This window comes from Campylobacter sp. CH186 (assembly GCF_004378925.1).
GTDB lineage: Bacteria > Campylobacterota > Campylobacteria > Campylobacterales > Campylobacteraceae > Campylobacter_D > Campylobacter_D jejuni.
Genome location: NZ_RYYB01000006.1, coordinates 1 through 57671 on the forward strand (window position 1 = coordinate 1; position 57671 = coordinate 57671).

Below are 57671 nucleotides of genomic sequence, written 5' to 3' on the forward strand. Positions count from 1 at the left end.
CAAGCCCAAAAAAGGGCTTGAATTTTAAAAATTTATGCTATGATTTTATATATTTTATCAAGGAAAATATATGAATCTATGGGATAAAAAAGCCAAAACTTACACAAGATATCAAAACACTTTAAACACCATACAAAAGCAAACTTTTGAATATTTGCAAAATTTAAAGATTTCCTTTCAAGATAAAAGCGTTATAGATATAGGATGTGGAACTGGGGTTTGGACTTTACATTTAGCCAAAGAAGCTAAAGAAATTTTAGCTCTAGATAGTGCAAATGTTATGCTTGAAATTTTACAAGAAGATGCAAAAACTCATGCTATATCAAATGTAAAAACTTTAAATTTAGATTTTGAAAACTTTTATAAAAATAATAACGCAAAATTTGACTTAGCCTTTTTGAGTATGTCTCCCGCTTTACAAAATGAAAAAGACTATAAAGCTTTTTTAAGCTTGGCTTCTAAAAAGGTGTATTTAGGCTGGGCAAGTAGGCGTAAAAGTAGCTTTTTAGATCCTATATTTGAACATTTTAACACACATTTTAAAGGTTTTTATGAAAGTGATTTGCAAAGTTTTTTAAATGCACAAAATATCCCTTATGAGTATGAAATTTTTAACGAAACTAGAGTTGTAAAAAGAGACAAACAAAGTGCGATAGAAAATGCTTTGTGGCATTTAAGTATGAATGGTATTAATATAAACAAACAAGAATTAGAAAGCTTTGTAAAAGATGAAGTAGAAGAGATTATAGAGGCTAAGATAAAACTTTTAATCATTAGCTAGTATATACTAGCTAAGATTGATTTTTGAAATTTCATCTTGTATTTTTAAAGTCTCATTTAAAGTTTGTATGATTAAGGTAAAATGATTATGATCTATGTCTTCTTCTTTGTGGCTTTTTAAGTATTTATCTAGCACAGCATAACCGCCTATTTTAAACTCATAAATTTCAAGACTTACTTTAGTAAAATACAAGCTTTCGTTTATGAAAAGTTCTTTTGTGTCTTTGTTGTATTTGATTTTTTGTATTTTTAAATTTTTATTTTTAATGTCTTTAAACAAGGCTTCACCTACATTAAAATCTAACTCATCATTTTTTAATAAATGTAAATTTACAAGTTTTAAGCCTAGTTTGCTTAAATTTTTAAAAGTATTTTTATCTTTTGTAAAAAGAATTTTTGGAAAATCAGTTTTTAAAAAATCAAGATATTTTTCTCTATAAAATTTATGAAAAAGCACAGCATAGATATAGCCTAGTATGTCTTCTGGTGAGAATTTTTCTTTGTAAAGCTCATCTATGAAAGCTCTAAAGCTTTCTTTGAAATTTTCTATTTTTGAGGTGAAATTTTCTTCATTAAAATTTGGATTTTCTTTTTTTAGGAATTTTTTACTTCTAGTTGTAGGGTAAAGATAAAGTGGATAAATATAGCTACCACTACCCACTAAATGCAAATCTATGATTTTGTTACTAATAAAAATATTATTAATATTATTTAATTTTGTTCCTCTATCGCAAATTAATCCTATATTTTCATTTTCTAAAAAATGCTCAAAAATTTCTCCTCTAGGCATACAATGAAATCCTTTTGATTTTCCTGTATAATAAGTCCAACGAACATCAAATGGACGATAGTGAATTTTCTTATAATTAAATGAATTATTTTGAGTATCTTTTAGTTCTTTTTGTGCGTATTCTATTTTCCAATCTCTAGAATCTTGTCCTAAATCAAATTCCTTTCTTGCACTTTCTATATCTAATGATAAAAATCTTTTAATTTTTGTTTTAAGCTCTTCTAAAGATTCTAAATTATCGGAATTTGACATTACAAATTTATCTCTACCACCAACAATCCCTACGCTTGATAACATAAAAATATCTTTTACGCTTATGCCTTTGTTGTATTCTTCTAACAAGTCATTATTTTGTGGTAAGAAAAGATAAAAAGGCTCGTTGTTTTTAACTAAAGTCCATTTTATAGAATTTAAGTTATTTTCATATAAAAATTCGTATTTATCTTTTCTTTTGCCGTATAAATCATGATAATAAATCTTTGTATTTTTGACTTTTGAATTTTGTTTTATAAAGATATTTATACTCACACCTTGCATGATATCAAAGACATTATCATCTTTGCTTCCATCAGGAGCTTTTTCTTTTTTTCTAGTATCGCCGTGTAAGTTAAGTATGTAGATTTTATCAAAGCTTTGCATTAGAGAATATCTCATACCTCTAAAGGTAGGATTATCTAAAAAGCCATTGTTTGAAATAAAAGCAAAAATTCCATTTTCTTGAGAGTCGATTTTACTTTGAGCAAAGCGTATGAATTTTACATAATCATCTAAAAGCCATTTTGGATTTTTTTCATTTTCTAGTTTGTGTTTTTCGTATATGGCTTTAAAAGTTTTTGTATTTTGCTTTGTTTTTTCTTGAAAATATAAATTTATATATTCTTTTTGTTCTTTGTTAAGATTTGCTTTGCTTGGTTCTAAACCATAGCTTATTTTGATCTCATCTTCGTATAAGCCTTTGTTACTACTTGCTCCACTATATGGTGGATTGCCTGTGATGATTAGAATTTGTTCTTCTTTTATTTTTTGCGCTTTTTTGAATTCTTTTGTTAGATCAATGAGAGTAAAAAGCGTGTTTTGATCATTTTGTTCTTTGGATATGCTTTTAGAATATAAAGTATTTGTTAGTGCTATTTTAAGACTTTCATTATCATTTAACGGGGAGTTAAATTCTTCTTTGAAGCTTTGAGAAAGTTTTAAGTGCGCTATAGTATAAGGTGCTATTAAAAATTCAAAACCGCAAAATTTGTCTATCAAAGCTTTTGGATTGTAATTAACGCTATTTTTGCTTATAGGTTCTAAAGCTTTTCTAAAAGCTTCAAGTAAAAAAGTCCCAGTGCCTGTGGCAAAATCAAGCAAAGTTATATTTTTATCCAAAGCTTCACTTAATCCTTTTTTGTGATTGAAATCTTGTTTTAAAACTTCATCAATAGCATTGATGATGAAAATTACTACAGGCGCAGGAGTATAATACACTCCCCTTACTTCTCTAAGCTTTGGATCATAACTTGCTAAAAATGTTTCATAAAAGTGCAAATAAGGATCTTTGTGAGTAGATAAAATAGTAGGACGATTAAATAAGTCTTTCTCGCCTGTTTTGTTTAATTCTTTTATAATGCTTGCAATGTCTATGTGATTTATAATGTTTATGATTTCTTCTAAAAGCCATTTTATGCTTTCTAAATTTTCAAAACTATCATCTAAAAATCCACTCATAGAACGGATTAATGGAAATGATTTTGGTATGAATTTTTTAGCATTGTTTAGATCTATTTCTTTTGCGGTATCGTTATTTAATTTTGCTAAGAATAAGCTATAAGTTAAAGTTTGTGCAAAAGAATCGCAAAATTCTTCATAGGATAATTCTTTATAAAGTGTTTCTTTGAAAGTATTAAATAAACTTATCAATGCTTCATTTTCAATTGATAATAAAAGCTCATCTTTTAAAATTCTTGTTCTTAGGCTTAGATGATTTGCAAAATCTAAAGCTGAATTTATGGGATTTGGGATTTTAGAAAAAAAGATAGCAAAAAGCTCGTTTAGTTCTTTTGTTTTTGTTTCTAGCAAAGATTGATTTTTAATAATGCTTTTAATCTCATCAAGAGAGCAAATTTTTACTTCTTTGCAAATGATAATTTCATTTTTCTCATTTAAGCTTAATAATACAAATCTTAAATAATCTGTGAGAATGATATTTGGGCTTAATTTTGTGTATTTTAAAATTTGATCACTTGTTATGATGTTATCAAGATTTGCATTTACTCTTTTGTTTTCTATGTAGCCTAGTGTTAGAAAATCTTTTGTAATTAAAAAATCCGGAGCACCTCTACCTTCTTTGTCGTTATTTGGTTCTTGTTTGATAGAGATTTTATTTTGCTTGTCTTGATTGTCTTTTATAGCTTGTAATAAATTTTGCAAAGCTGTTCTATGTGTATGTTCCTTATCATTGATAGAAATATCTTTTATGTTTTCTAAATAAGTTTTTAGCATTAATTTCCTTTAATTTGCGACTTTGAAATTTAAAGTTTTCCCTGCCATAAATGGCACTACATCGCCGTATTTTTGTGCTACTTGCCATTCTTGTTTTTCTAAAGTGATAATTTTATCATTTTCAAATTTAAGATTATGGATTTTACAAGCATTATCTGAAATAAATTTTTGTAAATTTGTTTCATTTGAATGTTTGTCAAATAATTCAGCTAATACAGGTAAAATCACCGGTGCGCTAAAAACCCCTGCGGCACAACCACAACATTCTTTAGTGTGCAATGGATGAGGCGCGCTATCGCTTCCAAACATAGCCTTTTCATAGCCACTAAAAGCAAGCTCACATAAAGCGTCTTTATCTTCATAGCGTTTTGCAATAGGCTTGCAAAATAAATGTGGATCCATCTTACCACCCACTACATCATCAAGCGTTATCATTAAATGATGCAAAGTAATAGTTGCGTATAAATTTTCATAATCTTTTAAAAGTTCACATAAAGTTTTAGTGGTAATATGCTCCATAACAATCTTAAGTCGTGGAAAATGTTTGGCTAATTTTTCATAAATTTTAGCAAAATTACTTTCCCTGTCCATTACAAAATCATTGGTTTCTCCATGCACTAACAAAGGAATATTTAAATCACTCATAGCCTCTAAAGTAGGTTTTAAATACTCTATATCAAAACTTGAAACTCCACCATTTGAATTTGTTGTAATTCCTGCTGGATAAAGCTTAATGCCAAAAATTTCATCTTTAGCACTGTAAAGAAATTTCTCATCATAATTTTTAAAAAAAAGTGTCATTAAAGGAGTGAAATTTTCATCTTTACAAGCCTTAAGGATACGCATTTTATAAGCTTTTAAATCTTCTAAATTGCAAAGCGGAGGGATTAAATTTGGCATAATCACAGCTGCACAAAAATCTCTTGCGCTAAAAGGTGCGATAAGTTCTAACATTTGATTATCTCTTAAATGCAAATGCATATCTAAAGGATTTTTAAGTATCATTTTTATCTCCTATATTTAGCTGATAAAATCCATTCTTAAGGCGCTTAAAAAGCTTTTTTTCTTCTAAAAATTTAAAAGTAGTGATGATAGTAGGTTTACTTTGATGTAATTTTTCTTCAAGCTCACTGATTTTAATCATAATAAAACCATTTTCATCAGCATTTTCACATAAAAATTTTAACAATTCAAAACGCTTTTTTCCTAAAATTTCTCGTATTAAATTTTCAAATTTCATAAGCAAATGCTATATAAAATAAAGCCCCAAACAAAAAGAGCTAAAAGCACACTAAAAAACACTGCCGCACTCGCACAATCTTTAGCGATTTTTGCCTTTTCATGCCATTCATTAGTAACTAAATCAACACAAGCTTCAATAGCCGAATTTAAAGCTTCTATAATTAAGATAAGCATTAAGACACTTACCAATAACAAATGCTCTAAAAAACTAACTTTTAAGAAAAAACTAAAAACTATCGCAGGGATAATAATGCAAAGTTCAATTCTAAACGCCATTTCATTTTTAAATAAAGCAAAAATCCCTTCTAAAGCATATCTTGCGTTATTTAAAAAATGATATTTAGGCTTCATGGATTTGCCTTAAGTTTAGGATTTAATAAATCATATTCTGGTTCATAAACACTTGTTTTTACATCAAAATATCCTAAAAGAGTGCTAAAAAGATTATCTTGAGAAAGTTTTAAACCTTTATGCTCTTTAGCTAAATTCATTAAATTTTCATCATTACTCCAAAAAATAGCAGGAATATGAGTTTGATAACTTGGCGCTATAGCATAAGGCATACCATGAAGATAAATATCATTTTCGCCCAAACTTTCACCATGATCTGAAAGATAAAACAAAGAACTTTCATAATCTTTTTGTTCTTTTAATAGTTTTATAATCTCACTTAAAAGATAGTCTGTGTAAAGTAAAGTATTGTCATAAGTATTGATTAAAGCCTTACTATCACATTTTGAAAGTTCATTGGTATCACAAGTTGGAGTAAATTTTTTAAACTCATTTGGATAGCGTTTATAATAAGTTGGCCCGTGAGAACCTTGTAAATGAAGAACTATTATATTTTGATCACTTAAATGATTTAATTTTTCTTTAAAAGGAGTGAGTAAATTTTCATCCAAATCACTAGAAAGCTTTTGTTTATAAGCCAATCTATCACAAACCCCTTTACAACCACCAGAATTATTATCAAACCATGTAGCATCTACACCTGTTTTATAAAGTATATCCATAGCATTTTCTTGAAATTCTGAACTCGAATAATCTCTACGCTTGGATATAGAAAACATACAAGGTAAACTTACCGCTGTTGCTGTTCCGCATGATGAAAAATTATCAAAAAAGACTACATTATCTTTTTTAGTGTAGAAATTGGTATCATTTTTAGCATATCCACCCAAAGAGTAATTTGCCGCTCTAGCGGTTTCACCTACTACCAAAACCAAAATTTTTTTAGTGTGATTGTTTTCTCTATAAGCATCATTAGCTATGGTTTTAAATTCTGGCTTAGCTTTTACAAAACGAATATAATAACGATATACGGCATAAAATTGATAAAAAGGTGTATTGTACATCCTTATTTCATTGTAATTTCTAAAAAAAGGCAAGAAAGTTTTACTTAAAGGAATTAAAACCGCACTAACCACAATCAAAGCCGATATTATATTGATAATTTTAATTTTCATATGAGATTTAAAACTACCATAATCAATTTTTACTTTAACAACATAAAAAACCAATAATAAAGCCAAAACAACAAATAAGATCAATTTTAAATTTAACAAATCTTTTACTTCTTTGATATCTGTTTGAACAACATTTTGTATCATATCAGAGTCTATAAGCACTCCATAAAAACTAATGAAATAAACACTTAAAAAAGATGATATTATAAACAGTATAGAAAAAAATTTGGTAAAAAATTTCACAAAAAATAAAGAAAAAATCGCATGAACCAATGCCAAATAAGCTATAATGAAAACAAAAGTTATAAACCAATTTTGATTATTTTTTTCATACACAAACTCAAATAAATTAAAATTTAATATTGCAATCATTAAAGAATTTAAAAAAGTAAACCAAAACCAAGTTAATCTAAGCATATAAATCCCTCCTTCAAATTTAAGGTTTTAATTTTATTGAATTTTTTTAAATGGATTGTAGTTTTAAATCTTTTTATGTTATGATTTACACTTTTAATGAAAATTTTAAGGAAAACAATGAAACTACTTTCATGGAATGTAAATGGCTTAAGAGCCATTTGTGATAAAAATGCACTTGATTGGATAGCACAAGAAAAGATTGATTTTATAGGTTTTCAAGAAATCAAAGCACATGAAGATAAATTTCCTAAAAAAATTTATGAATATCCTTTTAAACACATGTATTTTAATTCTGCTAAAAGAGCAGGATATTCTGGAGTAATGAGTCTTTGTAATTTTGATAGTGAAGTAAAAAAATGCGAATTTTTTGATGATGAAGAAGGTAGGGTTTTAGAACACCGCTTTAAAAATATCGCACTTTTTAATATCTATTTTCCAAATGGTCAAAAAGATGAAGAGCGTTTAAATTTTAAGATGAAATTTTATGCAGATTTTTTAGTATATTTGGATAAGCTTTTAAAAGATGGGTTTGAAATTATCATTTGTGGTGATGTCAATACCGCTCACAAAGAAATCGATCTTACCCACCCAAAAGTCAATGCCAACACTTCAGGTTTTTTACCTATAGAAAGAGCTTGGATTGATGATTTGCTAAAACTTGGTTTTATAGATACTTTTAGAGAAATTAATGGTGAAATCAAAGAAAAATACTCGTGGTGGAGCTATAGAATGAAAGCAAGAGAAAGAAATGTAGGCTGGAGGATTGATTATTTTTTCATTTCAAAGGGGTTAAAAGATAAACTTAAAAACGCTTTCATAAGAGATGATATTTTTGGCTCTGATCACGCACCTGTAGGTATAGAAATAGATATTTAATATCCCAAAAAATGGGATATTATTTTTTAACAAATTTTTTTGCTTTTTCCCAAAGTCTTACACCGAGCTTTTTAGCTTTTTTAGAATTTAAATCTTTGTATTTTTCACTAGCAATTTTTTCTAATTCAAAAATTTCTTGTTTAAAACGATTTAATTTTCTTTGAGTAAGTTTATTAAAATCATTAATCTTTGGATTTTTTTTAATATCATTTAAAACTAATATTAGTTGCTCTCTGCTTTCACCTGCAAGACGTCTAAATTTAGCAAAAAGATTATCAAGTTCATGTTCTAGCAAATTCTCAACTATACTCTTACAAGGATCATTTTGTAATTGAATCTCTTTTTTTAAAAGAGCAATAAAATCATCTTCTATACCTATTAGTTCTTTACTTTTTAAACTAACATCTTCTTCAAAATTTGCATAAGTTAATGAAGCTTTAAATTTTTCCATTGCTAAAACAATACCATCTCTTGCGCCTTTAATCACACCTAAACAAAGATCTTTTGCATAAGCCATAGATTCATTAGCTATTTCAAAAGCGGTATTTAAAATAATACTTGAAATTTTTAAAATTCTTTCTTTTTCAAAATGAGCTTCACAAATGGCATTATATACGAGATTTTTAGCTATTTCACTACTTGTAAGTTCTATATCTTCAGCCTTTTCTAATGTAGTTAAAAAAGCACTTTCAGCGGTTTCTTTTAAAATTCCAAGCATTTCTATATCAAATAAAATAGCATCATTTAAACCGCCACTAAATTCATCGCAAAAAGAACATTCTTGTAAAATATTCTCGAATTCAAAAAAATTATCGCTGATTTGATTTTTAATCAAATTCTTTTGATTTTCAATCTGTTTGTTTAATAATTCAGCTTCGCTAATATACTCATAAAGTGAATTTTGAGCATCTACAATACTCGCCTTAACCAAAGCTTTGATAACCTTTGTAACATTTTCATCATCAAAAAAATCAAGTTTTTTCAAAATAGTTAAAAATTCAACCAAAAGAGAATTTAAAACTTTTTTTGTTTCATGAGGATTATGTGAAATTTGCTTATACGCAAGATTAAAACTCAAGTCTTCGAGTAAATCACTTGCTTCATCTTTACCGAGATTTGATAAAGAATTTTCAAAAATAATTAAAGTATTTTTCATTTTTCCTTCTTTCTTAAAGTACAAATTTTGCTTTAGCTTTTAATTTATCAAATATATCCAAACGATCTTTTTTGCTATCAACATAAACATTTAATAAATAACTTTGATATTTTCCACTCGCACTTGAATTCGAATGTTCAAATTTATATTCTCTTTGACCTAAAATTTCTTGAAAAATTTCACTTGCCTTAATATGCACCTCAAAAATCACCTTATAATTCCAAAAAGTAGGATAATTGATCTGAGGTTCTTTTTTAAGATCGCACAAATTTACCACTTTTACCTCCTTCTTTGCTTTCAAGCACTATATCCGTAATCCTCATTGATTTATCTATAGCCTTGATCATATCATATATAGTTAAAAGTCCTATACTAACCCCACTTAAAGCTTCCATTTCAACTCCTGTTTTACCTTCACACTTAACTGTTACAATAAGCTTAAATGCACATTCTTTAAAAAATTCCACAATATCAGTTTCAACTTTAGAAAGCATTAAAGGATGGCACATAGGAATAATTTCACTTGTTTTTTTAGCCCCCATTATAGCCGCAACAATAGCTGTTTGAAGAACAGGACCTTTTTTTGCAGTATTGTTTTTAATTACATCAAAAGCTTCTTGACTCACATATATCATACCGCTAGCTGTGGCTATTCTTGAAGTAATATTTTTATCGCTTACATCTACCATTTTAGGATGATTTTTTTCATCTAAATGACTTAATTTCATAAATTCACCTTTTAAAAAATTATAAAAATTATAGCAAAACCAAACAAATTTAAGATAAAATAAGCTTTGTATTTTTATTTAAGGAGAAAACAATGGCTTATGAAGATGAAGAAGATTTAAATTACGATGATTATGAAAACGAAGATGAAGAATATCCACAAAATCACCATAAAAATTATAATTACGATGATGATGATTATGAATACGATGATGATAACAATGATGATGATTTTTATGAGATGGATTAAGAATGAGCAAAACCCTTAATCAAAAAGATATAAAAGTTTTAGGACTTTCATCATTAGGTGGAACTTTAGAATTTTATGATTTTATTATTTTTGTATTTTTTGCAAATTATATTTCAACAAACTTTTTTCCAAAAGATTTAAGTAGTTTTTGGCAAATGTTTAATACTTATGGAATATTTGCGGCTGGATATTTAGCGCGTCCCTTGGGAGGTGTGATACTGGCGCATTTTGGAGATAAATTTGGACGCAAAAGAATGTTTATGATTAGTATTTTGTTAATGGTTATTCCAACTTTTACTCTAGCTTTTATTCCAAATTATGAAAGCATAGGTTTTCTTTGTATTGTGCTTTTAGTTTTTATACGCATTTGTCAAGGCATTGCTATAGGCGGGGAACTTCCTGGAGCTTGGGTTTTTGTATACGAACACGCACCACAAGGTCAAAAAAGAACTTATTTGGGAATTTTAACCGCTTCGGTTGTAGGTGGAATTTTATTAGGTAGTTTAGTTTTTTTAATTATGAATAAAATTTATACCCAAGAAGAACTTCATGAATGGGCTTGGAGAATTCCATTCTTTTTAGGTGGAATTTTTGGGATTATTTCTGCTTATTTGAGAAAATTTTTAAGAGAAACTCCTGTTTTTGAACAAATGAAAAAAGACAAGGCTTTAGAAAAATTTCCTTTAAAAGAAGTGTTTAAAAAAGCTAAAATGGGAATTGTTCTTTCTATGATGATTACTTGGGTTTTGACAGGTTGCATTGTTGTAATGATTTTGCTTATGCCTAGCTATATGGCAAAAATACTTCAAATTAACACTTCTATACAAACCTATCTTCAAATAGGTGGAATTTTACTTATTTGCCTAGGGTGTATTATAAGTGGAATTTTAGCGGATAAAATAGGCATTATCAAATCTTGTGTATTTTTTAGTGTTTTTTTTGGAATTGTAAGCTTGCTTTATTTTAATACTCTATATAGACAAAATGCTGATTTTAACCTAGTAGCTTGCTTATATTTACTTGTATGTTTTTTTAGCGGAGTGATGAATTTTTGTCCTTTAATAATGAGTGAAGTATTTGATGCAAAAATTAAATTTTCAGGACTTTCTTTTTCATATAATATTGCTTATGCTATAGCTGGAGGTTTAACTCCGCAACTTGCTTTTTTCTTGCATAGTTTTGCCTTAGATAATTTAAGTAATTTTTGGCGTTTTTCTTTGGGAATTTATGTTTTCTTTTTGGCTATTATAGCTTTGCTATGTGCATTTATTTTTTCTTATCTTAATAATACCCAACGCACATACTCTCAGTGATTTTGATACGCTTTTCAAAAGGAGCTGGGCTAAAAAAATGGCATTTTTCTATATAAATATGCTGATGATAATTTAGCCCTAAAAAATCATAAAATTTTTTTAGGTTAACAAATTTAATCCCGCAAATCTCCTTAAGCTCTAAAAGTTTATAAATAGAAGAATTATTTTTTTCCACTAAATGAGAGGGAGCTAATCCAGTAAAAGAGCAAAAAGCACTTGCCAATACAAAACCATTTAAACCATTACACTGCCTTAAAGCTTGCTGATGTTTTTCTAAAATGCAATTTCTATGCAAAAATACAATTCTTGTTCCTTGATATCTACCTATTTCTACATTTTTCCAAAATTTATAAGCATTTTTTGAAATTCCAGCAAAACGATGAAATTCAGCGTTTAAAATATAATGATCTAAAAATTCATTAGGAGGTAAGATTAAACTTTTCATCACTATAATTTAGAATCTAAAGGCTCTTTAATCTTCTTTATCTAAATTTTCCTTAGCTTTGCTAGGAAGCTTGGATAAAAGATTATTTAAATCAAAATTAATTCCCTGAGTTTTTGCCTCTTCAAGTAAAGCAACTGCAGCTTTTGCATTAAATGGAGAAGAGCCATCATGTGGAGTAAAAAGATGATCTGTTATTGCTAGAGCATAAGCGGATTTTTTCACTTCTTCACGAGCAGCATGAGGAGTGCGAACAAAACATATACTTTCAATCAAAACATCATCAAAATTCCAACGATGCAACAAAAATCCTAAGAAAGAAATATGATCTACACCTAAAAATTCATTCTCTGCTAAAGCAAGATTTTCATTTTTATTTAAAAAAGCTAAAAAATCCTTATCCTTATGATTTTGTATAAGAAAATTTGAAAAAATAACAATACCAAATCTTAAAAGCATTGCACAAGGAACTAAAAGATGAGAAAGTTTTTTATCTTCATCATTAAGCCAATTTGTGATAAAAGTTGCCTCTTCGTTGCAATTTCTTAAAAAAACTTGAGTATCCAAACCATATGGCGAAACATCTATTTTAAAACTATCCCTAATGGAATCAGCGGTAACTATATTGATGATATTACTAACACCTAATAAAGTAATCACTTGATTTATGGTTGTAATTTCTCTTGTAAAACCATAATAAGGAGAATTTGCTAATTGCAAAAGCTTAGCCGTCATCAACGGATCGCTTGAAATAATTTCAGCAACTTTCATGGTTTCTATATTTGAATTAGCCTCACTTACATATTTTCTTAACTTACTTACAGTATCAGGCAAAGGTGGCAAAACTTCGACGCTTTTTAATAAAAGCTCGTTCATATCTCCGATCATATTTAATACATCCTTATTTAATATTCAATGTTGTTCATAGATTTACAATTATATCTAAAATTTAATTTACTTATTGCATTTTTTTATTGCTTAAGGTATAATAAAAATTACAAATAAATGTAAATGCTTGAATTTATGACATTTTGATTTAGTTAACTAGTAATTAAAAAATAGTTTTAATGGAGTTAAATTGATGTTTTTTAATTTTAAAAATAAAAGCTCAACAAAAAAAGAAGAAAGTAAAAAAGTTTTAGAAGCTCTATATCTTCAAGAAAATGAACTTGAAGAAAAATTGAAAAAAATAAATATCAAGCCAAAATTAATCATAGGCTTTGTGTCGTATCAACTTAATCTAGCGATCATAGGAAATAAGATTCAAAATTCTATAAATGAACAATGTGATATCATCTTAAGCAGTGCTACTGATTTATTATGCAACCTTGATTCTAACTCAAACATTGAAAATAGTCCCTATAAACAAAATATCCAAGGAATAAGTTTGATGCTTTTTAGTGAAGATATGGTAGAAAATCTTTGCGCAAATAAAATCAAGCTTTTTAGCAATATAAAAGATTATACAGAAAGAAAAAAACTGATAGAAAAAGAAGTTTTATCTATAAATATACCTTTTGAAGCACACTGCACAAATACTTTACATTATTTAATTTATGACGGTTTAAGTCAAAGCGAAAGTTCTCTTTTAGAACTTTTATACAAACACAACCCCTATCCTTGTGCTTTAGTAGGAGGTGGATCTAGTGGAAATATGGACTTTAGCGGAACATTTATATTTTATAATGGAGAAATATTAAAAAATCAAGCTTTAAGCATACATGTTCAATTTAAACCTAAGTATCGTTTTGATTTAATGAAGTCTCAAAATTTCAATCCTCAAAGCAACATTACCTTTACTATACTTGATGCAAGCTTATATGATAGGACAGTACGTGAATTTATTGATAAAAAAACCTTTCAATCCATCAACGCGGTTGAAGCTTTATGTAATTATTTTAACTGTACTTTTGAAGAACTTAAAAATAAAATGCAAGAATATACTTTTGCTTTAAAAATTGGAGAAGACTATCTTATTTCCCCTATGGAAATCAACCCAGATAAAACATTATTTAGTTATTGTGATATAGAAAGTGCTCAAGAATTAAGCTTGCTTAAAAAAACAAATTTTATTGAAGCCATAAAAAAAGATTACGAAAAATTTTCTCTTAATAAACCAAAACCACTAGGAGCAATTTTTAATGATTGTATCTTAAGAAGACTTCACAACAAAGAATATTTAAATCAAATCCATTTTAATGATTTTCCTATAGTTGGTTTTTCTAGTTTTGGAGAAATTTATGGAGTGGGAATTGCAAAAAGTTTAGTGGCAATATTTTTTTATGAAGTTGAAAATTTTAATGATTTCAAACCTAGATATTTAAAAACTTTCATACAAAAATACAGCGATTTTAAATACTATTATCTTAATATAAGAGCTCAAAAACTAGAAATGACAAATGAGATTAATAAAATAATTTTAAATCAACTCAAACAAAATACATCAGAAATTGATAAAAATACAAGTATATTTAAAGAAATTTTTGAAGAACTTGAAAATATAAGAAGAAGTCTTACAACTATTAGTGAAAGTTTTACCAATTTCACTAACTACCTAGAATACAACCTTTACCAAAGCGAAGAAAAAATGAATTTAGAAAAAGAAGTGCAATCTTCTTTGAAAAATATAGATCAATTAAATAGTATTTTAGATCTTATTTCAGGGATTGCTGAACAAACTAGCCTTTTATCTTTAAATGCAGGTATAGAAGCTGCTAGAGCTGGAAAACTTGGTCGTGGATTTGCAGTTGTAGCTGATGAAGTTAGAAAACTTTCAGAAAATACCCAAATGGGTCTAGGTGAAATGGAAGGAGCTATTAAATTAGTTATTCAGACCATACAATCCATTGCAAAAAGTTCCAATTCTAGCACTCAAGAAATGAATTTTATAAGGGATAAATCCAATGAATTTTCCAAAATCATTTCAAATCTTATAAATTCAGGTAAAGAAATTTCAGATAAATTAGAACAAAGAAGCAATGTCAGCGAAGATTTTGAAAAAAATGTAAATCAACTCAAATGTTATGAAGATGTTCTAGCTAAATTAAATCAATACTAAAAAATTAAGAATTTCAAGAAATCGAAAATCTTGAAATTCTTACACTAAAAAAATTAAAGTGCTTTTTTTGCGGCCTCTGCAATTTTTGCAAAAGCAGCAGCATCATTCATAGCTAAATCTGCTAGAATTTTTCTATCAAGTTCAATGCCTGCTTTTTTAAGACCATTAATAAATCTTGAATAACTTAAATTATTAAGCCTACAAGCAGCATTGATACGCACAATCCAAAGACGACGGAAGTCTCTTTTTTTACGGCGTCTATCACGATAAGCATAGACTAGACTTCTTTCTAATTGTTCTTTTGCTTTTCTAAAATGTTTGCGGCGTCCACTATAAAAACCACGCGCTAATTTTAAAACTTTTTTATGTCTACGGCGTCTAACAACACCTGTTTTTACTCTTGCCATTTTTATTTCCTTTCATAAAGTGGCGTCCAAATTTGGAGCTTGCCCTTGAAATTTTATTTCAAAGGGGAGTTTGAATGACTTTTAGTCAAAAACTTAAATTCCTAGCATTTTTTCAACAGCTTTTACATTTGTGCTATGCACATATTTAGCTGTGCGAAGATCACGCATTCTTTTTGCAGGTTTTTTAGTCAAAATATGACTTCTAAAAGCTGAGCCTCTTTTGATTTTATTTTTACCTACTTTGAAGCGTTTAACTGCGCTTTTAACGCTTTTCATCTTTGGCATACGCTTTCCTTATTTAGATAAATTTTTATTTTTCAAATTAAAAGAAAAGCTAAATACTATCAAATTTTTTCTAATTTTTGACTGAATTTAATTTTTAAAAAAAACTTGGCACACCTTTTGCTTATAAAAAAATCAGCAATATTTTGGAAAGATTTAAAATGACTATAAATTCGGCAAATCCGTATCAAAATTTAACCTTATCTAATCCTTTACAGAATAGCTCTGCTTTAAATTTGATTAAAGATAACAAAGCTTTAGAACAAGAAGGAAATGAAAATAGCTTAGAACAATTAAGTTATATTTTTAATAATACCACTTATGCCAGTGAATTTGGATTTAGAATCAATGAAGAAGGTTTTTTTGATAAAGATTTAAATAAAATTGCAAATATACCAGAATCTTATAATATCAACATTAAAAGCGTTAGAAGCATAGCAAAAGAACTCACAAAACAAGATGAAAATTTAAACTACAATAAAATTGATCTACCTTATCTTTTAAATAGCTATCATAGTTCATTAAAATCTATAAATTCAGAATTTTTACAAGATGATAATGCTTATTTAAGTCGCGATCTTATTTCAAAACTATCATCAGGTTTTTCAACAGATAATGGAGAATTTTTAGGCCAAATTTCAAGAATTTACAACAATCAAGAAGAAATTGATTTGGCATTAAGCAATATCACAAATTTAAATACTTTAATGTTAGATAATAAAATAACTAATTTTCATTTTGATAAAGCCATAGAAAACACTTCTTCTAATGAAATTTTAAAACCTTATTTAACTAAAAATGCAGAAGTATCAAAATCTGGTCTTTTAATGAATTTTATCTACCATGATATAAAAACTCAAAACGAAAAAGAATTTAACTTTTTTATGAAACCTGCCACTTTAGAACTAAGCTCTCATCAAAATTTACAAAAAATTCTCAAGGGCGAAACAGATATAGAAGATTACATCAAAAAAGAAAATGAAAAAAAGATGAGTTTTGATCTTTATCTTTATGTTAATGGCGTAGATAAAAAAACAAGCACTCAAGACAAACTATCTGTATTTTTTCAACAATATATTAACTACCAAAAAGATATGGATTTAAGAGAATTTGCAAATTCAAGTTCAATATTTCAAATTTATATCGATCAAAATCGCAATGATTTTGATGCTCTTAAAAAACAATATCAAAACCAAAGTCAAGATACGCAAAGATTAGAAGAAGTAAATCAACTACGTTCTAGCTCTATAGAAAATTTTTTAGATCGTCGTCAAAAACAAGCAAATATAAATAAAATTCTAAACTCTTATATGTCTGTGATGGTTTAAAATAATTTTTTAAAAAATATATAAATTATAAATACTTTAATAATAATAATTTTTATATAATTAATTAATAAAATTTTAAGTATTATAGCATTATAATCCGCTCTCAAAAAATATAAATATAAAAGTACTCAAAACCATGACTTATAATGAAAAAATTATTTCGATGAATAATGATCTTTTAGATCATCAACATAAAGAACTTTTTGAAATTTCTAAAAAACTCTCTTTAATGAACCAACGTCATGTTGGAACAAAAGAGTTAAAAATTGTCTTAAGAGAGTTGTTGATAATGATCAATAGACATTTTTCAGATGAAGAAGCCTTTATGAGAGAAATAGAATATCCTTATATCAACCATCATACAAGAATTCATAGAAAAATTATCTTAGAAATTGAAGAAATTATCATCAGTGAAGCTAAATTTGTAAATATAATGACCGAAAAATTAAATCTCGTTGTTCAAGATTTTATCTTTAAACATACAGCCAAAGAAGATTCAAAGATAGTAAAGTATTACGAAGAAAAATTTAAGAAATAGTATTTCTCATTTTTGCTATATAAAATTCACAAAATATTTCACTTTAAAATTTTACTTTAGCATTTTATTTTTGTTATAATTTTTAACCTAATTTTTATAAATTTTTGTTATTATCCGTTTTCAAATAAAGATAAAAAATATCCTAATTAAAATTAAGGATAAATTAAGGATTTTAAAGTGAAAGTATATTTAGATAACAACGCAACGACAATGCTTGATCCTAATGCTTATGAGTTGATGCTACCTTTTTTAAAGGATATGTATGGAAATCCAAATAGCCTTCATCAATATGGTAGCGCAACACATCCTGCCTTAAGAGAAGCTTTGGATAAACTTTATGCAGGACTTGGAGCAAATGACCTAGATGACATAGTTGTAACCTCCTGTGCGACAGAAAGCATTAACTGGGTGCTTAAGGGTGTGTATTTTGATCATATTTTAGATAAAGAACGCAATGAAGTGATTATTTCTAGTGTAGAACACCCTGCTGTTACTGCTGCTGCTTATTTTTTAAAAAGTCTTGGAGTAAAAGTCATAGAACTTCCTGTAAATGAAGAAGGGGTTTCTACTGTAGAAGATTTGCGTAAAGTGATTAGCGATAAAACAGCACTTGTAAGTGTTATGTGGGCAAATAATGAAACAGGTATGATTTTTGATATTAAAGCGATGGCAGAACTTGCGCATGAATTTGGTGCTCTTTTTCATACAGATGCTACTCAAGCAGTAGGTAAAATAAAGGTTAATTTAACTCAAGTAGGAGTTGATTTTGCTTCATTTTCAGCACATAAATTTCATGGACCAAAGGGTGTGGGTGGACTTTTTATAAAAAAAGGACTTAAACTTACTCCACTTTTACACGGTGGAGAACACATGGGTGGTCGTAGAAGTGGAACTTTAAATGTACCTTACATAGTGGCTATGGGCGAGGCTTTGCGTATTGCAAATACTATGCTTGATTTTGAAGATTCTCATATACGCCGTTTAAGAGATAAACTAGAAGATCAAATTTTGGCCTTGCCTGATACAACAGTGGTTGGAAAAAGGGAACACCGTGTGCCTAATACAATCTTAGCAAGTATTAAAGGTGTTGAAGGCGAAGCAATGCTTTGGGATTTAAATAAAAATGGTATAGCTGCAAGTACGGGCTCAGCCTGTGCAAGTGAAGCTTTAGAAAGCAATCCTATTATGGAAGCTATCGGTGCGGAGCATGATTTAGCGCATACAGCTTTAAGGCTTTCTTTGTCACGTTTTAACACTGAAGAAGAAATTGATTATGCAGCAAAACAAATTAAAAATGCAACACAGAGATTAAGAGCAATTTCTTGCACTTATGCTTATAATCCAAATAATTACAAATAAGGATGAAAAATGGGAAAAAATAGTTTAATTGGTGGATCCATTTGGGATGAGTATTCACAAAAAGTTCAAGATAGAATGAATAATCCTCAACATATGGGAGAATTTAGTGAAGAAGATGCTAAAGCACGCAATGCAAAATTGATCGTAGCTGATTTTGGTGCAGAAAGTTGCGGCGATGCGGTAAGACTTTTTTGGCTTGTAGATGAAAAAACTGATAAAATTATCGATGCAAAATTTAAAAGTTTTGGTTGTGGTACAGCTATAGCAAGTAGTGATACTATGGTGGATCTTTGTATAGGAAAAACTGTAGATGAAGCAGTAAAAATCACAAATTTAGATGTGGAATTTGCCATGAGAGATAATCCAGAAATTCCAGCTGTTCCACCTCAAAAAATGCACTGTTCAGTTATGGCTTATGATGTAATCAAACAAGCAGCAGCGCATTATAAAGGTATAAGTCCTGAAGATTTTGAAGATCAAATTATAGTTTGTGAGTGCGCTAGAGTAAGTCTTGGAACCATTAAAGAAGTGATTAAACTTAATGATTTGCATAGTGTAGAAGAAATCACACAATATACTAAAGCAGGTGCTTTTTGCAAGTCCTGTATCAAACCAGGCGGACATGAAAAAAGAGATTATTACCTTGTAGATATTTTAGCTGAAACCAGAGCCGAGATGGATAGAGAAAAACTCAAAAATACAATGAAAAGTGATGTGGCTTTTGATGAAATGACCGTAGTAGGACAATTAAAAGCAGTTGAAAGTGTTTTAGATGCTGAAATTCGCCCTATGCTTCATAATGATGGTGGAGATTTGGAAGTGATTGATATACAAAAGGCTGAAGGTGCAGCAATTGACGTTTATATTCGTTATCTTGGTGCTTGTAGTGGTTGTTCTAGTGGAAGTGGTGCGACACTTTATGCTATTGAAACAATTTTACAAGAAGAATTAAGTCCAAATATACGCGTTATGCCGGTTTAAAAAATAGCAAGATAAAATCTTGCTATTTTATAGCTTTTGCTTGCAAATCAAGAGGTGGTAAATTTTCTATATAAATACTGCGACTTGGGAAAGCAAAAGTTAAGCCATTTTTTTCGATTATACGCATAAACTCAAGCATTAAGCTTTGTCTAGCTTCCCTAAAATCTTTTGCTCCTATTTTTTTGGTATAAAAATAAAGCTCTATATTAATACTACTATCTGCAAATTCGCTTAAAGCCACATAACAAGCATTTTTATAGCCTTCTAAATCGTTAATAGATACAAGATTTTGACGATATTTTGTCGTATGATCACCATATTTTAATGCACTATCCTCATCGTGAGCTACCAAATCACTTGTATCCAAAAATTCTTTCAAATCTTTTACACATTGATCTAATTTTTCAGGAGTAGCATCATAACCAACACCCAAATACATTCTAACATGGCGACCCATGCGTCTTTTACTCCAATTTTTGATATTAGCTCCCATAATAGTTGAATTTGGTAAAAATACGAGACAATTATCAAAAGTTCTAATAGTAGTTTTTCTAAGTCCTATTTCAACTACTGTTCCTTCTATACCTGAAACCTCTACCCAATCTCCTTGATTAAAACTATTATCAAAAAGTAAAAGTATAGAAGCAAAGAAATTTGCAATGATATCTTTCGCTGCTAAAGCAACAGCTAAACCACCAATTCCCAAAGATGCAATAATAGCCGAAATATTAAAACCAAGCTGAGCAAGGATATATAATAAAGCTATGATAATAATAACAAAATATAAAATTTTAATAATTAAATTTACAACTTCTTTTTTTCCGCTTTTTTGAGCAAGCTTAGAAACTAGTACCATTCCATAACCATCAAGCATTTTTAAAATAAGCCATGCAATCAAAACCGCATAAATTATGTGGAAAAAATTACTCAAATTAATACTTAAAGGTGCAGGATAAGTTGCTATAGTAAGACAAATCGAAATAGCATAAACAATCAGAAAAAAACTCACTGGTTTTTTAATATTCTCAATAAAAATAACTTTAATATCATCTACATCATTTTTATTTCTATAAAAAAGCCGAACAAGGAAAAAATATACTATATTTGCAAAAAAACGTCTTAAAGATATAAAAAATACTAAAACCAAAGCAGAAATTACTATTTTTCCGATATTAACAAAACTTACCCCAATTGCCTCATTTATACGATCTATCCAAACTTGAAGCTCAAGTAGTGAAAAAATATAATTACTTTCAAGCAAATCTGCATTTGAACGTAAATACTTAAGAATTTCAGAATAAGAATCTACAGCATTACTGATATATCTTTCTTTTAGGGTAATTTTTTCTAATTCTTCTGGATTTGTAATTTTGCTTTTAAAACTATCTAAATTAACATTAGAAGAATTTTGTAAATTTTCCATTGCCTTATCAACAGTAGCAATCAAATCTTCACTGCTTGCTGTATTTTTAAAAAGTTTTTCCACTTCAAACAAAGAAGAATAAAAACTTTCCACAATGTTAAAATAAACTAGATTAAGAGTGGCATCTGTATAAATGTAAGGCTTATTAATATTCTTTTTTTGAACATCTAGTAATTTTTCTTTTGCTTTTAAAAATCTAGCCACTGCCTCTTCATTAATCTTTTGTCCTACTATCATATCGGGTATTTTTGCTAAAATAGTCTTTTTGTCTTTTTCAAATTCACTTAAAATACCATTAAAAGTGCTTGAATTTTCATCATTGTTTTTCTTAAATTCTTTAATTTGATTGTTAAGATCAACATATTTTTCAACTAAAGCATAAATTCCTTCATCTTCTTTACTAATATTCGCATCAATAAATTTAAATTCTTGTGCTCCAAGGTATAAAATAAAAAAACATAAACTAAAAATAATTTTTTTCATTGAACTTTCCTATCCTGTATTAAAGTAAAAATTTTTGCTTTAAAATCATACTCATAAATTTCACCTGTCTCTATAATATAATACCAAGCATGTACTTCTATTTTTCCTTCATCTAAAGCTTCTTGCACGCCTGGATAAGTAAGTATATTTTGCAAAGAATTTACTAAATTTAATTTTTCTGTAAGCCATGAACGCATAGCCAAATCGTCTCTTGCAAAAATCATCACATCTTTTTTTATCGGATCTAACATGGTAAGCCACTTTTTCACGTTAGGAATTTTATTTAATTCTTCATCAGAATAATAAAGAGCATTACAACCTCCACAATTACTATGGCCACAAACGACGATATTTTTAATATGCAATGAATTTAAAGCATACTCTATTGCTGAAGTTGTCGCCAAGTAATCTTCTCCAACGCGATAAGGTGGAACTATATTTGCAATATTTCGTATTACAAAAAGCTCACCTGGACCCGTATTAGTGATCAAATTTGGAATTACTCTAGAATCAGAACAACCTATAAAAAGAGTATGGGGATTTTGCTTATTTTTTAGACTTTCAAAAAGTTCTTCATGCTCCTTAAAGTCTTCTTGCATAAACTTAATCGCACCGCTAATAAGATTTTCCATAGAACCAACCTGAAACTAAAATCTTGAAATTATAACAAAATTTCAGCAAAGATTTCATTTAAGTATAAGATATTATATAAATTAACTTTTTATTTAGTCTAATATGTTAGATTTCGCTCAAGATTTTAAAAAATCTAACAATTTTGCAAGGAGAATTTTATGAGTCTTTATGATAGAGACTACTCAAGATCAAAAGAATTTGAAAATACACGCTCAAGCGAATTAAGTATTTTTATTAAACAAACTTATCAACTTTTTGCTGCTTCATTATTAGCTGCAACAGTAGGTGCATATGTAGGAATTTTTGCTTTAGCATCATTTTTTATACAATCACAAGTAACTTTTTGGATCCTTTTTGCTGTTGAAATCGGACTTTTATTTGCTTTGCAATGGAAAAAAAGAGAAGCTCCATTAAATCTTGTTTTACTTTTTGGTTTTACTTTCTGCTCAGGTTTAACGCTTACACCTTTACTTATTTCAGTTTTAGCTCTACCAGCTGGAGGAATTATCATCGCTCAAGCTTTTGCTTTAACAACAGTTGCTTTTGCAGGACTTAGTGTATTTGCTATGAATACAAAAAAAGATTTTACTGTTATGGGTAAAGCTTTATTTATAGTATTGATCGTTATTGTAGCAGCATCTTTACTAAACCTTTTCTTCCAAAGCAGTATAGTTAATCTAGCTATTTCAGCAGTAGCTGCAATATTATTTTCATTTTACATTCTTTATGATACGCAAAATATTATCCGCGGAAATTATGAAACCCCAATCGAAGGTGCAGTAGCACTTTATCTTGATTTTGTTAATCTTTTCGTATCTTTACTTAATATCTTAAGAAGCTTCAATAGCAGATAAGTTTTTGTGGGATTTTTCTCACAAAAACTTTTCAAGTTTCAAAACTTTTCAAGTTTTATTTAGTTAAAATAATCATTTAAAAATTAACTTTATAGGAATTTTCAATGATCACTCTTTTAATCATTTTACAATTTATCATCGTTGTAGTTATTTGTATAGCAGTTTTACTTCAAAAAAGTTCAAGTATAGGACTTGGAGCTTATAGTGGAAGCAATGAAAGTTTATTTGGCGCCAAAGGACCGGCTGGATTTTTGGCAAAATTTACCTTTGTCATGGGAATTTTACTTATTGCAAATACTATTGGTCTTGGTTATTTATACAATAAAGCTAGCAAGGACTCTTTAGCAGAGAAAATTAAAGTAGAAAACAACAACACTACTATTCCAAGTGCTCCTATTGTGCCTGCTACCCCAAACACAAATTCTATCGCTCCAAGTGCACCACAACTTCCAAGCGATGTTAATTCAAGTAAATAATTAAAGGAAATGATAATGCTAAGTGAAATTTTTAACAAACAAAAAACCCAAAGTGAAAAATCTTTAGAAGCCTTAAAAAAAGACTTCACCACTTTAAGAACTGGAAAAGTTAATACCCATATTTTAGATCATATTACAGTGGATTATTATGGAACTCAAACTCCTTTAAATCAAGTAGCAACTGTTTTAGCAAGTGATGCTTCAACTATTAGCATCACTCCTTGGGAAAAACCTTTACTAAAAACCATAGAAAGTGCTATTGCAGCTGCAAATATCGGTGTAAATCCAAATAATGACGGCGAAAGTGTAAAATTATTTTTCCCTCCGATGACTAGAGAGCAAAGAGAAGAAAATGTAAAACAAGCTAAAGCTATGGGTGAAAAGGCAAAAGTTTCTATAAGAAATATACGCAAAGATGCCAACGATGCAGTTAAAAAACTAGAAAAAGATAAGGCAATAAGCGAAGATGAAGCAAAAAAAGCTTATGATGAAGTACAAAAACTTACCGACACCTACACAACAAAAATTGATGAGAGTGTAAAAAGCAAAGAAAGTGAACTTTTAAAGGTTTAACGATGAATTTAGAGCAAATTTATAAAGATTATGGTGCTTATTTAGAAGGGCATTTTTTACTAAGTTCAGGTAAACATTCGCAGTTTTATCTTCAAAGTGCAAAAGTTTTAGAGGACCCAAAATTAGCAGCAAAACTTTGTGATGAACTTGCAAAGATTATTGCAAACTATAAGATAGAATTTGATAGCATTTGTTCTCCTGCTTTAGGTGGAATTTTAGCAGGTTATGAGCTTGCAAGAGCTTGTAGTAAACGTTTTATCTTCACTGAAAGAGTAAATAAAGAAATGACTTTAAGACGTGGTTTTGAGGTAAAAAAGGGTGAAAAATTTATAATTTGTGAAGATATCATTACTACAGGTGGTAGTGCTTTAGAGAGTGCAAAAATCATTGAAAGTTTAGGTGGAATTGTTGTAGGTTTTGCAGCATTGGCAAATCGTGGTTTTTGTGCGGTAGAAAATTTAAAATCTCCAAGAAAAGATAATGCGAAATTACCTGAAAATTTACCACTCTTTACTCTAGGGAATTTTGAATTTGAAATTTACGATGAAACAAATTGTCCGCTTTGTAAAAAAGGGAGTAAGGCTATAAAACCAGGAAGTCGTGGAAATTAAATGAAAACTAAAGCAAAAATTAGCTCTAGATGGCTAAGATTTAGAGCTTTGCTTATAGATATTTTTCTTATTTATGTTCCTATTTTGTATTTATTTTATTTTCTATTGGGCTCTAAAGAAGCTTTTTTAAACAACCATTTTATCACAACTTTATGTACTTTTTTATTTGGTTTGATTCAAGCTATTTTTTTAACAAAAAAGGCACAAAGCCCAGGTCTTAAAGCATATGATTTATATCTTATTGATATAAAAACGGGAAAGAAACTAAGTTTTCTTAGAATTTTACTAAGATATGTGATATTTATTATAAGTTTTGGCTTACTCTTTGGTTTATTTGTCAGTTTTGCAAGAAAAGATCGTTTAAATTTACACGATATTTTAACTCAAAGTTGTATAGCTACCAAAGCATAAAGAAAGGTTAAAAATGCAAAGAAAAAGAATTTACAATCCAAGTTCAAACGAAACTCTAGGAGATCGTAAAGTTTTTGATGGTAACCCACATGGAATTTTAAATTTCACTAAGGCAAAATATACTTGGGCTTTAAAACTTTGGGATTTAATGGAAGCAAATACTTGGTTTCCAAAAGAAGTAGATACAACCAAAGATGCACTTGATTATCGCTGTAATTTAACTGCAGGTGAAAAAAGAATGTATGATTTGGTTTGGAGTCAGCTTATTTCTATGGATAGTTTTCAAACCAATAATTTAGCAGATAATATCAACCCTTACATCACAGCTCCTGAAATCAATGCGGTTTTAGCACGCCAAGCTTATGAAGAGGCAAACCATTCAAAATCTTACGCTGTTATGGTAGAAGCGATTTGCGATAATACAGATTTGATTTATGAAATGGAAAAGCATGATGAAACTTTGCGTGAAAAAAATGACTTTATTTCAAGCATTTATGAAGAATTAGCAGGCGATGTAGATGATAATAAACTTCTTTTAGCTATGGTGGCAAATCAAATTTTAGAAGGAGTATATTTTTATAGCGGTTTTACTGCTATTTACGCACTTGCACGTGCAGGAAAAATGCTAGGTTCAGCACAAATGATCCGCTTTATCCAAAGAGATGAAATCACACATCTTTTATTATTTCAAAATATGATCAATTCAGTACGCAAAGAAAGACCTGATTTGTTCCATGATGAAAATATCAATAAAATTTATGATATGTTTAAAAAAGCCGGAGATCTTGAGATCAAATGGGGTAAATACATCACTCAAAATCAAATCATGGGCTTTACTGATGATATCATAGAAGAATATATCCATTATCTTGTAGATCAAAGATTAAGTGCGATCAATTTAGATAAATTATACAATGCAAAACATCCTATTAAATGGGTAGATGATTTTTCAAAATTTAACGATCAAAAGAGCAATTTCTTTGAAAGTAAAGTAACGAATTATTCTAAGGGTAGCATAAGCTTTGATGACTTCTAAAACTTCTTTAGCCTTGCTTTGTGATTTTTATGAATTTACAATGTCTCAAGGCTATTTCAAAAACAATAAAAAAGATCAAATTTGTTATTTTGATATATTTTTTAGAAAAATTCCAGATTCAGGATCTTTTGCTATTTTTGCAGGTCTTGAAGATATTTTAGACTTTATTGAAAATTTGAGTTTTGATGTAGAAGATATAGAATTTTTAAGAAAACAAGGTATTTTTGATACAGAATTTTTAGATTTTTTAGCTAACTTTAAATTTAAAGGCGAAATTTATGCTATGCGCGAAGGAGAAGTAATTTTTCCAAACGAACCTTTGCTTTGTATTAAAGCTACAACTATAGAAGCACAGCTTTTAGAAACTTTTTTACTTTTAAGTTTAAACCACCAAAGCCTTATTGCTACCAAAACCAATCGTATCGTGCGTGCAGCTAAAGACAGTAAAATTTTAGAATTTGGTTCACGCAGAGCACAAGGAAGTGAAGCAGCCTTGAAAGGAGCAAGAGCAGCTTTTATAGGAGGTTGCATAGGAAGTGCTTGTACTTTAGCAGGAAAAATTTATAATATCCCTATCAATGGGACTATGGCACATTCTTGGGTGCAAATGTTTAAAAATGAATTTGAAGCTTTTAAAGCTTATGTGAAAATTTATCCAAAAAATCCTGTTTTTTTGATCGATACTTATGATTGTTTAAATAGTGGACTTAAAAATGCGATTAAAGTTTTTAAAGAATTTGGTATCCAAGAAGGCGGTGTGAGAATAGATTCTGGAAATTTACTTGAGTTGAGTTTGAAAATCAGACAAGAACTTGATCAAGCAGGACTTCAGAAATGTAAAATCATAGTTTCTAACGCCCTTGATGAATGGAGCATTAAAAAACTCAAAGAACAAAATGCGCCTATTGATATCTTTGGTGTAGGCGAAAGATTGATCACTGCTTCAAGCGATCCTATTTTTAGTTGCGTTTATAAACTCGCAGCCTTAGAAGATCAAGGCATAAAACCTAAAATCAAAATCAGCGAAAATAACGAAAAATCAACCCTACCTCATTTTAAAAAGCTTTTTAGGGTTTATGATAAAAACACGCAAAAAATCCTTTTTGATGAGCTTTATGTTTTTGACGAAAACCCAAATCAAGATGAAAATTTAGAACGCAAAGAACTTTTAGAATTAGTCTACAAAGAAAAAAGACTTCTTAAAAAGTCATCTTTAAATACTATTCAAGATTATACAAAAGAGCAAATTTCAAAACTCGATGAGAGTTTTTTAGATCTTGATCGTTTTGTGAAATTTGAAGTAAAACTCTCGCCTAAACTTCAAAATATCACTGAAGATCTTTTAAAAACTCGTTTTTAAAATCCACATAATTTAAAGCGGATTGTTTTAGAAAGCTGACTTCTTCATCGTTTAATTCACGCACAAATTTTGCAGGATTTCCAAGTATTAAAGAGCGTGGCGGAAATTTTTTACCCTTTGTTACAACGCTTCCAGCACCCACTATGCTATCTTCTTCTATCAAAGCATTATCCATGACAACAGCATTCATTCCGATTAAAACACGATTTTTTATCACACAAGCATGGATAACGCAATTATGTCCTATAGTTACATCATCTCCTATTATCGTAGGAAAACCAACGTCTTTTAACTTTCCTTTTTCATCAAACTCCCTATGCCAAACATGTACCGTGCTAAGATCTTGAATATTGGTTCTTTTGCCAATTTTTATAAAATTAACATCGGCTCTTAAAACACAATTAAACCAAATGCTACTTTCATCTCCTATTTCTATTTCTCCTATGATTTTAGCACCCTCTGCAACAAAAACATTTTGACCTAGTTTGGGACTGTGATTTTTAAATTTTATAAGCATTTTTTTCCTTTTTATTTAAGTATAGCTAAGTTTAACTCTATTTCAACTTTTTTAGTTACAATTTTTATTTAAATTTATAGGAGAAGTAATGAACACATTTGAACAAAAAAGATGTCAAAATATGGCTGAAGAAATTGCACAAAAAGTTTTTATCAATGAAGAACTTTTTAATGCTTTTTGTCAAATTCCACGTGAAATTTTTTCTCCTTTAAAAGCCCATGCTTATCGCCTTGATGCTTTGCCTTTAGCAAATTCTCAATGGATTAGTTCACCTTTAACTGTAGCTAAAATGACTATGGCTTTAGATTTTAAAAATGCTGATAGTATTTTAGAGATAGGTTGTGGAAGTGGCTATCAAGCTGCGATTTTAAGCAAAGTCATAAGGCGTGTTTTTACCATAGAACGCATAGAAAATTTAGCCAAAAAAGCCGCTCAAACTTTCAGAGAATTAGAACTTTTTAATATCAATGTAAAATTTGATGATGGACAAAATGGCTGGAAAAATTATGCTCCTTATGATAGGATTTTATTTTCTGCTTATGCGACACAAATTCCTGAAATTTTACTTGATCAATTAAGCGATGACGGGATTTTAGTTGCTCCTATTTTACACAATGGCAAACAATTCATCACACGCCTTAGAAAAAATGGCACAAATTTACAAAAAGAAATTTTAGAAGAATGTTTATTTGTGCCTATAGTAGATGGAAAAGAATAAATTTTTTTACAAAATTTATTAAAAACTCTTTAGAGCCTTTCTTAACTTTTCACTCATTTCATCAATATGTTCTTTTTGTAAAATCAAAGGAGGTAAAAATCTCAAATCATTCTCCCCGCAACTTATTAATAAAAGTGCATTTTCTTGACATTTTTGAATGACCTTAGCTACTTTTACACTTTTATCAAGACTCAGCCCTTGCATAAACCCTAAGCCTTTGCGTTTTTTACAAAAATCAAATTCATTTATCAACTCATCTAAACTTTGCTCTAAATAAGGCGTGAGTTTATTGACATTTTCTAAAATTTTTTCTTCTTTAAAAATTTCAAAAACCGCATTCACTCCTGCACAAACTAAAGGATTTCCACCATAAGTACTACCATGATCGCCTGCTTCTAAAGAATTGCTTGCTACCTTTTGATTTATTACAAAAGCACCCACACTAAGCCCACAACCTAAGGCCTTAGCTGAAGTCATGATATCAGGCAAAATTTGTGCGTGCTCATAGGCAAAAAATTTTCCACTTCTACCCATGCCACATTGAATTTCATCAGCGATTAATAATACATCTTTTTCATCGCAAAGCTTTCTTAAGGCTTTGTAAAAATCTTTATTTGCAGGATTTATTCCACCTTCTCCTTGCACGCTTTCTAAGATAATGGCACAAGTTTTTTCATTCACCAGTTTTTCAACGCTTGAAATATCATTATATTTTGCAAATTTAACCCCTGAAATTAAAGGTTTAAAAGGCTTTTGATATTTTTCATTAGCAGTAAGCGATAAAGCCCCTAAAGTACGCCCATGAAAAGAATGCTTAAAAGCGATAAATTGTCCACCCTTAATACCTTTGTTAAAGGCGTATTTTCTAGCTGTTTTCATCGCTCCTTCTATACTTTCTGTACCAGAATTTGTAAAAAAAACACGCTCTAAAGCACTAGCTTTGGCTAAATTTTTAGCTGCAGCGGCTATGTTTTCATTATAATATAAATTGCTAGTATGTAAAAGTTTATCCACTTGAGCTTTGATTTTAGCATTAAATTTAGCATGATTATATCCTAAAGCACAAACACCTATACCACTTGAAAAATCAAGATATTTTTTAGCCTTATCATCAAAAAGATAAACCCCCTGCCCTTTTTCTAAAACTATATCAAAACGCTTATAAGTAGGGACAATATGACTTTGTTCTTTATAATCCATTTTCATCCTTTAACCCACCAAAGTGCCTATACCTTCATCAGTAAAAAACTCAAGCAATAAAGAATGCTTCACGCGTCCATCTAAAATATGCACCTTTGTAACTCCATTTTCACAAGCATCAATACAGGATTTTAATTTTACATGCATACCACCTTCTATTTTAGGAGCTAAAATTTTAGCTTGTTCAAGGCTAATTTTAGAAATCAAAGAATTTTTATCACTAAAATCCTCATAAAGCCCTGCGGTATCGGTTAAAAAAGCAAGTTTTTCAGCCCTTAAAGCCTTGGCGATCGCACAAGCTACGTCATCAGCGTTAATATTATAAGTATTAAAATCCTCATCCATGCCAATAGGAGCAATGATAGGTAAAAAATCTTTCTCTAAAAGCTCTTCTAAAATTTTCGAATTTACCTTTTGTATCGTGCCAACAAAAGCTAAATTTTCATCTTTTTTCACACATTCTAAAAGCGCGCCATCTTTACCACAAAGCCCTATGGCTTTAACTCCTAAATTTTGCAAACTATGGACTAAATTTTTATTGATATGATTTAAAACCATGCTGGCTACTTCAGTAGTGGCTTTATCACTAACCCTAAGACCGTTTTTAAACTCACTCTTTACGCCTAATTTTTCACACATAGCAGAAATATCTTTTCCCCCACCATGTACAATAATAGGCTTTAAACCCACGAGTTTTAAAAGAGCTATATCTTGCATCACACAATGCTTTAGCTCTTCATTTTCCATAGCTGATCCGCCGTATTTTATAAGTATAATCTTAGAATTAAATTTGCGTATATAAGGCAAAGCTTCGATTAAGACATTAGCTTTTTCTAAATATTTTTGCATGATCATTCCTTAAGCATTAAAGCTAGTTTGATTATACTCATTTAAAGAAAGATCGTAATAATTCGCATCTTCTCTTAAAGCAAAACCATAATGTTTCCAAAACTCATTGCCTAAATCATTGTTTTTAAAAGCGATCAGGGCGATTTTATTGATTTTTTGAGCTTTTAAAGCCTCAAGACAAAATTTTGTCATCTCGTGCGCTATGCCCTTTTTTCTATGATCTTTATGTACACATACATGATAAAATCCTCCTGTGCGTCCATCATGCCCACAAAGTATACTTCCTACAATTTCTTCATCAATCACTGCTACAACGCTAAGATTTGGGTTTCTATCTAAAAAATTTTCTATATTTTCTTTGCTATCATCAATGCTTCTTATCCCAAAGCCTTTTATCTCACACCAAAGCTTATAAACGGCTTCATAATCGCTTTTTTGCATAGCTCGTATTAACATTTTTATCCTTTACAAATTTGCAAAGAATTTAAGTCCTTCATCTTCATCAAAATCAAACATTAAATTCATATTTTGAACAGCTTGTCCTGCTGCACCTTTGATTAAATTATCAATAGCACCAAGCACAATAACACGCTTTGTGCGTTGATCTACACTAAAATTTATATCCGCAAAATTGCTTGATTTAACCCACCGAGTCTGCGGAAGCGACTGCGGCGGTAAAAGCCTTATGAATTTATTGTTTTGATAGTATTTTGTATAAATATCGCGTATATCTTGTTCTTGCAAATCCTCTTTTAAATTTGCATAAGCACTGATTAAAATTCCTCTTTGCATAGACACAAGATGAGGGGTAAATTGTAGAGTGATTTTCTTTTTGGCTGCATAGCTTAAATGCTCTTCAATTTCAGGAGTATGGCGATGCAAAGCTAAATTATAAGCTTTGATATTTTCATTAACTTCACAAAAAAGATTTTCCACCTTTGCACTTCTTCCTGCTCCACTTACTCCACTTTTTGCATCAATAATAACTGAGCTAAAATCAATGATCTTTTCTTTAAAAAGCGGATAAAGACTTAAGATAGAACAAGTGGTATAACAACCTGGATTTGCCACTAAACTTGCTTTTTTTATCTCTTCTTTATAAAGCTCACAAAGTCCATAAACCGCATTTTGCAAAAGCTCTTGATTAGGATGAGTGAATTTATACCAAAGCTCATAATCTTTAGGATTTTTAAGACGAAAATCCGCGCTTAAATCAATGATTTTCATCTTTTTTAATAAATTCTCATTTAAAAGTTTAGCGCTAAATTCATGCGGAGTAGCCAAAAACAAAAGATCAAGTTCAAGTTCATCTAAATTTTTATTTTCAAAACATAAATTTAAAGGGGTGTTAGGATAAAGATCTTGATAATTTTGCCCCACGCTAGAACTCGAACCCAAATAAGAAATTTCAACTTTGGGATGATTAAGCAAAATGCGAACAAGCTCATTGCCTGCATAACCACTCGCTCCTAAAATCCCAACTTTTATTTTCATCTTTATCCTTCAAATGTAAAAGCAAGTATTATAAACAAAAAAAGTTAAAATTTTTAACTATTATTCTCTTCAACCTTATCTTTATTGCTCGAAAATCAAAACATCTGAAAAAATAAAATTAATTTAATCATGTAAAAATAAAAAATAATTTTAGCAACAAAAATTTAATTTTTAACTAAAATATAAAGTTGTTCATGAAGATGGATATTACGATTTTTAAGATTGCGAGAAGCTCTAAAAGTATTATATTTTTGTTCTAAAATCCGGCATTTTCCAAGAGTACTTAAACGCTTTAAAAAAATTTCTTTTTTTACAAAACCTTCACAATTATAAGAAAGTAAAATCACTCTTGCTTTTAAATCATTAATAAGTTCAAATAAAGCATCTTGGGCAAATTTTGACTTATTAAAAGTACTGCGGTTCCAATCCTTTGGAATGCCACTGATTTTAGAAATTTCTTCAGGTTTTTTATAATTTGCAATTAAATTTAGCATAAAATAATTAGAACTATAAGGGTGCTGATTATAAGGGGGGTCAAGATACGCTACATCAAAAAAATCAAGTTCTTTTGCAAGCATATTTGCATCCTTTTGCATCACTTCAAATTCACAAGAAAAATTTGAAAAAATAGGCATTTTAAGCTCTATTTCTCCTTTAATGCGTTTAAGTGCATTTTGTCCTTCGCCACCAAATTTTCCGATGCCATCCTTACCCTTATAAAAACCCTTAAAAACCCCACTAGTATTTGAATGCACACTGGCTTCATAAATCAAAGGCGCTATAAAAAAATGTTTTAATTCTTGTGGAATTTCATTTTCAATTTTTGCTCTAACACTATCTAAATAACAAGCGTTTTTGTATGTATAAAAAACCCTTTCATTTGCTTTTATATTTAAATCATCTTTTGGGGCATAAAGCTTAGCTAAAAAACCTTCTTTAAGCTCTAAATTTTTTAACAATTTTTCATAATAATATTTAATATCTTTTTCTAAATCATCATTTAAATTACTCAAATAGCACTCATTTATTATTCTTGAATAATCTTCTAAATCATTTGCTAGAATGTAATTTGAATGCGATTTTGCAAAGCGACTTACAATACCAGAACCACTGAAAATATCGCAAAAAGAAAGCTTATCTTTTTTTAAATGCTCTTTTGCAAATACGAAACCTTGACTTAAAAAATCAAGCAAAGAACGCTTATTGCCTAAATAAGTTATAATTTGTTCTTTTAAATAAAGCAAGTTTTCTTTCATAATCTTTTCCATTAAAAAATATAATATCTTAAAGAAGTTTCTGCGATTTCTTTCATTATTTCAAACATTTCATTAACTTCCCATTTTTCTTCTCTAAAATACATACTAACAGGTGAAAAATAATTATGGTCGCTATTTCCATCAGCTTTAAAAATATAGGTTTTATTAAGATAATAAAACTCATTTAAAACATTTAATTTAGCCAAAACCGTTTTTTCATCACTAGCAAAATCACAACCCCAGCCAAAACAAACAAAAGGTGTTATTTTCTCGTGATTTAACATAGCTTTTATTCCAGTTAAGTTTTTTCCTAGTCTTTCTATTGCATTACCTGTTGCTTGCTTATTTTTACCTTGCTTTGTACGAATATCATTTGTACCTTGTCGTTTAGCTTCTGTTATTAATAATATTTTTTTAAATTTTTTATCATCTTTTTTTCTTAAAAATAAAACTCCACCATCAGGCTTAATTTTATTTTCAAAAAAACTACTATCAAACTCAGCTCTAATCTTGCTTAATTTTATATTTTCAATCATAAAAGAAATTTCTATTTGTTTTTTAATTTCAAAATAGTAATTTCCTTCTATAAAATTACTTACCCCTCCACCATTTGCAAACCTATTTTCTAAATACTCTTTTGTTTGCTGCATAGCTAAATCAATATTCAAATCATCAGATTTAGAATATTGATTTTTAGCTAAGTGTTGATTTTTATTTTGCATTAAAGCTTGTCTTGGCATAAAAACTCCATTAAGCCTTTTTAGGAGTAACAAGCATATTTACATAACGACCTTCAAAATTTGGCTCTTTGTCACGATTAGCTTCATTTTCTATCATAGTCCAAATTTTTTCAAGCAAAGCTACACCTGCTTCAGGAGTTGCCATTTCACGTCCTTTTAAGAACACACGAAATCTCACATGCTTACCTTGTTCTAAAAATTCTAAAGCATGTTTTACCTTGTAGTTAATATCATTTTGAGCAATTTTTACAGAAAGTTTGATTTCTTTTATATCAATCACTTTTTGTTTTTTCTTTGCTTCTTTTTGTTTTTTCTCTTGTTGATAACGGAATTTACCATAGTCCATGATCTTGCAAACAGGTGGCTTAGCATCTGCAGCTATCATTACAAGATCAAGTCCTAAACGATTTGCAATTTCTAAAGCTTCATCACTACTGATAATACCATAAACTTTGCCATCATCGCCAACACATCTGATTTCATCCGCTCTTATTTCTTCATTGAGCAATACTTCTTTTTCTTTACTCAAAAGTGTACCTCACTCATTTTCTCCTTAACTAATTTAATAAATTCGTCCAAGCTAAGATTTTTTTGTTCTTTAGCTCTTCTATCTCTTAAAGCAACGCTACGCTTTGCCACCTCATCATCGCCTAAAACTAAAATCATAGGTAATTTTTGTTTTTCAGCGATACGAATTTTCTTACTTAAGCTCTCATTTTTTTCATACACCTCGCTATCGATATTAAGCTCTAATAATTCTTTTTGAATTTCTTTTGCGTAAGCAATATGTGCTTCGCCTATTGGCACTATACCCACCGCAGTTGGTGCGATAAAAAATGGAAACTCACCCGCACAATGCTCGGTTAAAATTCCTATAAATCTTTCAAAAGAACCTAAAATCGCACGATGCAACATTACAGGTTGTTTTTTTTCATTATCACTATCAGTGTATTCAAGTTTAAAACGACTTGGCAGGTTAAAATCTACTTGTATGGTTCCGCATTGCCACTTTCTTTTTAAAGCATCGGTGATTTTAATATCAATCTTTGGCCCATAAAAAGCTCCGCCACCTTCATCAATACCGTATTTTAAACCTTGTTCATCTAAAGCTTCTTTTAAAGCCTTAGTCGCTATTTCCCAAATTTCATCATCACCTATGGCTTTTTCAGGTTTAGTTGAAATTTCCATTTCATAGCTAAAATCAAATAATTTCATCAAATTATCCACAAAAGCTAAAATTTCTAAAACCTGCTCTTTAATCTGACTTGGCATACAAAAAATATGTGCATCATCTTGAGTGAATTCTCTCACTCTAAAAAGTCCATGCAAAACCCCACTTTTTTCATGACGATGCACCACGCCGTATTCAAAAAATTTCAAAGGCAAATCACGATAACTTCTTACATCACTTTGATAAATTTTAATATGCCCCACACAGTTCATAGGCTTAATGCCATATTCTTGTTCATCAATTTGTGTAAAATACATATTTTCTTTATAGTTTGCATAATGCCCGCTGATTTTCCATGCATCTGCTTTTAAAAGTTCAGGCCCGCGCACAGGTTCATAACCACGTAAACGATGAATTTTATAAAGCATATGTTCAAGTTTAGATCTAAGTCTTGCACCATTACTCAACCAAATAGGAAGACCTCCTCCGATCTCATCATCAAAAGTAAAAAGTTTAAGCTCTGTTCCAAGCTTTCTATGATCGCGTTTTTTAGCTTCTTCGATAATGGTTAAATACTCTTTTAAACTTTCCTTATCTGCAAAAGCAGTCCCATAAATTCGAGTAAGCATTTCTCTTTTTTCATCACCACCCAAATACGCTCCTGCAACACGAGTGAGTTTAAAAAAGCGTAAAAATTTCGTATTTGGCACATGAGGACCACGACACAAATCTTCAAATTCACCTTGCTTATAAATACTTACAGCTCCATCAGGAATACGCAATAAAACTTCTTGTTTTAAATCATCATTTTGAAATTTAGCCAAAGCTTCGTTTTTTGTGATTTCATATTTTGAAATTTCAATCTTTGCTTCAGCAAGTTCTTTCATCTTTTTTTCAATTTTTACTAAATCTTCTTCGCCGATCTTACTTTCTACACGAAAATCATAATAAAATCCATCTTCTATAACAGGACCAACGAAAAATTTAGCTTCAGGATACAAATTCTTAATCGCCTGTGCCATTAAATGCGCACAAGAATGACGGATTACCTCTAAACTTTCTTTAGAATTATCAAAATAAATTTCTTTTAAATTTGTATTTTTCACACTTTGAGAGTCAATTATTGTCTCATTGTCCAAATACGCAATAACTTCTTTTTCCATATTTTTAACCCTTTGTCGCTCACTTACCCTGTGAGTGTTTATAAAGTTCTAATTTTAACTTTCTAAGACTTAATTATTTTTGAAATTCAGCTTATTTTTAAAAAAATCTTAGAATAAGTTTAATATTTATTTATAGCTTAAATTCACTTCCAGCATTTAAAATCCCACTATAATACAAATAAAAGAAAACAAATCCTAAAATAATACGATAAATTCCAAAAGGGATAAAGTCGAATTTAGAAATAAATTTTAAGAAAAATTTTATAACTAAAACCGCAACAACAAAAGCAGTGATAAAACCTATGCCTAAAGGAATTAAAGAATTTGCATTACTCAGTAATTCAGGCTCTTTATAAATACTATAAGCTGTAGCAATAATCATCGTTGGAATGGCAAGTAAAAAACTAAACTCAGCAGCCACTTTTCTATTAAATCCTAACAAAAGCCCGCCAATAATACTTGCTCCACTCCTTGAAGTGCCAGGAATCATGGCCAAAGATTGAAAAATACCTATACAAAAAGCTTGTTTAAAACTTATTTCTTCTAAGGAATTGATATGATATTGTTTATTTTTGTGCGCAAGTTCTATAAGAATAAGCACAACACCACCAAAAATGAGCATTCCAACCACAACCCAACCATTAAATAAAGCATTTAAGTATTTTGCCACAAAAAGCCCTATAACTCCAGTAGGAAAAAATCCCACTGCAAGTTTTAACCAAATATCAAGCCCTTGAAACAATTTACGCCAAAATACAAAAATTACCGCCAAAATAGAACCAAGCTGGATAATAATCAAAAAACTTTTCCAAAACTCATCTATATCAATACCTAAAATAGTCGTACCTAAAATCATATGTCCTGTTGAAGAAACAGGTAAAAACTCAGTCAGACCTTCTATAATTCCAAGTATTAAAGCATATAAATTTTCCATTTTAATCCTTGAATGATAATTGCAAAAGAAAAATTATATCAGAATGGATTAAATGGGGTTTTAACCCCAAAAATTAAGCATCTTTTTTAACAATACGCTTAATAAAATATAATACAACTCCCACAAAAAAGATAAGTGCGAAAAGCTCGCTATCATGAAAATTTACTAAATTTAAAGCTAAAGGATTTTCACTACCACCCATACTTACTGAAAATACAGTAATTCCTGCGATAATTACCCCAAAAATACTTTCACCCACTATAAGCCCTGAAGCAAAAAGCGTGCCTCTTTGCTCACAACTTGCAAGTTTTTCTTCTTTATGAGAATTTTTTGCATATTTTTTAGTCAAGTATTGCATTACAATATATTTTAAAATTCCGCCTATAACTAAAGGTATATTTACAGCAGGCGGAAGGTAAATACCTATTCCAACAGCTAAAGGCGGCAAAGACATTTTCTGTGTTCTTCTTAAAATTTTATCTATAATAATCATTAAAATTCCTACAAATACACCAAAAGCCATATAACCCCACTCTATATTGTGATGAAAAATTCCTTGAGCGATAGTACTCATTAAATTCGCTTGCGGTGCTGCTAAAGCCGATGAAGCATCCATACCTTCTCTTGGTATTGCTCCAACAAAACCATAGGCTTGATAAAGCAAATTTAAAACAGGAACTATAGCCAAAGCACCAAAAACACAGCCTACAAGTAAAGCAACTTGTTGCTTCCAAGGAGTAGCTCCGACTAAATGTCCTGTCTTTAAATCTTGTAAATTATCATTCGAAATAGCAGCTGTAGCCAAAATAACACTAGTAGTAAAAATAGCTAATGCTACTGCAAATTTAGAAAGCATAGGATCTTGAAAAAGTTCCACACCTAAAACCAAAAAAACAATAGAAGAAATAATAACACCAATAAGCCCAATTCCAGAAATAGGACTAGAAGAAGATCCTACAAGTCCTGCCATATATCCGCAAGCTGCTGCAACAAAAAAACCTATTAAAACAGAAACTAAAGTTCCAATAAATGAAAATAGCATTTGATAATAAATACTTAAGTTAGCATCTTCAACAAAACTATAAAAAGTAATAAATAAACCCACAACCATTAAAACAAAAAGTATAAAAATACTTTTTAAAGAAAGATCTATATTTGTTCTTTCATTTTTTTCTTGATTAGTAATTTTAACATTTTTAACAATTTCTTTAATACCTTCAATAACGGGTTTTAAAAGTTCTATTAAAGTCCAAAGCGCTGCTATAGCAATAGCTCCTGTTCCTATAAGCCTTACTTTAGAACTCCATACACTAGAAGCTAAATCTACGGCATTTTTTGCACTATCGAATTCAAAATTTGAAAGATAAGGAGTAAAAATACCCCAAGCTAAAAACATACCTACAAAAAGAGCTATAGCACCTGCTAAACCAACTAAATAACCCGCTCCTAAAAGTGCCAAAGAATATCCCATAGAAAAACCAAAAACCATTTTATTCCAAATAAAAGCAAAATTACTCTCACTTGCAGCGAGTTTAAAACCATTGGTTAATAAACTAAAAATAGCAGCTATAAAAGAGCCTAATGCTATTTCTTTAATACCTTGTTTTCCTTTTTTATTGCTCTGATCTTTATTAGCTACTTTTAAAATTTCAGCTGCGGCCCTACCTTCAGGATAAGCAAGTTTGCTTTCAACCACCATAGCCCTTCTTAATGGTATAGTAAAAAGCACTCCAAGTCCGCCACCACAAAGACATATCATAAAAGTTTGCCAAAGTGGAAATTCACTCCAATACCCACACATAAAAAGCCCTGGGATAACAAAAATAACTGATGATAAAGTTCCTGCTGCTGAAGCTTGAGTTTGAACCATATTATTTTCTAAAATATTTGAAGTCTTAAAAAGACTCAAAACCGCCATGGAGATGACCACAGCTGGAATTGATGATGAAAAAGTAAGTCCCACTTTTAACCCCAAATATACATTTGAAGCTGTAAAAATAATGGTTAAAATACTTCCCAAAATCAAACCCCTTAAGGTAAGTTCTGGTAAATTTTGTTTTTTGTACATCATTTCTCCGTTTTAAAATTTACTTTCAACTTAAAAAATATTCTTATAAGTTTAAATTTATAATTTTTCTCTAAAGAAAAATAAAATAATACAAAAAAACGCTTATATTTTTATAAATTTTTGACTCAAAAATATCATAAAACAATGAACCAATCATTGAAAAATCAAAAGTTCTTTTATTTTAATTATATTATCCCAGCTACCTCAGCAAAAATCAAGCAAATAATACTTATACCCCATATATAAAAAAAGCTTCTTTTGATATGATCTTTAATATTAACCTCTGCTAAACCACAACCTAGCAAAGTTGCAGGCACAACAGGAGAAATAAATGTCGCACAATTTCTTGCTATCACCATGATAATAGCTATAGTCAAAGGTTCAGCACCAAAAGCCTTAGTTACACTCAAAACTATAGGCATCACTCCATAAAAATAAGAATCTGTACAAAAAATAATTGCCATTGGAACAGCCAATATCCCTACCATCAAAGGAATATAAGCACCTAAATAATCTGGAACAAAATTTAAAATCAAAACACCCATTTTCTCCATAATACCACTTTTATCAAATACGCCTATTAATATCCCAGCACCAATTAAAGTAATATACATAAGCATTGCACCAGCACTTGCACGATCTAAAACTTTTTTAGCTATTTTTAAATTAGGATAATTAAGCGGTAAAATTATTGCAAGTCCTATCATAAAGCAAATATAACTAGGAAAAATGCCACTAATTAAAAGCCCAATAACCCCAATAGCTACAAGTAAATTTAACCAAAACCATTTTTCATTATGGTGTTCGCTTTTTTCTATATTTAAATTTATTCCCGACAAGTTACCTGCGCCTGCACCTCTTTTTATTTCTATCTTAGCAATCCAAATTGCCAAAAGAAGGGATAATACCAAACCTACAATCTGAATAGGTATAATATGGTGCCAAAGCAAATTTGCATCCATTCCTATATTAGTAGCCGCTCTTAAAGTAGGACCACCCCAAGGAATAACATTCATAACACCCATAGCCGAAGTAATAATCAATAACATTGAAGTCTTTCTTATACCTAAACGCTCATAAATAGGTAATAATGCAGGTATTACAATAAGAAAAGTAGAAGCACCTGAACCATCTAAATGTACAGCAGCAGCAATAAAAACAGTAAGAATGCAAACTTGATATACATTAGCTTTCATTTTTGATAAAAACGCATTTAAAATTTTAGTAAAAAAACCACTTGCATTTAAAACACTAAAAAAGAGTATAGAAAAAACAAACAAAGCTGCCGTATCCGTTACACTTTTGACTCCATCTTTAATAAAAGCAACCAATGTCTTAATATCAAAAACATCCCCTTTAACCTCTAAAGCTGCACCCACGCCAAAACCAAGCTGTTCAAGAATAAGTAAAATACAAGCTACACTAATACTTACACTTATAAAAGCTAATGCCGGAGTAGTATAATCTTTTAGCAAAAGCCAAACCATCAATCCTAATGAGAAAAAACCCAATAAAGCTAAAAAAATTTCCATATCCTATCCTTTTGTATCATTTTTATTCGATAATAAAATAGGATATTTTAAGTCCAACTTATATGTGTTTAATTTATAGCTTTTTGAAAAAAATATATTTTCTAATTGTAACCATTTTAAACAAGAATAAAAAAATAATTTTGAATTATCTTTGATAAAGTATTCACTCTTTTAAATTTACAACTAGAAGTAACGATGGTCAAAATATAATAAGTTGCATAATATTATCAAAACTAAAAAATCAAAATTTTTAACTTCACATTCACTTCACTTAAAAAGTTTATAATGTTATCACTTTACACTGAAGGAGAAATAATTATGAAAAAAAGTATTTTATTTGCATCAGCACTTTTAGCTAGCTCAATGCTTTTTGCAGATAGTCTAAAACTTGAAGGTACTATTGCACAAATTTATGATAACAATAAAACCTTGCTTATTGACTCTATTTATGGCGGACAAATGGCTATAAAAGTTCTACCAAATACCGAAATAGAAATGGATGATTGTGGTATTTTTGGAACAGATAAAGATGGAACTTTTAAAGATTTACAGGTTGGAAATTTTTTAGAAAGTAAAATTTCTTATGGAACACCTGCTACACCAAATACTCAAGCTATTCCAGTAGCTAGAAAAATTGAAATTCAATGTTATAAAAAAGCTTATTAATATAAATCCCTTAACAAGGGATTTATAAAATCATTCTTTGCTAAACTACATTCATTGCTCTTAAATAAAAATTTAAACTCTTTTTTAACAAGCAATTTATAAAATAACACTTATATTTTCATCTAAGGCAAATAATGAAAAAATCGATTTTTATTGTTTTTTGTTTTATATTAGGTTTTATTACTCATATATTTTATATAGGATACACTAACGAACTTTTATTTAATAAATTTATTAAAAATTGCAATCCTGATTATACAATTACAGATATTTACTTCAAAAAAGGTTTTTTAACCTCTAAAGGAAGTTTTACTTTAAATCACTCTCATACACAGCTTTCAACCAAAATCAACCTTAAATTTAATAATTATTTTTTCTTAAATAAAATTATAAAAGGAAATTTTACAAATCCTTTTGATTTTTTAGATGAAGTGTTAAAAAACAATAAATTAGGAACTTTTACTCTCAAATTACACGATAACAACTCTAAAATATTTCTAAATATTAAAGATATAAATTTAAGCAATGAAGGCGGAGATACCATCATAAACGGCGGATATATTGAAGCTTTAATGAGTAAAAATTTAGAAATTAAAAACATTAAAATACATTTTGATATGATTGATTTTTCTCAATTTTATACTAAATTTGTATTACAAAATTTAAATTACGAACAATTTTTTAACAATCCTGTACAATTTTATGAGTTAAATTTATTTAGCGATAGCCAACAAGAGATCAACTTTGATTATCTTGTGCTAGATAACAATAAAATCAATTCTTTTTATAGCAAAAACCAAGTAAATTTTAATGAAGAAAATTCAACAATAAACTTAAACATACAAGGAAAATCCAATGAAATTGATATTGATCTTAAATCTTTATTGGGTCAGAATTTAAATTTTGACAAAACAAAATTTAATATAACCATAAATAAATTTCTTAACTCAAATTTCAATATCTCTCATTTTATTCAAAAAAATCTTGATCTAAAAATACAAAATTTAATTCTTGAAAAAAATAAACAAAATATCAGTCTACAAGGCAATTTAAATATTAACAACTCTTATCAAGTAAAATTACAAGTTATCAGTTCAGATGAGCCTGATGAAATTTTTCCTTGGACAAAGGATTATGGAGGTTTAAATCAATATTTTTTAAAAGAAAATAATAACTTTTTTCTAAATTTATCTTATGATAGCTTAGCCAATCCTCAGCTAAAAATTAATGGTAGTAAATTTTCAAATATGGATTTAAATTAATGAGCCTAGCTTTGACCTTTCGCCCTAAAAATTTTGATGATATTTTAGGACAATACGAGCTTATAGAAATTTTCAAAAAATTTACTGCTTTACAAAAACTTCCTCATAGTATTTTTTTTGGAACAGCAGGTTCTGGAAAAACAACTTTTGCTAGAGTTGTAGCAAAAGAATTTGGCTTAGATTTTTATGAATTTGATGGAGGAAATTTTAAACTCGAAGAACTAAGAAAAATTTTAGACAATTATAAAAATAGTCTTTATAAGCCTTTAATTTTTATTGATGAAATTCACCGCCTTAGCAAAACCCAACAAGAAATGCTTTTAATTCCTATGGAAAATTACCGTTTAATTTTAATCGGTGCAAGCACTGAAAATCCCTATTTTGTTTTAAGTTCTGGTATAAGAAGTCGTTCCATGCTTTTCGAATTTAAATCTTTAGGGGTAAAGGAACTTGAAACTTTACTCTTGCGTGTACAAGAAAAAATGAAATTTAGTATTGATAAAGAAGCTAAAGATTTTCTACTTAAAAGCGCTGATGCAAGAGCTATGCTAAATTTGCTTGAATTTGTCTTGGTTTTAGATGAAAAACATATCAGTCTTGAAAATCTTAAAAAACTTCGCAACAGCATAAATAGTGAAGGTGTTAGCTCAAAAGATACACATTATATTTTAGCAAGTGCAATGATAAAAAGTTTGCGCGGAAGTGACGTTGATGCAGCTATTTATTATCTTGCAAGACTTATTGATGCAGGAGAAAGTGCGGATTTTATCGCTAGGCGTTTAGTGATTTTTTCAAGTGAAGATATCGGAAATGCCGATCCAAATGCTTTAAATTTAGCAGTTTCGACTCTAGAAGCTGTTAAAAATATAGGTTATCCTGAAGCAAGAATTATCCTAGCCCAATGCGTAGTTTATTTAGCAAGCACAATCAAATCCAATGCAAGCTACAAAGCTATCAATGAAGCTTTAAACTATGTAAAAAATAATGAAGCTTTAGAAATACCTAATTATCTTAACAACAATCATCAAGAAAAACAAAACTATCTTTATCCACATGATTTTGGTGGCTGGGTAGAGCAAAAATATCTTAGTAAAAATTTAAAATTTTATCATAGCAAGGGCTTAGGAGAAGAAGCAAAATTGTTAGATAATTTATATAAATTAAAAAACTATAAAGCTTAATTTTATTATTTAAAATTTACAAAATAAATGCTAAAATCAATATTTTATTTTCAAGGAAAAAGATGATTAAAATAGGAATTTATGGCGCTAAAGGACGAATGGGAAAACAGATTGAAGAATGTTTAAAAAGCGAAACACAAGTACAAATTTCGATACTTTATGATAAGGGTGGAAATTTAGAAGAGCTTTTTGAAAAAAGCGATGTGATTATTGATTTTTCTTCCCCAAGTGGAACTCATGAGCTTTTAAATTATGCAAGAACTATGCCTAAACCTTTGGTAATAGGTACAACAGGCCTTGATGAGAAAATTTTACATTTAATGCAAAGTGCTAGTGAAGTAATGCCGATTTTTTACGCGACCAATATGTCTTTAGGTGTTGCGGTTTTAAACTATCTTGCTAGTAAAGCCAGTCAAATGCTAAGAAATTTTGATATAGAAATTTTAGAAATGCATCATCGCCATAAAAAAGATGCACCAAGTGGTACAGCTATGACTTTAGCTCAAAGTGTAGCAAAAGCTAGAAATTTAGAACTTGAAAAAGTAAGAGTAAGTGGAAGAGATGGCATCATAGGTGAAAGAAGCAAAGATGAAATTACTGTAATGAGTTTAAGGGGTGGCGATATAGTAGGACGCCATACAGTAGGTTTTTATGAAGATGGTGAGTTTTTAGAACTTAATCATACCGCTACTTCAAGGGCAACTTTTGCTAAAGGTGCGATTAAAATCGCTATTTGGCTTAGTAAGCAAGAAGCAAAAATGTATTCAATCAATGATTTTTTAGGAATTTAAAATGTGTGCAGTTGTAGGAGTTATCAATTCAAAAAATGCTAGCACTTATGCGTATTATGCGCTTTTTGCTATGCAACACCGTGGGCAAGAAGCAAGTGGTATTAGTGTGAGTAATGGTAAAAATATTAAGACTATTAAAGCCAAAGGTGAAGTGAGTCAAATTTTTAATCCCGATAATCTAAAAACTTTAGAAGGTGAAATCGCTATAGGGCATAATCGCTATTCTACAGCAGGAAATTCAAGTTTAAATGACGCTCAGCCCATAGCAGCTACTTCGGTTTTAGGTGATATTGCTTTAGCGCATAATGGAAATTTGGTCAATAAAGAAGAAGTAAGATCAAGACTTATTCAAGATGGGGCTATTTTTCAAACCAATATGGACACAGAAAATGTTGTTCATCTTATCGCAAGAAGTAAGCAAGAAAGTCTAAAAGATAGATTTATTGAGAGTTTAAAAGAATGTATAGGAGCTTATTGTTTTGTTTTAGCAAGCAAAGATAAACTTTATATTGTAAGAGATCCTCATGGGGTACGTCCTTTGTCTTTAGGACGTTTAAAAGATGGAGGCTATATAGTTGCTAGTGAAACTTGTGCTTTTGATCTTATAGAGGCTGAATTTATTCGCGATGTTAAACCAGGGGAAATGCTTATTTTTACTCAGGGAAATGATAAATTTGAAAGCATAGAACTTTTTTTTCAAACTCCTAGAATTTGCGCTTTTGAATACATTTATTTTGCTAGACCTGATAGCATAGTAGAAGGTAAAAGCGTGTATGAAGTGCGTAAAAAAATGGGCGAAGCTTTAGCTAAAAAATTTGCTTATAAAGCAGACTTTGTCGTGCCTGTGCCAGATAGTGGAGTAAGTGCAGCTATAGGTTTTGCTCAATATTTACAAATCCCTCTTGAAATGGCAATAGTAAGAAATCATTATGTAGGAAGAACTTTTATAGAGCCAACTCAAGAGCTTAGAAATTTAAAAGTAAAATTAAAGCTTAACCCTATGCGTAAAGTTTTAGAAGGCAAAGAAATCGTAGTCATTGATGATAGCTTGGTGCGTGGCACTACTTCTAAAAAAATAATTTCCTTACTTCGTGCTGCAGGAGCGAGCAAAATCCATCTTGCCATAGCTTGTCCTGAGATCAAATTTCCTGATACTTACGGTATAGATACTCCAACTTTTGAAGAACTTATCAGCGCAAATAAAAATGCTGAAGAAGTGCGTGAATATGTAGAAGCTGATACGCTAAGTTTTTTAAGCATAGAAGAGCTAACTCAAAGCATAGGCAATGAAAGAAAATATTCTTTAATCAGTTTTGATGGAGATTATTTTATCAAATAATTTTATTTTAAATTAGGATTAGGCAAGGTTGCACTTGCACTTCCTACATTTATATTTTGAGTTGGTGGCAAAGGAGTATTTGGCGTATCAATTTGACTCAAGAGCTCTAAAGTTTGGTTAAATTCAAAGCTTTCCTCAGGGTTTTGTCCTAAGAATTTTTGCATAAATTCTTTTTTAGAAATAGCTTCATCAAGTTCTTTATCACTTCCTTTTTGATAAGCACCAATGCGAAGCAGTACTTCATTTTCTTTTAAAAGCGAGTTTAAACGCTTAAATTTTCTTGCCCAAAGTTTGTGTTCAGGACTTATAATATCACTCATTACCCTTGAAGCAGAGTTTTGTATATTAATAGGAGGATAAATTCCAAAGTCTGTTAATTCACGACTTAAAACAATGTGTCCATCTAAGATAGAACGACTTTGATCGGCGATTGGATCGCTCATATCATCTCCATCTACTAAAACGGTAAAAAAGGCTGTTATAGTGCCTTTACCTTCTTCTTTACCCGTTCTTTCCATGAGTTGAGGCAAAAGACTTAAAACGCTTGGCGGATAACCTTTGGTTGTAGGAGGCTCCCCAAGAGCTAGTCCAATTTCTCTTTGCGCCATAGCAAAACGCGTTACACTATCCATGATAAAAAGTACATCTTTACCTTGTTCTTTAAAATATTCTGCCACACTCATTGCACAAAAAGCACCGTATTTACGCATCAAAGCACTATCATCACTTGTAGCAACAATAATCACTGTATCATCGAGCTTTCCACCTAAATTTTTTTGTATAAATTCAGGAATTTCACGCCCCCTTTCTCCTATGAGAGCCACTACTTTTATAGGAGCTTTGGAATTTTTAACTATCATTCCCATAAGAGTGGATTTTCCTACCCCGCTTCCTGCAAAAATACCAAGTTTTTGTCCTACACCACAAGTTAAAAGCGCGTCTATGGTTTTAACACCCACGGGAAAAACTTCTTCTATAAGCCCTCTTTTCATCGCATCAATAGGTGCACGCATTATAGGCATATATTTACTTACTTCTATAGCTCCTTTACCATCTTTTGGGCGCATAAAAGGATCTACCACTCTGCCTAAAAGTTCATCGCTAACGCCTATTTGCATACCTGCATCACTTATGAAAGCACGATCGCCTATTTTAAAACCTTCTATAAAAGAAAAAGGACTTAAATAGCTAAATTGTTCTTTAATTTCTACGACCATAGCTAGAGTGTTTAAATTTTCATTTTCATTGGAAACTAACTTCACTATATCTCCAACCCCTGTTTTAAGCCCACGAATTTCTATACTCGTAGCAGAAATTTTTGTAATCTCTCCAAAAATAGCACTTAAATTTTCTTTACCAAGTTTTGATCGTAGTTTTTCAAGATTCATTAAAATCTTACCTGTTTAGCAGAGTTTATGAGAGAAAAAAATTCCTCTCTAGTTTTTTCATTTTTCAAGAAAATTCCACGCAAAGCTGAAGTTGTAGTGGTGGAATTAGCTTTTTGTACTCCACGCATTTCAACACACATATGTCTTGCTTCTATGACTACGCCAACACCTTTGGCATCGACATTTTCCATTAAAGCTTGTGCGATTTGTTCGGTAAGTTGTTCTTGAATTTGAAGTCTTCTTGCAAACACCTCTACAAGGCGTGGAATTTTGCTTAAACCTACTACTTTCTTATTAGGAATATAGGCTACATGAGCACGCCCAAAAAAAGGTAAAAGATGATGTTCGCAAAGACTATAAAATTCTATATCACGCACCAAAACCATTTCATTATTAGAGCTTTCAAATAAAGCATTATTTAAAATTTCTTTGACATTTTGCGTATAACCACTGGTAAGAAATTCATAAGCTTTAAAAACACGATTTGGTGTTTTAATAAGCCCTTCACGATTTGGATTTTCTCCTATAATTTCAAGCATGGTTTTAACACAATCTTCAAATTTTTTTTGCAAATTTTTCTCCAAAAAATATTTTTATATTTTAATAATAATGTAATATTGCAATTTTATCATAAATTACTTTAAAATTTTATGCAAGTAATAAGGAAAAATTTGCTATCATTGAAAGCAAATTTTATTTTATAAGGAAAAAACTATGGAAGTAAAGGCAAAGCAACTAGATTCTGTTAATGCGACTGCTAGTGTAAAAATTCCTTCAGGAATGATCAAAAGTGAAGTAGAAAATTTAGCAAAAAAAGCTTCTAAAAGTGTAAAAATGGACGGTTTTAGACCAGGAAAAGTTCCTGTAAGTGCTGTACTTAAAAGATATGAAAGAGAACTCACTCAAGATGCAGAACAAAATCTTTTTAAATCCTCTGTAAATAGTGCTTTACAAGAACTTAAAAAAGAAAGTAAAGAGCTTGTAGGTGAGCCATATTTTGAAAAATTTGATCGTAAAGATGGAGAAATTATTGCTGAGTTAATACTTTCTTTTAAACCTGAAATTAAACTTGATGGTTATGAAAAACTTATCCCTGAATATCAAACTCCAAAAGTAAGTAAAAAAGAAATTGATGAGAAAAAAGATGAACTTTTAAAGCGTTTTGCTACTCCTGAAGCTATAAAAACAAAAAGAGCTTTAAAAGAAGGTGATTTTGCAAAATTTGATTTTGAAGGTTTTGTAGATGATAAAGCTTTTGAAGGTGGTAAAGCTGAAAATTATGTTTTAGAAATTGGTTCTAAGCAATTTATTCCAGGTTTTGAAGATGGTATGGTAGGAATGAAAATAGGTGAAGAAAAAGATATCAAAGTAACTTTCCCTAAAGAATACGGTGCGACGCATTTAGCGGGTAAAGATGCAGTATTTAAAGTAAAACTACATGAAATTCAAGAACTTAAAATTCCAGAACTTGATGATGAAATGCTTAAAAAACTTTTACCAGGAGAAGAAAAAGCTAGTGTTGAAGTTTTAGATGAAAAATTAAAAGAGCAAATCAAAAATGAAAAACTTTTTAAACTTGTAAATGATGAATTAAAAGGCAAATTTGCAGATGCTTTGATTGAAAAATATAATTTTGATTTACCTAAAGGCATAGTAGAACAAGAAACTGATATGCAAATGCGTGCGGCTTTTAATACTTTTAGCGAAAAAGAAATTGAAGAGCTTAAAGCAAGTAAAGAAAAATACCAAGAAAAACGTGATTCTTTTAAAGAAGAAGCGCAAAAAAGTGTAAAACTTACTTTTATTATTGATGAGCTTGCAAAATTGCGTAAGATTGAAGTAAATGATCAAGAATTGATTCAAGCGATTTATTTTGAAGCATATCGCTATGGTATGAATCCAAAAGAGCATTTAGAAAACTATAAAAAACAAGGAGCTTTACCTGCTGTGAAAATGGCTTTAATTGAAGAAAAACTTTTTAATGATATTTTTATGCCAAAAACAGAAAAATCGGAAAAAGCGAGCAAAAAAGAGAAAGAAGATAAATAATGTTTATTCCTTATGTTATTGAAAAATCTAGTCGTGGTGAAAGAAGTTATGACATTTATTCACGCCTTTTAAAAGATAGAATTATTATGTTAAGTGGTGAAATTCATGATGAACTTGCCGCTTCTATCGTAGCACAACTTCTTTTTTTAGAAGCTGAAGATCCTACGAAAGATATTTATCTTTATATCAATTCTCCAGGTGGTGTAATTACAAGTGGTTTTAGCATTTATGATACTATGAACTATATCAAACCTGATGTTTGTACGATTTGTATAGGACAAGCTGCTTCTATGGGAGCATTTTTGCTTAGTTGTGGCGCAGAAGGAAAACGTTTTGCTTTGCCTAATTCACGTATTATGATTCATCAACCTTTAGGTGGAGCTAGAGGTCAAGCCACAGATATTGAAATTCAAGCCAAAGAAATTTTAAGACTCAAAACTATACTTAATGATATTTTGGCAAAAAATACTAAGCAAAAAGTTGCAAAAATAGCAAAAGATACAGAAAGAGATTTTTTCATGTCAGCACAAGAAGCTAAAGAATATGGGCTGATTGATAAGGTTTTGGAAAAAAGTTTTAAATGATTTCTTTGGAGATCATTTAAAACAAAGGCTTTTTAATGGTTAGAAAAATTATCACTTATCCCAATCCTAGACTTTTTTTAAACTCTGAAATTGTAAATAAATTTGATACAAAACTTCACACCTTACTTGATGATATGTATGAAACTATGATAGCAAGTAATGGAGTAGGTTTAGCAGCTATTCAAGTGGATATTCCTTTGCGTGTTTTACTTGTGAATATTTTTAATGAAAATGATGAACAAAAAAAAGAAGATTTGCTAGAGATTATCAATCCTGAAATTATTCCTTTAGATGAAGAAATGATCACTTGCATAGAAGGATGTTTGAGTGTGCCAGATTTTTTTGAAGAAGTGAAACGCTATAATCATATCTTGCTTAAATATCAAGATCGCTTTGGAGAATTTAAAGAACTTGAAGCAAAAGGTTTTTTAGCTGTGGCTATTCAACACGAAAATGATCATTTAAATGGACATTTATTTATAGAAAAAATTTCCTTTGCCAAGCGTCAAAAATTCGATAAAGAATTTAAGAAAAAGAAGAAAAATCATAAAAAAGAGAAATGAAAAAACTAAAGTGCATAAGCTTTCATGAAGGCTTAGACATTATAGAGGTAGAATCCACTTTTACAAGAGGTTTGCCAAATTTAAGCATAGTAGGGCTTGCAAGTGCAGCGATTAAGGAAAGTGTCGAACGCATCAAAGCCACGCTTTTAAGTTGTGATTTTGCTTTTCCTGCTAAAAAAATTACTATCAATCTTAGTCCTTCAGGCATCCCAAAAAAGGGATCGCATTTTGATTTGGCTATCGCTTTATTAATTCTTTTGCAAAATGAAGAATTAGATGACTTTTTTGTAGTAGGAGAATTAGGACTTGATGGAAGTATTAAAAGTACAAATGAGCTTTTTTCTTTGCTTTTGTTTCTCTCTGCTAAAATTAAAAAAGCTAAAATCGTTGTTCCAAAAAGTATAGCGCAAAAAGCTTCCATGATACCAAATTTGGAGGTTTATGGACTTGAAAATTTAAATGAAGCAATAGAGTTTTTTAAAGAAAAAAATTATGAAAATTTTCGCTTTTCTCACAATCATCCTTTATTCGCAAGCCCTTTACAAATAGAAAATGAAATTTTTTTACAAAATATGGATTTTAAACTTGATTTTAAAGACATCAAAGGACAAGAAAAAGCCAAAAGAGCTTGTATGATAGCTGCTTTAGGTATGCATAATATCTTATTTGAAGGAAGTCCAGGAAGTGGTAAAAGTATGTGTGCTAAACGCCTTGTTTATATCATGCCTCCTCAAAGTTTAAGTGAAATTTTAATGCAAAATGCTTATATGTCTTTAGATTCAAAAGATTGTGAATTTACTAAAATTCGTGCTTTTCGTCATCCTCATCATACTTCTACAAGAGCAAGTATTTTTGGCGGAGGAACAAAAAATGCTAGAATTGGAGAAGTCGCACTTGCAAATGGTGGAGTATTGTTTTTTGATGAATTTCCACATTTTAACAAGCAAATCATAGAGAGTTTAAGAGAACCTTTGGAGGATCATAAAATTCATATTTCAAGAGTAAATTCTAAAATCACTTATGAAACAAAATTTAGCTTTATAGCTGCCCAAAATCCTTGTCCTTGCGGAAATTTATTTTCTAAAAATCTTTCTTGTGTTTGTAGTGAAAATGAGATTAAAAAATACAAAAATCACATTTCAGCTCCTATTATGGATAGGATTGATCTTTATGTAGCTATGGATGAGATCAGCAAGGATGATAAAACAAGTATAAGTTCTAAAGAAATGAGTGAAAAAATTTTACAAGCTTTTATTTTTGGTAAAAAACGAGGGCAAAAAGAATTTAATGGGAAATTAAAAGATGAAGATTTAAGTCGTTTTTGTGTATTGGAAAAAGATGCTAAAGATACGCTAGATTTAGCAATTTCACGTTATAATCTTTCTTTGCGATCGCTTAATAAAATTTTAAAAGTTTCAAGAAGTATAGCAGATTTAGAACAAAGTCTTAATATTAACAAAACCCATATTTTAGAAGCTTTAAGCTTTAGAGCAAGGAATTAAAATGGAAAATAAAAGTATAGCTATCTTTATAGATGCAGAAAATATCCCTGCAAAATACGCTAAAAGTATTTTTGATATCGCTTCAGATTATGGAGAGGTTATCATTAAACGCATTTATGGGGATTGGACTCAAAAAAATATACAAGGTTGGAGAGAGCAAATTGCTGAATATTCTTTAATCGCTATGCAACAATTTAATTTTGCAGCCAACAAAAACTCAAGCGATATGTATTTAATCACTGAAATCATGTCCATATTTTATGAAAAAAATATAGATATTTTTGTTATTGTTTCAAGCGATAGTGATTATACTTCACTCATTCAAAAATTAAGAGAAAATAAAAAACAAGTTATAGGAATGGGGCTTGAAAAGTCTATAAAATCTTATATAAATGCTTTTAGTGAATTTTTTTATTTAGATAAAGATGAGAGTAAAAAAGAAGATATTTTAAGTAAGGATTATTTAAGAGCTTTAATCAATATCACCGAACAGCTTATCGATGAAAAAGGGCGTGCCGAATACGCACAAATCCGCACTAATATGAACCGCAAATACTCGGATTTTCATCCACAAAATTATGGTTTTAAGAATTTTCGTGCTTTGATCCAGAAATTTTTACCCAAAATGAAAAAATTTGAAGAAGAAAGAGAAAAAAATATATATTTTTTGGTGAAAAAAGATTATGAAAGCTATTATTGATAATATAAAAATTTTAGAACAAAATGCTATAAATAAAGGCTTAGATGAGCTTATTTTAATGGAAAATGCGGGATTAAATTTAGCTAAGCTAATTAAAAAAGAAGCTAAAAAAATTCGCATTCAATGCAAGATTAAAAAAGTAAAAATACTTTTTTTATTAGGTGGGGGTAACAACGCTTCAGATGGCTTGGTGGCTTTAAGAAATTTAAAACACGCTAAAGCTTATAAAATAGGCTTTAAAGAAAATACGCTTTTTAAAAAACAAGAGCAAATTTTACAAAATTATGCTTTTAAATTTTGTAAAAAAGAACCCGATTTTAAGAAATTTCATATTATTGTTGATTGTATTTTAGGCACAGGTTCAAATCGTTGTTTAGATGAAAAAACAAGTTTAATCATTCAAAAAGTTAATCAAAGCAAGGCTTTAAAAATAGCTTGTGATATACCTACAAATTTGGGATTTTATCCTTGTTTTAAAGCTGATATTACACTTTGCATGGGAGCTTTAAAGGAAATTTTACTTGAAGATTTTGCTAAGGAATTTGTAGGAAGGATTAAAATAGCCAATTTAGGCATTAACTCTAAGCAATTTTACCCTAATTCTCAAGCTTTTTTGCTTGAAAAAAAAGATTTAAAAACTATAGATAGAAAAATCAACGCCAATAAAGGAAATTTTGGCCATATTTATATAGTTGCCAATGCAAGTGCTGGAACTTTAGCAGGACTTGGAGCCTTAAATTTTGGAGCAGGTCTTGTTTCTTTAGTAGCACAAAAAAGTTTCTCGCCTCTTTTGATGTTAAAAGAAAAAATTGAAAATAATGCAAGTGCTATTGCTTTAGGTATGGGGCTTGAAAATTTGGATTTTCTAAAAGATGAAATTTTGCAAAACACTCCTTTGATCTTGGATGCAAACTGCTTTTTAAGTGAGGCTTTGCTTTGGTATTTAAACAGAAAAGATGTCGTTATAACCCCTCATCCAAAAGAATTTATAAAACTTTATAAAATGTGCTTTGATGAGGATTTAGATATAGAAACATTGCAAAAAAATCGCTTTTTCTATGCTAGAAAATTTTCACAAAATTATGATTGTGTTCTTGTTTTAAAAGGAGCAAATCCTATTATTGTGCAAAAAGAAAAATTATTTGTTGTAAATTTAGGAAATCAAGCCTTAGCTAAAGGTGGGAGCGGAGATGTTTTAAGTGGAATGATTGCTGCACATTTAGGTTTTGGTTTTAGCGCTTTAGAAGCAGTAAAAAATGCTACTTTAGCTCATGGACTTGTTGCAAAAAAATATAAATTTAATAAAAATAGCTTTGACGCTTTAAAACTTATCAAAGGATTAAAATGCTTGTAAAATTAGCTGTACTTTTTAGTGGAAATGGAAGTAATTTAGAAAATATTTTAGAAAAACTTCATAAAAAAACCATAAGGGAAAATACCTATGAAGTAGTACTTTGCCTTTGCAATAAAAAAGACGCTTTTGGTATACAAAGAGCAAAAAAATTTGGCCTTGATACTGTCATTGTTGATCATAAGGCTTATAATACTCGTGAAGAATTTGATGCAATTTTGGTACAAAAAATCAAAGAAAGTGGAGCAAATCTTACTGTATTAGCAGGTTTTATGAGAATTTTAAGCCCTGTTTTTACAAAAAATATTAAGGCAATTAACCTTCATCCTTCTTTATTGCCACTTTTTAAAGGAGCACATGCGATTAAAGAAAGTTATGAAAGTGATATGAAAGTGGCTGGTGTGAGTGTGCATTGGGTCAGTGAAGAACTTGATGGTGGAATGATTATAGCTCAAAAAGCTTTTGAAAAAAGAAATTTGAGTTTTGAAGAATTTGAAGAAAAAATTCATAGTCTAGAACATGAAATTTTACCCTTAAGTGTGATTGAAATTTTTTCTTAAAGAATTAAAGGTATTTGCTTTAAAACTATAAAATATCGCTTTAAAAAATTTTAAAATTTTCAAGGAAATTTATGTTTGAATGGATATTTAGTATTGATGCTTGGATTACTTTAGCTACTTTAAGTGCTCTTGAAATTGTACTAGGGATAGATAATATCATTTTTTTAGCTATTTTAGTAAGTAAACTACCCCCTAAACATCGTGATAAAGGACGTATTTTAGGTTTAGCTTTTGCAATGATTACAAGAATTTTACTTCTTTTATCTCTTTTTTGGGTGATGAAACTTGTAACACCTTTGTTTAGTGTATTAGGCAATGAAATTTCAGGAAGAGATCTGGTTCTTTTACTAGGTGGGCTTTTCTTGATTGTAAAGTCTATTAAAGAAATTAAAGAGCAAATTTCTCATCAAGAAGAAAGTCAAAGTCATTTTAAAGCAAGCAATAAACTTTGGATAGTTGTAGCTGAAATTGCTGTGATTGACATAGTGTTTTCGCTTGATAGTGTTATTACCGCAGTAGGAATTGCTCAAGATGTAACCATCATGATTATCGCTGTTATTATCGCAGTAGCTGTGATGCTTTTTGCTTCTAAACCTATAGCAAATTTCGTTGAAAAATATCCAAGCATTAAAATTTTAGCCTTAGCTTTTTTGGTGTTAATAGGCGTAGTTTTAGTTGCTGAAAGTTTTGATATTCATATTGATAAGGCATATATTTATACTGCTATGGTTTTTGCTTTAGTGGTGCAAATTTTAAATATTTTAGATCAAAGAAAGGAAAAAAATGGCTAAAGACGCTAATGGAACAGAACTTAACGCAGGTGATAGCGTGAGTGCAATAAAAGATCTTAAGGTTAAAGGTGCAAGTACAACTTTAAAACGTGGAACTACTATAAAAAATATTAAGCTCACTTCTAAAGAAGGTGAAATTGAGGCTAGAGTAGATAAATTTGGCGTTATTGTTTTAAAAACTGAATTTTTAAAGAAAATCTAGGCAAAGAATGTGAGAATCTTACTTGTTTTAAGAGGGAATTATTACGCAGGACAAGAAGAATTTATCAAAAATAATAAACTTCAAAATTATACACTTGATTTAAATGCTTTGCGTCTTTTATCAGGAAGCGTTAAAAATATAGTCAGTGAATATAAAATTTTAAATGTTAAAAATGATGAAGATTTGAGTAAAATTTTACTCAAACTTCTAGAAATGCGTATGCAAAAAGGTGAGTTTTGCATCATAAACGCTTACAATGAAACATTAAAAATTTATAAAGACTTAGCTAAACAATATCGCTATAAAATGTATGTTATTGTTTTTGATAGCTCTTTAAAACAATGTCAAGAAAAAAATCTTTTAGAAGCTAAAAAAAATGGATATATCATCCCTTATGCTCTTTTGGAAAAAACTCAAGATTTACTCAAAAAAAATCCAAAAAAATACGCAATTTTAGACTCAAGTGACTGGAAAAAATGTCTTTACCAAATGCCAAATTTAAGCAAATACAAAAAAATTCATCATATAGGAGATTTACAAGGTTGTTATAGTGTTTTAAAAGAATACATTAAAACAATCAAAGAAGATGAATTTTATATATTTTTAGGAGATTATATCAACAGAGGTATAGAAAATGGCAAAGTAATAAAATTTCTTTTAAAAATTTGTGAAAAAGAAAATGTATGCTTACTAGAAGGAAATCACGAAAGACATCTTATAAAATGGGCTAATGGAGAATTGTCAAATTCCAAAGAATTTAATGAAAATACTTTAAAGGATTTTAGAAAAGAAAAACTTACTCCAAGAGATGCTAGAAAACTCTATCCTCATCTAAAAGAATGTTTATACTACAAATTCCAAAATAAATTCATATTTTGTTCACATGGAGGAGTAAATTTTATACCCTCCAAACCTGAAAAAATAAGTTTTATACCAAGCCATGATTTTATTTATGGTGTAGGTGGATATGAAGACAGTCAAAAAATAGCAAATCAATTTTGTAATTTCACCTCGGACAATCTTTATCAAATCTTTGGACACAGAAATAAAGAAAAACTTCCTATGAAAATAGCCAAAAGAGTATTTTTATGCGAGGGTAAAATAGATGATGGTGGATATTTACGCGTAGTTACACTAGATAAAAAAGGTTTTGAGTGTATAGAAATTAAAAACCAAATTTACAAAAAGAAATAAGCCTAAAGAGGCTTATTCTTCATCTTTATTTGTTTTTTTAACCACCTTAACACGCTCTATAGAATTCCCATCCATTTTTTTAACTTCATAGTAACAAAGTTCATCTTCAATGCGATCTCCTACTATAGGCAAGCGTCCTAAAAGATTA

At 29.7% G+C, this 57671-nt stretch carries 61 protein-coding genes and 1 pseudogene (1 of these 62 running past the window's edge); 33 read left to right on the forward strand and 29 right to left on the reverse strand.

Features of this window, described 5'->3' with window-relative positions:
• Positions 1-70 precede the first annotated feature (70 nt).
• On the forward strand, positions 71-781 hold the full coding sequence (locus ELQ09_RS06225; RefSeq protein ID WP_070316631.1) for a class I SAM-dependent methyltransferase: 711 nt from the start codon (positions 71-73) through the stop codon (positions 779-781).
• A 6-nt stretch (positions 782-787) separates the two neighbouring features.
• On the opposite strand, the gene ELQ09_RS06230 is transcribed toward ELQ09_RS06225, so the two are convergent.
• From ELQ09_RS06230 to eptC, 5 genes are read right to left on the reverse strand one after another with little or no spacing between them, the layout of a single operon-like run.
• A complete protein-coding gene (locus ELQ09_RS06230; RefSeq protein WP_134263845.1) occupies positions 788-4057 on the reverse strand; it encodes a type ISP restriction/modification enzyme in 3270 nt (1089 codons plus the stop codon).
• A gap of 9 nt (positions 4058-4066) precedes the next feature.
• Positions 4067-5062 (reverse strand): dihydroorotase, encoded by a 996-nt coding sequence (pyrC, locus tag ELQ09_RS06235; protein WP_096702692.1) that lies wholly within the window; start codon positions 5060-5062, stop codon positions 4067-4069.
• Positions 5052-5297, reverse strand: a complete 246-nt coding sequence (locus tag ELQ09_RS06240) for a replication/maintenance protein RepL (protein ID WP_134240030.1) — start codon at positions 5295-5297, stop codon at positions 5052-5054. Before ELQ09_RS06240 ends, pyrC begins: the two co-directional genes overlap by 11 nt.
• The gene (locus ELQ09_RS06245; RefSeq protein ID WP_002933902.1) at positions 5294-5650 is read right to left on the reverse strand and encodes a diacylglycerol kinase; all 357 of its coding nucleotides are present in this window, start codon (positions 5648-5650) and stop codon (positions 5294-5296) included. Before ELQ09_RS06245 ends, ELQ09_RS06240 begins: the two co-directional genes overlap by 4 nt.
• Positions 5647-7182 (reverse strand): lipid A/FlgG phosphoethanolamine transferase EptC, encoded by a 1536-nt coding sequence (gene eptC / locus ELQ09_RS06250; protein ID WP_070316636.1) that lies wholly within the window; start codon positions 7180-7182, stop codon positions 5647-5649. Before eptC ends, ELQ09_RS06245 begins: the two co-directional genes overlap by 4 nt.
• A 117-nt stretch (positions 7183-7299) precedes the next feature.
• Here eptC and ELQ09_RS06255 point away from each other — a divergent pair, with 117 nt between their 5' ends.
• A complete protein-coding gene (locus ELQ09_RS06255) occupies positions 7300-8058 on the forward strand; it encodes an exodeoxyribonuclease III (protein WP_052791911.1) in 759 nt (252 codons plus the stop codon).
• A gap of 19 nt (positions 8059-8077) precedes the next feature.
• On the opposite strand, the gene ELQ09_RS06260 is transcribed toward ELQ09_RS06255, so the two are convergent.
• From ELQ09_RS06260 to moaC, 3 genes are read right to left on the reverse strand one after another with little or no spacing between them, the layout of a single operon-like run.
• Entirely contained in the window at positions 8078-9238 is a 1161-nt protein-coding gene (locus ELQ09_RS06260; RefSeq protein ID WP_088303817.1) for a hypothetical protein, read from the reverse strand.
• Entirely contained in the window at positions 9228-9491 is a 264-nt protein-coding gene (locus ELQ09_RS06265) for a DUF493 family protein (protein ID WP_088303818.1), read from the reverse strand. Before ELQ09_RS06265 ends, ELQ09_RS06260 begins: the two co-directional genes overlap by 11 nt.
• The gene (moaC, locus tag ELQ09_RS06270) at positions 9469-9942 is read right to left on the reverse strand and encodes a cyclic pyranopterin monophosphate synthase MoaC (RefSeq protein ID WP_070316637.1); all 474 of its coding nucleotides are present in this window, start codon (positions 9940-9942) and stop codon (positions 9469-9471) included. The genes ELQ09_RS06265 and moaC overlap by 23 nt, the downstream gene beginning before the upstream one ends.
• A gap of 92 nt (positions 9943-10034) precedes the next feature.
• Between moaC and ELQ09_RS06275 the strand changes: the two genes are divergently transcribed.
• Both ELQ09_RS06275 and ELQ09_RS06280 read left to right on the forward strand, forming a co-directional pair.
• A complete protein-coding gene (locus ELQ09_RS06275; RefSeq protein ID WP_002851965.1) occupies positions 10035-10190 on the forward strand; it encodes a highly acidic protein in 156 nt (51 codons plus the stop codon).
• A gap of 2 nt (positions 10191-10192) precedes the next feature.
• Positions 10193-11503 carry an MFS transporter gene (locus ELQ09_RS06280; RefSeq protein ID WP_002866386.1) on the forward strand — a complete coding sequence of 437 codons (1311 nt, stop codon included), beginning with the start codon at positions 10193-10195 and terminating at the stop codon, positions 11501-11503.
• On the opposite strand, the gene cheQ is transcribed toward ELQ09_RS06280, so the two are convergent.
• Together cheQ and cheP are read right to left on the reverse strand one after the other, a co-directional pair.
• Positions 11472-11951, reverse strand: coding sequence for a cheVAW transcriptional regulator CheQ (gene cheQ, locus ELQ09_RS06285; protein ID WP_079264939.1), 480 nt, complete (start codon positions 11949-11951; stop codon positions 11472-11474). The genes ELQ09_RS06280 and cheQ overlap by 32 nt on opposite strands.
• Before the next feature lie 24 nt (positions 11952-11975).
• Positions 11976-12833 (reverse strand): cheVAW transcriptional regulator CheP, encoded by an 858-nt coding sequence (cheP, locus tag ELQ09_RS06290; protein ID WP_002933722.1) that lies wholly within the window; start codon positions 12831-12833, stop codon positions 11976-11978.
• Between the two features lie 193 nt (positions 12834-13026).
• Between cheP and ELQ09_RS08410 the strand changes: the two are divergent.
• Together ELQ09_RS08410 and ELQ09_RS08415 are read left to right on the forward strand one after the other, a co-directional pair.
• Positions 13027-13900, forward strand: a pseudogene (locus ELQ09_RS08410) (FIST N-terminal domain-containing protein).
• Positions 13876-15003 carry a methyl-accepting chemotaxis protein gene (locus ELQ09_RS08415; protein WP_070316639.1) on the forward strand — a complete coding sequence of 376 codons (1128 nt, stop codon included), beginning with the start codon at positions 13876-13878 and terminating at the stop codon, positions 15001-15003. Before ELQ09_RS08410 ends, ELQ09_RS08415 begins: the two are co-directional and overlap by 25 nt.
• Positions 15004-15056: 53 nt before the next feature.
• On the opposite strand, the gene rplT is transcribed toward ELQ09_RS08415, so the two are convergent.
• Both rplT and rpmI read right to left on the reverse strand, forming a co-directional pair.
• Complete coding sequence (rplT, locus tag ELQ09_RS06300; RefSeq protein ID WP_002880898.1) at positions 15057-15410, reverse strand: 50S ribosomal protein L20; 354 nt, start codon at positions 15408-15410, stop codon at positions 15057-15059.
• 93 nt (positions 15411-15503) lie between these two features.
• Complete coding sequence (rpmI, locus tag ELQ09_RS06305; RefSeq protein WP_002777995.1) at positions 15504-15695, reverse strand: 50S ribosomal protein L35; 192 nt, start codon at positions 15693-15695, stop codon at positions 15504-15506.
• A 158-nt stretch (positions 15696-15853) separates the two neighbouring features.
• On the opposite strand from rpmI, the gene ELQ09_RS06310 reads away from it, so the two are divergent.
• The 4 genes from ELQ09_RS06310 to ELQ09_RS06325 all read left to right on the forward strand — a co-directional run bounded on the left by ELQ09_RS06310 (position 15854) and on the right by ELQ09_RS06325 (position 19898).
• Complete coding sequence (locus ELQ09_RS06310) at positions 15854-17020, forward strand: hypothetical protein (protein ID WP_134224897.1); 1167 nt, start codon at positions 15854-15856, stop codon at positions 17018-17020.
• Between the two features lie 136 nt (positions 17021-17156).
• On the forward strand, positions 17157-17558 hold the full coding sequence (locus ELQ09_RS06315; protein WP_002851900.1) for a bacteriohemerythrin: 402 nt from the start codon (positions 17157-17159) through the stop codon (positions 17556-17558).
• Between the two features lie 177 nt (positions 17559-17735).
• Positions 17736-18917: a NifS family cysteine desulfurase gene (locus ELQ09_RS06320; RefSeq protein WP_002858709.1), complete on the forward strand. Its 1182-nt coding sequence runs from the start codon at positions 17736-17738 to the stop codon at positions 18915-18917.
• 9 nt (positions 18918-18926) lie between these two features.
• On the forward strand, positions 18927-19898 hold the full coding sequence (locus ELQ09_RS06325; RefSeq protein WP_088303823.1) for an iron-sulfur cluster assembly scaffold protein: 972 nt from the start codon (positions 18927-18929) through the stop codon (positions 19896-19898).
• Positions 19899-19920: 22 nt separating this feature from the next.
• On the opposite strand, the gene ELQ09_RS06330 is transcribed toward ELQ09_RS06325, so the two are convergent.
• A complete protein-coding gene (locus ELQ09_RS06330) occupies positions 19921-21804 on the reverse strand; it encodes a mechanosensitive ion channel family protein (protein ID WP_088303824.1) in 1884 nt (627 codons plus the stop codon).
• Entirely contained in the window at positions 21801-22436 is a 636-nt protein-coding gene (locus ELQ09_RS06335; protein WP_002851887.1) for a carbonic anhydrase, read from the reverse strand. The genes ELQ09_RS06330 and ELQ09_RS06335 overlap by 4 nt, the downstream gene beginning before the upstream one ends.
• A gap of 159 nt (positions 22437-22595) precedes the next feature.
• Between ELQ09_RS06335 and ELQ09_RS06340 the strand changes: the two genes are divergently transcribed.
• From ELQ09_RS06340 to ELQ09_RS06370, 7 genes are all read left to right on the forward strand, one after another.
• Positions 22596-23291 carry a Bax inhibitor-1/YccA family protein gene (locus ELQ09_RS06340; RefSeq protein ID WP_002851668.1) on the forward strand — a complete coding sequence of 232 codons (696 nt, stop codon included), beginning with the start codon at positions 22596-22598 and terminating at the stop codon, positions 23289-23291.
• Positions 23292-23395: 104 nt separating this feature from the next.
• Entirely contained in the window at positions 23396-23767 is a 372-nt protein-coding gene (gene secG, locus ELQ09_RS06345) for a preprotein translocase subunit SecG (RefSeq protein WP_002854650.1), read from the forward strand.
• Positions 23768-23776: 9 nt separating this feature from the next.
• Positions 23777-24340 carry a ribosome recycling factor gene (gene frr / locus ELQ09_RS06350; protein WP_079460285.1) on the forward strand — a complete coding sequence of 188 codons (564 nt, stop codon included), beginning with the start codon at positions 23777-23779 and terminating at the stop codon, positions 24338-24340.
• Positions 24341-24342: 2 nt separating this feature from the next.
• Complete coding sequence (gene pyrE / locus ELQ09_RS06355; protein ID WP_070316645.1) at positions 24343-24951, forward strand: orotate phosphoribosyltransferase; 609 nt, start codon at positions 24343-24345, stop codon at positions 24949-24951.
• Positions 24952-25362, forward strand: coding sequence for an RDD family protein (locus tag ELQ09_RS06360; protein WP_070316646.1), 411 nt, complete (start codon positions 24952-24954; stop codon positions 25360-25362). It begins immediately after the preceding gene.
• 13 nt (positions 25363-25375) lie between these two features.
• Positions 25376-26398, forward strand: coding sequence for a ribonucleotide-diphosphate reductase subunit beta (locus ELQ09_RS06365; RefSeq protein ID WP_002851758.1), 1023 nt, complete (start codon positions 25376-25378; stop codon positions 26396-26398).
• Positions 26385-27758 (forward strand): nicotinate phosphoribosyltransferase, encoded by a 1374-nt coding sequence (locus ELQ09_RS06370; RefSeq protein WP_079862126.1) that lies wholly within the window; start codon positions 26385-26387, stop codon positions 27756-27758. Before ELQ09_RS06365 ends, ELQ09_RS06370 begins: the two co-directional genes overlap by 14 nt.
• Here the strand turns inward: ELQ09_RS06370 and ELQ09_RS06375 are convergent.
• Complete coding sequence (locus ELQ09_RS06375; protein WP_070316648.1) at positions 27727-28275, reverse strand: gamma carbonic anhydrase family protein; 549 nt, start codon at positions 28273-28275, stop codon at positions 27727-27729. The two genes, ELQ09_RS06370 and ELQ09_RS06375, sit on opposite strands and share 32 nt — an antisense overlap.
• 88 nt (positions 28276-28363) lie before the next feature.
• On the opposite strand from ELQ09_RS06375, the gene ELQ09_RS06380 reads away from it, so the two are divergent.
• The gene (locus tag ELQ09_RS06380; protein ID WP_002874477.1) at positions 28364-28993 is read left to right on the forward strand and encodes a protein-L-isoaspartate(D-aspartate) O-methyltransferase; all 630 of its coding nucleotides are present in this window, start codon (positions 28364-28366) and stop codon (positions 28991-28993) included.
• 18 nt (positions 28994-29011) lie between these two features.
• Here ELQ09_RS06380 and ELQ09_RS06385 read toward each other — a convergent pair whose 3' ends face one another.
• From ELQ09_RS06385 to ELQ09_RS06435, 11 genes are all read right to left on the reverse strand, one after another.
• A complete protein-coding gene (locus ELQ09_RS06385; protein ID WP_134263846.1) occupies positions 29012-30199 on the reverse strand; it encodes an aspartate aminotransferase family protein in 1188 nt (395 codons plus the stop codon).
• A gap of 3 nt (positions 30200-30202) precedes the next feature.
• On the reverse strand, positions 30203-31048 hold the full coding sequence (gene argB / locus ELQ09_RS06390) for an acetylglutamate kinase (RefSeq protein WP_134263847.1): 846 nt from the start codon (positions 31046-31048) through the stop codon (positions 30203-30205).
• A gap of 3 nt (positions 31049-31051) precedes the next feature.
• Positions 31052-31498 carry an N-acetyltransferase gene (locus tag ELQ09_RS06395; RefSeq protein WP_002876820.1) on the reverse strand — a complete coding sequence of 149 codons (447 nt, stop codon included), beginning with the start codon at positions 31496-31498 and terminating at the stop codon, positions 31052-31054.
• A gap of 9 nt (positions 31499-31507) precedes the next feature.
• Positions 31508-32536 (reverse strand): N-acetyl-gamma-glutamyl-phosphate reductase, encoded by a 1029-nt coding sequence (gene argC / locus ELQ09_RS06400; protein WP_002857251.1) that lies wholly within the window; start codon positions 32534-32536, stop codon positions 31508-31510.
• A gap of 164 nt (positions 32537-32700) precedes the next feature.
• Positions 32701-33792, reverse strand: coding sequence for a DNA adenine methylase (locus ELQ09_RS06405; protein ID WP_002876833.1), 1092 nt, complete (start codon positions 33790-33792; stop codon positions 32701-32703).
• 11 nt (positions 33793-33803) lie between these two features.
• Complete coding sequence (locus ELQ09_RS06410; RefSeq protein WP_002800273.1) at positions 33804-34532, reverse strand: EcoRI family type II restriction endonuclease; 729 nt, start codon at positions 34530-34532, stop codon at positions 33804-33806.
• Between the two features lie 10 nt (positions 34533-34542).
• Positions 34543-35061: a translation initiation factor IF-3 gene (infC, locus tag ELQ09_RS06415; RefSeq protein ID WP_002851726.1), complete on the reverse strand. Its 519-nt coding sequence runs from the start codon at positions 35059-35061 to the stop codon at positions 34543-34545.
• Positions 35058-36866: a threonine--tRNA ligase gene (gene thrS / locus ELQ09_RS06420; RefSeq protein ID WP_058001669.1), complete on the reverse strand. Its 1809-nt coding sequence runs from the start codon at positions 36864-36866 to the stop codon at positions 35058-35060. The genes infC and thrS overlap by 4 nt, the downstream gene beginning before the upstream one ends.
• Before the next feature lie 130 nt (positions 36867-36996).
• Positions 36997-37800, reverse strand: coding sequence for an undecaprenyl-diphosphate phosphatase (locus tag ELQ09_RS06425; protein ID WP_096702700.1), 804 nt, complete (start codon positions 37798-37800; stop codon positions 36997-36999).
• A 73-nt stretch (positions 37801-37873) separates the two neighbouring features.
• Positions 37874-39871, reverse strand: a complete 1998-nt coding sequence (locus ELQ09_RS06430) for an oligopeptide transporter, OPT family (RefSeq protein ID WP_096702702.1) — start codon at positions 39869-39871, stop codon at positions 37874-37876.
• Positions 39872-40053: 182 nt separating this feature from the next.
• Positions 40054-41400: an SLC13 family permease gene (locus tag ELQ09_RS06435; protein WP_134263848.1), complete on the reverse strand. Its 1347-nt coding sequence runs from the start codon at positions 41398-41400 to the stop codon at positions 40054-40056.
• Positions 41401-41718: 318 nt separating this feature from the next.
• On the opposite strand from ELQ09_RS06435, the gene ELQ09_RS06440 reads away from it, so the two are divergent.
• The 5 genes from ELQ09_RS06440 (at position 41719) to purF (ending at position 46639) form a co-directional block, all read left to right on the forward strand.
• The gene (locus ELQ09_RS06440; RefSeq protein WP_002851849.1) at positions 41719-42066 is read left to right on the forward strand and encodes a hypothetical protein; all 348 of its coding nucleotides are present in this window, start codon (positions 41719-41721) and stop codon (positions 42064-42066) included.
• Between the two features lie 134 nt (positions 42067-42200).
• Positions 42201-43328, forward strand: a complete 1128-nt coding sequence (locus ELQ09_RS06445; protein WP_134240024.1) for a hypothetical protein — start codon at positions 42201-42203, stop codon at positions 43326-43328.
• Positions 43328-44509 carry an AAA family ATPase gene (locus tag ELQ09_RS06450; RefSeq protein ID WP_134240023.1) on the forward strand — a complete coding sequence of 394 codons (1182 nt, stop codon included), beginning with the start codon at positions 43328-43330 and terminating at the stop codon, positions 44507-44509. Before ELQ09_RS06445 ends, ELQ09_RS06450 begins: the two co-directional genes overlap by 1 nt.
• Before the next feature lie 62 nt (positions 44510-44571).
• Positions 44572-45300 (forward strand): 4-hydroxy-tetrahydrodipicolinate reductase, encoded by a 729-nt coding sequence (gene dapB, locus ELQ09_RS06455; protein WP_134263849.1) that lies wholly within the window; start codon positions 44572-44574, stop codon positions 45298-45300.
• Between the two features lies 1 nt (position 45301).
• A complete protein-coding gene (purF, locus tag ELQ09_RS06460) occupies positions 45302-46639 on the forward strand; it encodes an amidophosphoribosyltransferase (protein WP_070316662.1) in 1338 nt (445 codons plus the stop codon).
• Between the two features lie 2 nt (positions 46640-46641).
• On the opposite strand, the gene fliI is transcribed toward purF, so the two are convergent.
• Positions 46642-48027, reverse strand: a complete 1386-nt coding sequence (gene fliI, locus ELQ09_RS06465; protein WP_002854283.1) for a flagellar protein export ATPase FliI — start codon at positions 48025-48027, stop codon at positions 46642-46644.
• The gene (gene folE, locus ELQ09_RS06470) at positions 48027-48599 is read right to left on the reverse strand and encodes a GTP cyclohydrolase I FolE (protein ID WP_002937171.1); all 573 of its coding nucleotides are present in this window, start codon (positions 48597-48599) and stop codon (positions 48027-48029) included. The genes fliI and folE overlap by 1 nt, the downstream gene beginning before the upstream one ends.
• A gap of 142 nt (positions 48600-48741) precedes the next feature.
• Here folE and tig point away from each other — a divergent pair, with 142 nt between their 5' ends.
• The 10 genes from tig to ELQ09_RS06520 all read left to right on the forward strand — a co-directional run bounded on the left by tig (position 48742) and on the right by ELQ09_RS06520 (position 57523).
• On the forward strand, positions 48742-50076 hold the full coding sequence (gene tig / locus ELQ09_RS06475) for a trigger factor (protein ID WP_070316663.1): 1335 nt from the start codon (positions 48742-48744) through the stop codon (positions 50074-50076).
• A complete protein-coding gene (gene clpP / locus ELQ09_RS06480) occupies positions 50076-50660 on the forward strand; it encodes an ATP-dependent Clp endopeptidase proteolytic subunit ClpP (RefSeq protein WP_002806309.1) in 585 nt (194 codons plus the stop codon). The genes tig and clpP overlap by 1 nt, the downstream gene beginning before the upstream one ends.
• 35 nt (positions 50661-50695) lie before the next feature.
• Positions 50696-51223, forward strand: a complete 528-nt coding sequence (def, locus tag ELQ09_RS06485; protein WP_088303918.1) for a peptide deformylase — start codon at positions 50696-50698, stop codon at positions 51221-51223.
• Complete coding sequence (locus ELQ09_RS06490; protein WP_088303917.1) at positions 51220-52725, forward strand: YifB family Mg chelatase-like AAA ATPase; 1506 nt, start codon at positions 51220-51222, stop codon at positions 52723-52725. The genes def and ELQ09_RS06490 overlap by 4 nt, the downstream gene beginning before the upstream one ends.
• Position 52726: 1 nt before the next feature.
• Positions 52727-53425, forward strand: a complete 699-nt coding sequence (locus ELQ09_RS06495) for an NYN domain-containing protein (protein ID WP_002937165.1) — start codon at positions 52727-52729, stop codon at positions 53423-53425.
• Positions 53409-54779: an NAD(P)H-hydrate dehydratase gene (locus tag ELQ09_RS06500; RefSeq protein ID WP_134263850.1), complete on the forward strand. Its 1371-nt coding sequence runs from the start codon at positions 53409-53411 to the stop codon at positions 54777-54779. Before ELQ09_RS06495 ends, ELQ09_RS06500 begins: the two co-directional genes overlap by 17 nt.
• Positions 54770-55336: a phosphoribosylglycinamide formyltransferase gene (gene purN, locus ELQ09_RS06505; RefSeq protein WP_070316667.1), complete on the forward strand. Its 567-nt coding sequence runs from the start codon at positions 54770-54772 to the stop codon at positions 55334-55336. Before ELQ09_RS06500 ends, purN begins: the two co-directional genes overlap by 10 nt.
• Before the next feature lie 71 nt (positions 55337-55407).
• Positions 55408-56127 (forward strand): TerC family protein, encoded by a 720-nt coding sequence (locus ELQ09_RS06510; protein ID WP_134224902.1) that lies wholly within the window; start codon positions 55408-55410, stop codon positions 56125-56127.
• On the forward strand, positions 56120-56329 hold the full coding sequence (locus tag ELQ09_RS06515; RefSeq protein WP_070316669.1) for an alkylphosphonate utilization protein: 210 nt from the start codon (positions 56120-56122) through the stop codon (positions 56327-56329). The genes ELQ09_RS06510 and ELQ09_RS06515 overlap by 8 nt, the downstream gene beginning before the upstream one ends.
• A 9-nt stretch (positions 56330-56338) precedes the next feature.
• Positions 56339-57523, forward strand: a complete 1185-nt coding sequence (locus ELQ09_RS06520; protein WP_134224903.1) for a metallophosphoesterase — start codon at positions 56339-56341, stop codon at positions 57521-57523.
• A gap of 12 nt (positions 57524-57535) precedes the next feature.
• On the opposite strand, the gene ELQ09_RS06525 is transcribed toward ELQ09_RS06520, so the two are convergent.
• Positions 57536-57671 carry the 3' end of a hemolysin family protein gene (locus ELQ09_RS06525; RefSeq protein WP_134224904.1) on the reverse strand. Its footprint extends 1223 nt past the window's final position, so 136 of the gene's 1359 nt are visible here — the last part of the coding sequence; its start codon lies off the right edge, out of view; it ends in the stop codon at positions 57536-57538.

What these genes read in the sequence shown, in the direction of transcription:
- argB (WP_134263847.1), bottom strand. Translation starts at nt 31,048, where the DNA reads ATGATCATGCAAAAATATTTAGAAAAAGCTAATGTCTTAATCGAAGCT.
- fliI (WP_002854283.1), bottom strand. Translation starts at nt 48,027, where the DNA reads ATGAATCTTGAAAAACTACGATCAAAACTTGGTAAAGAAAATTTAAGT.
- ELQ09_RS06405 (WP_002876833.1), bottom strand. Translation starts at nt 33,792, where the DNA reads ATGAAAGAAAACTTGCTTTATTTAAAAGAACAAATTATAACTTATTTA.
- ELQ09_RS06335 (WP_002851887.1), bottom strand. Translation starts at nt 22,436, where the DNA reads ATGGAAAATCTTATTAGCGGTGCGATTAAGTTTATGCAAGAAGACTTT.
- ELQ09_RS06330 (WP_088303824.1), bottom strand. Translation starts at nt 21,804, where the DNA reads ATGAAAAAAATTATTTTTAGTTTATGTTTTTTTATTTTATACCTTGGA.
- ELQ09_RS08415 (WP_070316639.1), top strand. Translation starts at nt 13,876, where the DNA reads ATGCAAGAATATACTTTTGCTTTAAAAATTGGAGAAGACTATCTTATT.
- purF (WP_070316662.1), top strand. Translation starts at nt 45,302, where the DNA reads ATGTGTGCAGTTGTAGGAGTTATCAATTCAAAAAATGCTAGCACTTAT.
- moaC (WP_070316637.1), bottom strand. Translation starts at nt 9,942, where the DNA reads ATGAAATTAAGTCATTTAGATGAAAAAAATCATCCTAAAATGGTAGAT.
- ELQ09_RS06425 (WP_096702700.1), bottom strand. Translation starts at nt 37,800, where the DNA reads ATGGAAAATTTATATGCTTTAATACTTGGAATTATAGAAGGTCTGACT.
- dapB (WP_134263849.1), top strand. Translation starts at nt 44,572, where the DNA reads ATGATTAAAATAGGAATTTATGGCGCTAAAGGACGAATGGGAAAACAG.
- def (WP_088303918.1), top strand. Translation starts at nt 50,696, where the DNA reads ATGGTTAGAAAAATTATCACTTATCCCAATCCTAGACTTTTTTTAAAC.
- ELQ09_RS06410 (WP_002800273.1), bottom strand. Translation starts at nt 34,532, where the DNA reads ATGCCAAGACAAGCTTTAATGCAAAATAAAAATCAACACTTAGCTAAA.
- ELQ09_RS06500 (WP_134263850.1), top strand. Translation starts at nt 53,409, where the DNA reads ATGAAAGCTATTATTGATAATATAAAAATTTTAGAACAAAATGCTATA.
- thrS (WP_058001669.1), bottom strand. Translation starts at nt 36,866, where the DNA reads ATGGAAAAAGAAGTTATTGCGTATTTGGACAATGAGACAATAATTGAC.
- rpmI (WP_002777995.1), bottom strand. Translation starts at nt 15,695, where the DNA reads ATGCCAAAGATGAAAAGCGTTAAAAGCGCAGTTAAACGCTTCAAAGTA.
- argC (WP_002857251.1), bottom strand. Translation starts at nt 32,536, where the DNA reads ATGAAAATAAAAGTTGGGATTTTAGGAGCGAGTGGTTATGCAGGCAAT.
- ELQ09_RS06450 (WP_134240023.1), top strand. Translation starts at nt 43,328, where the DNA reads ATGAGCCTAGCTTTGACCTTTCGCCCTAAAAATTTTGATGATATTTTA.
- ELQ09_RS06490 (WP_088303917.1), top strand. Translation starts at nt 51,220, where the DNA reads ATGAAAAAACTAAAGTGCATAAGCTTTCATGAAGGCTTAGACATTATA.
- purN (WP_070316667.1), top strand. Translation starts at nt 54,770, where the DNA reads ATGCTTGTAAAATTAGCTGTACTTTTTAGTGGAAATGGAAGTAATTTA.
- ELQ09_RS06255 (WP_052791911.1), top strand. Translation starts at nt 7,300, where the DNA reads ATGAAACTACTTTCATGGAATGTAAATGGCTTAAGAGCCATTTGTGAT.
- tig (WP_070316663.1), top strand. Translation starts at nt 48,742, where the DNA reads ATGGAAGTAAAGGCAAAGCAACTAGATTCTGTTAATGCGACTGCTAGT.
- ELQ09_RS06375 (WP_070316648.1), bottom strand. Translation starts at nt 28,275, where the DNA reads ATGCTTATAAAATTTAAAAATCACAGTCCCAAACTAGGTCAAAATGTT.
- eptC (WP_070316636.1), bottom strand. Translation starts at nt 7,182, where the DNA reads ATGCTTAGATTAACTTGGTTTTGGTTTACTTTTTTAAATTCTTTAATG.
- ELQ09_RS06395 (WP_002876820.1), bottom strand. Translation starts at nt 31,498, where the DNA reads ATGTTAATACGAGCTATGCAAAAAAGCGATTATGAAGCCGTTTATAAG.
- ELQ09_RS06435 (WP_134263848.1), bottom strand. Translation starts at nt 41,400, where the DNA reads ATGGAAATTTTTTTAGCTTTATTGGGTTTTTTCTCATTAGGATTGATG.
- ELQ09_RS06495 (WP_002937165.1), top strand. Translation starts at nt 52,727, where the DNA reads ATGGAAAATAAAAGTATAGCTATCTTTATAGATGCAGAAAATATCCCT.
- ELQ09_RS06380 (WP_002874477.1), top strand. Translation starts at nt 28,364, where the DNA reads ATGAACACATTTGAACAAAAAAGATGTCAAAATATGGCTGAAGAAATT.
- ELQ09_RS06245 (WP_002933902.1), bottom strand. Translation starts at nt 5,650, where the DNA reads ATGAAGCCTAAATATCATTTTTTAAATAACGCAAGATATGCTTTAGAA.
- pyrE (WP_070316645.1), top strand. Translation starts at nt 24,343, where the DNA reads ATGAATTTAGAGCAAATTTATAAAGATTATGGTGCTTATTTAGAAGGG.
- ELQ09_RS06515 (WP_070316669.1), top strand. Translation starts at nt 56,120, where the DNA reads ATGGCTAAAGACGCTAATGGAACAGAACTTAACGCAGGTGATAGCGTG.
- ELQ09_RS06430 (WP_096702702.1), bottom strand. Translation starts at nt 39,871, where the DNA reads ATGATGTACAAAAAACAAAATTTACCAGAACTTACCTTAAGGGGTTTG.
- ELQ09_RS06360 (WP_070316646.1), top strand. Translation starts at nt 24,952, where the DNA reads ATGAAAACTAAAGCAAAAATTAGCTCTAGATGGCTAAGATTTAGAGCT.
- ELQ09_RS06240 (WP_134240030.1), bottom strand. Translation starts at nt 5,297, where the DNA reads ATGAAATTTGAAAATTTAATACGAGAAATTTTAGGAAAAAAGCGTTTT.
- ELQ09_RS06280 (WP_002866386.1), top strand. Translation starts at nt 10,193, where the DNA reads ATGAGCAAAACCCTTAATCAAAAAGATATAAAAGTTTTAGGACTTTCA.
- pyrC (WP_096702692.1), bottom strand. Translation starts at nt 5,062, where the DNA reads ATGATACTTAAAAATCCTTTAGATATGCATTTGCATTTAAGAGATAAT.
- ELQ09_RS06365 (WP_002851758.1), top strand. Translation starts at nt 25,376, where the DNA reads ATGCAAAGAAAAAGAATTTACAATCCAAGTTCAAACGAAACTCTAGGA.
- rplT (WP_002880898.1), bottom strand. Translation starts at nt 15,410, where the DNA reads ATGGCAAGAGTAAAAACAGGTGTTGTTAGACGCCGTAGACATAAAAAA.
- ELQ09_RS06440 (WP_002851849.1), top strand. Translation starts at nt 41,719, where the DNA reads ATGAAAAAAAGTATTTTATTTGCATCAGCACTTTTAGCTAGCTCAATG.
- frr (WP_079460285.1), top strand. Translation starts at nt 23,777, where the DNA reads ATGATAATGCTAAGTGAAATTTTTAACAAACAAAAAACCCAAAGTGAA.
- ELQ09_RS06340 (WP_002851668.1), top strand. Translation starts at nt 22,596, where the DNA reads ATGAGTCTTTATGATAGAGACTACTCAAGATCAAAAGAATTTGAAAAT.
- ELQ09_RS06510 (WP_134224902.1), top strand. Translation starts at nt 55,408, where the DNA reads ATGTTTGAATGGATATTTAGTATTGATGCTTGGATTACTTTAGCTACT.
- cheP (WP_002933722.1), bottom strand. Translation starts at nt 12,833, where the DNA reads ATGATCGGAGATATGAACGAGCTTTTATTAAAAAGCGTCGAAGTTTTG.
- ELQ09_RS06275 (WP_002851965.1), top strand. Translation starts at nt 10,035, where the DNA reads ATGGCTTATGAAGATGAAGAAGATTTAAATTACGATGATTATGAAAAC.
- ELQ09_RS06445 (WP_134240024.1), top strand. Translation starts at nt 42,201, where the DNA reads ATGAAAAAATCGATTTTTATTGTTTTTTGTTTTATATTAGGTTTTATT.
- ELQ09_RS06325 (WP_088303823.1), top strand. Translation starts at nt 18,927, where the DNA reads ATGGGAAAAAATAGTTTAATTGGTGGATCCATTTGGGATGAGTATTCA.
- clpP (WP_002806309.1), top strand. Translation starts at nt 50,076, where the DNA reads ATGTTTATTCCTTATGTTATTGAAAAATCTAGTCGTGGTGAAAGAAGT.
- ELQ09_RS06230 (WP_134263845.1), bottom strand. Translation starts at nt 4,057, where the DNA reads ATGCTAAAAACTTATTTAGAAAACATAAAAGATATTTCTATCAATGAT.
- ELQ09_RS06385 (WP_134263846.1), bottom strand. Translation starts at nt 30,199, where the DNA reads ATGAAAATGGATTATAAAGAACAAAGTCATATTGTCCCTACTTATAAG.
- ELQ09_RS06315 (WP_002851900.1), top strand. Translation starts at nt 17,157, where the DNA reads ATGACTTATAATGAAAAAATTATTTCGATGAATAATGATCTTTTAGAT.
- ELQ09_RS06225 (WP_070316631.1), top strand. Translation starts at nt 71, where the DNA reads ATGAATCTATGGGATAAAAAAGCCAAAACTTACACAAGATATCAAAAC.
- ELQ09_RS06310 (WP_134224897.1), top strand. Translation starts at nt 15,854, where the DNA reads ATGACTATAAATTCGGCAAATCCGTATCAAAATTTAACCTTATCTAAT.
- secG (WP_002854650.1), top strand. Translation starts at nt 23,396, where the DNA reads ATGATCACTCTTTTAATCATTTTACAATTTATCATCGTTGTAGTTATT.